At 73.6% G+C, this 56,642-nt stretch carries 53 protein-coding genes and 1 riboswitch (2 of these 54 cut by a window edge); of the genes, 21 read left to right on the forward strand and 32 right to left on the reverse strand.

Translation table 11 applies throughout. The features are described from left to right. Together AB0J24_RS01565 and AB0J24_RS01570 are read right to left on the reverse strand one after the other, a co-directional pair. Positions 1-510: the 5' portion of a Fic family protein gene (locus AB0J24_RS01565; RefSeq protein WP_358673729.1), read on the reverse strand. The gene continues 66 nt to the left of window position 1, outside the view; the window shows 510 of its 576 coding nt (coding positions 1-510); it begins with the start codon at positions 508-510; its stop codon lies off the left edge, out of view. Beyond that, positions 507-695 (reverse strand): antitoxin VbhA family protein, encoded by a 189-nt coding sequence (locus AB0J24_RS01570; RefSeq protein WP_358673731.1) that lies wholly within the window; start codon positions 693-695, stop codon positions 507-509. Before AB0J24_RS01570 ends, AB0J24_RS01565 begins: the two co-directional genes overlap by 4 nt. Positions 696-837: 142 nt before the next feature. Between AB0J24_RS01570 and AB0J24_RS01575 the strand changes: the two genes are divergently transcribed. Further along, positions 838-1,770, forward strand: coding sequence for an alpha/beta fold hydrolase (locus tag AB0J24_RS01575; protein WP_358673734.1), 933 nt, complete (start codon positions 838-840; stop codon positions 1,768-1,770). 38 nt (positions 1,771-1,808) lie between these two features. Then, positions 1,809-2,465 (forward strand): pentapeptide repeat-containing protein, encoded by a 657-nt coding sequence (locus tag AB0J24_RS01580; RefSeq protein ID WP_358673737.1) that lies wholly within the window; start codon positions 1,809-1,811, stop codon positions 2,463-2,465. A gap of 4 nt (positions 2,466-2,469) precedes the next feature. Here the strand turns inward: AB0J24_RS01580 and AB0J24_RS01585 are convergent, their stop codons facing one another. The 10 genes from AB0J24_RS01585 to AB0J24_RS01630 form a co-directional block, all read right to left on the reverse strand. Continuing rightward, positions 2,470-3,150 carry a hypothetical protein gene (locus AB0J24_RS01585; RefSeq protein ID WP_358673740.1) on the reverse strand — a complete coding sequence of 227 codons (681 nt, stop codon included), beginning with the start codon at positions 3,148-3,150 and terminating at the stop codon, positions 2,470-2,472. Positions 3,151-3,221: 71 nt separating this feature from the next. After that, on the reverse strand, positions 3,222-3,677 hold the full coding sequence (locus AB0J24_RS01590) for a hypothetical protein (RefSeq protein WP_358673743.1): 456 nt from the start codon (positions 3,675-3,677) through the stop codon (positions 3,222-3,224). 88 nt (positions 3,678-3,765) lie between these two features. Then, positions 3,766-4,431 carry a hypothetical protein gene (locus AB0J24_RS01595; RefSeq protein ID WP_358673746.1) on the reverse strand — a complete coding sequence of 222 codons (666 nt, stop codon included), beginning with the start codon at positions 4,429-4,431 and terminating at the stop codon, positions 3,766-3,768. Positions 4,432-4,537: 106 nt separating this feature from the next. After that, positions 4,538-4,840, reverse strand: coding sequence for a hypothetical protein (locus AB0J24_RS01600; protein WP_358673749.1), 303 nt, complete (start codon positions 4,838-4,840; stop codon positions 4,538-4,540). Positions 4,841-5,638: 798 nt separating this feature from the next. After that, positions 5,639-6,619 carry a biotin-dependent carboxyltransferase family protein gene (locus tag AB0J24_RS01605; protein ID WP_358673752.1) on the reverse strand — a complete coding sequence of 327 codons (981 nt, stop codon included), beginning with the start codon at positions 6,617-6,619 and terminating at the stop codon, positions 5,639-5,641. Beyond that, a complete protein-coding gene (locus AB0J24_RS01610; RefSeq protein WP_358673755.1) occupies positions 6,616-7,488 on the reverse strand; it encodes an allophanate hydrolase subunit 1 in 873 nt (290 codons plus the stop codon). The genes AB0J24_RS01605 and AB0J24_RS01610 overlap by 4 nt, the downstream gene beginning before the upstream one ends. Then, on the reverse strand, positions 7,485-8,840 hold the full coding sequence (locus AB0J24_RS01615) for an acetyl-CoA carboxylase biotin carboxylase subunit (protein ID WP_358673758.1): 1,356 nt from the start codon (positions 8,838-8,840) through the stop codon (positions 7,485-7,487). Before AB0J24_RS01615 ends, AB0J24_RS01610 begins: the two co-directional genes overlap by 4 nt. 12 nt (positions 8,841-8,852) lie before the next feature. Next, positions 8,853-9,098, reverse strand: a complete 246-nt coding sequence (locus AB0J24_RS01620; RefSeq protein ID WP_358673761.1) for an acetyl-CoA carboxylase — start codon at positions 9,096-9,098, stop codon at positions 8,853-8,855. A 28-nt stretch (positions 9,099-9,126) separates the two neighbouring features. After that, positions 9,127-9,849: a LamB/YcsF family protein gene (locus tag AB0J24_RS01625; protein ID WP_358673764.1), complete on the reverse strand. Its 723-nt coding sequence runs from the start codon at positions 9,847-9,849 to the stop codon at positions 9,127-9,129. Positions 9,850-9,872: 23 nt separating this feature from the next. Continuing rightward, positions 9,873-12,257: a xanthine dehydrogenase family protein molybdopterin-binding subunit gene (locus tag AB0J24_RS01630; protein ID WP_358673767.1), complete on the reverse strand. Its 2,385-nt coding sequence runs from the start codon at positions 12,255-12,257 to the stop codon at positions 9,873-9,875. Positions 12,258-12,362: 105 nt separating this feature from the next. Here AB0J24_RS01630 and AB0J24_RS01635 point away from each other — a divergent pair, with 105 nt between their 5' ends. Next, the gene (locus AB0J24_RS01635) at positions 12,363-13,883 is read left to right on the forward strand and encodes a PucR family transcriptional regulator (protein WP_358673770.1); all 1,521 of its coding nucleotides are present in this window, start codon (positions 12,363-12,365) and stop codon (positions 13,881-13,883) included. A 76-nt stretch (positions 13,884-13,959) separates the two neighbouring features. Further along, positions 13,960-14,553 carry an NAD(P)H-dependent oxidoreductase gene (locus tag AB0J24_RS01640; RefSeq protein WP_358673773.1) on the forward strand — a complete coding sequence of 198 codons (594 nt, stop codon included), beginning with the start codon at positions 13,960-13,962 and terminating at the stop codon, positions 14,551-14,553. A 91-nt stretch (positions 14,554-14,644) separates the two neighbouring features. On the opposite strand, the gene AB0J24_RS01645 is transcribed toward AB0J24_RS01640, so the two are convergent. Together AB0J24_RS01645 and AB0J24_RS01650 are read right to left on the reverse strand one after the other, a co-directional pair. After that, positions 14,645-16,630: a protein kinase gene (locus tag AB0J24_RS01645; RefSeq protein ID WP_358673776.1), complete on the reverse strand. Its 1,986-nt coding sequence runs from the start codon at positions 16,628-16,630 to the stop codon at positions 14,645-14,647. Positions 16,631-16,764: 134 nt separating this feature from the next. Beyond that, the gene (locus AB0J24_RS01650; RefSeq protein ID WP_358673779.1) at positions 16,765-17,271 is read right to left on the reverse strand and encodes a MarR family transcriptional regulator; all 507 of its coding nucleotides are present in this window, start codon (positions 17,269-17,271) and stop codon (positions 16,765-16,767) included. A 222-nt stretch (positions 17,272-17,493) separates the two neighbouring features. On the opposite strand from AB0J24_RS01650, the gene AB0J24_RS01655 reads away from it, so the two are divergent. Next, on the forward strand, positions 17,494-18,324 hold the full coding sequence (locus tag AB0J24_RS01655; RefSeq protein ID WP_358673782.1) for a DUF427 domain-containing protein: 831 nt from the start codon (positions 17,494-17,496) through the stop codon (positions 18,322-18,324). 12 nt (positions 18,325-18,336) lie between these two features. Here the strand turns inward: AB0J24_RS01655 and AB0J24_RS01660 are convergent, their stop codons facing one another. The 3 genes from AB0J24_RS01660 to AB0J24_RS01670 are packed head-to-tail and all read right to left on the reverse strand — an operon-like array spanning position 18,337 to position 20,637. Next, complete coding sequence (locus AB0J24_RS01660) at positions 18,337-18,807, reverse strand: MarR family transcriptional regulator (protein ID WP_358673785.1); 471 nt, start codon at positions 18,805-18,807, stop codon at positions 18,337-18,339. A gap of 52 nt (positions 18,808-18,859) precedes the next feature. Then, positions 18,860-19,789: a type I pantothenate kinase gene (coaA, locus tag AB0J24_RS01665; protein WP_358674356.1), complete on the reverse strand. Its 930-nt coding sequence runs from the start codon at positions 19,787-19,789 to the stop codon at positions 18,860-18,862. Positions 19,790-19,842: 53 nt separating this feature from the next. Then, the gene (locus tag AB0J24_RS01670) at positions 19,843-20,637 is read right to left on the reverse strand and encodes an SDR family NAD(P)-dependent oxidoreductase (protein WP_358673788.1); all 795 of its coding nucleotides are present in this window, start codon (positions 20,635-20,637) and stop codon (positions 19,843-19,845) included. Between the two features lie 250 nt (positions 20,638-20,887). Here AB0J24_RS01670 and AB0J24_RS01675 point away from each other — a divergent pair, with 250 nt between their 5' ends. Then, on the forward strand, positions 20,888-21,766 hold the full coding sequence (locus AB0J24_RS01675) for a 3-methyladenine DNA glycosylase (protein ID WP_358673791.1): 879 nt from the start codon (positions 20,888-20,890) through the stop codon (positions 21,764-21,766). Between the two features lie 12 nt (positions 21,767-21,778). Here the strand turns inward: AB0J24_RS01675 and AB0J24_RS01680 are convergent, their stop codons facing one another. Then, complete coding sequence (locus AB0J24_RS01680) at positions 21,779-22,912, reverse strand: ROK family transcriptional regulator (RefSeq protein ID WP_358673794.1); 1,134 nt, start codon at positions 22,910-22,912, stop codon at positions 21,779-21,781. Positions 22,913-23,004: 92 nt separating this feature from the next. Here AB0J24_RS01680 and AB0J24_RS01685 point away from each other — a divergent pair, with 92 nt between their 5' ends. From AB0J24_RS01685 to AB0J24_RS01705, 5 genes are read left to right on the forward strand one after another with little or no spacing between them, the layout of a single operon-like run. Next, entirely contained in the window at positions 23,005-24,312 is a 1,308-nt protein-coding gene (locus AB0J24_RS01685) for an extracellular solute-binding protein (RefSeq protein WP_358673796.1), read from the forward strand. After that, entirely contained in the window at positions 24,312-25,199 is an 888-nt protein-coding gene (locus tag AB0J24_RS01690) for a sugar ABC transporter permease (protein ID WP_358673799.1), read from the forward strand. Before AB0J24_RS01685 ends, AB0J24_RS01690 begins: the two co-directional genes overlap by 1 nt. Then, positions 25,196-26,071, forward strand: coding sequence for a carbohydrate ABC transporter permease (locus AB0J24_RS01695; RefSeq protein ID WP_358673802.1), 876 nt, complete (start codon positions 25,196-25,198; stop codon positions 26,069-26,071). The genes AB0J24_RS01690 and AB0J24_RS01695 overlap by 4 nt, the downstream gene beginning before the upstream one ends. Beyond that, positions 26,068-27,165: an ABC transporter ATP-binding protein gene (locus AB0J24_RS01700; protein WP_358673805.1), complete on the forward strand. Its 1,098-nt coding sequence runs from the start codon at positions 26,068-26,070 to the stop codon at positions 27,163-27,165. The genes AB0J24_RS01695 and AB0J24_RS01700 overlap by 4 nt, the downstream gene beginning before the upstream one ends. Then, entirely contained in the window at positions 27,162-28,493 is a 1,332-nt protein-coding gene (locus tag AB0J24_RS01705) for a glycogen debranching protein (protein ID WP_358673808.1), read from the forward strand. The genes AB0J24_RS01700 and AB0J24_RS01705 overlap by 4 nt, the downstream gene beginning before the upstream one ends. Positions 28,494-28,508: 15 nt before the next feature. Here AB0J24_RS01705 and AB0J24_RS01710 read toward each other — a convergent pair whose 3' ends face one another. Beyond that, positions 28,509-28,706, reverse strand: a complete 198-nt coding sequence (locus tag AB0J24_RS01710; RefSeq protein ID WP_358673810.1) for a hypothetical protein — start codon at positions 28,704-28,706, stop codon at positions 28,509-28,511. 104 nt (positions 28,707-28,810) lie between these two features. Then, positions 28,811-30,529 (reverse strand): ABC-ATPase domain-containing protein, encoded by a 1,719-nt coding sequence (locus AB0J24_RS01715; protein ID WP_358673812.1) that lies wholly within the window; start codon positions 30,527-30,529, stop codon positions 28,811-28,813. A 189-nt stretch (positions 30,530-30,718) separates the two neighbouring features. On the opposite strand from AB0J24_RS01715, the gene AB0J24_RS01720 reads away from it, so the two are divergent. Beyond that, positions 30,719-31,777, forward strand: coding sequence for a DUF368 domain-containing protein (locus AB0J24_RS01720; RefSeq protein WP_358673814.1), 1,059 nt, complete (start codon positions 30,719-30,721; stop codon positions 31,775-31,777). A 74-nt stretch (positions 31,778-31,851) separates the two neighbouring features. On the opposite strand, the gene gcvP is transcribed toward AB0J24_RS01720, so the two are convergent. Beyond that, positions 31,852-34,731 carry an aminomethyl-transferring glycine dehydrogenase gene (gene gcvP / locus AB0J24_RS01725; RefSeq protein ID WP_358673816.1) on the reverse strand — a complete coding sequence of 960 codons (2,880 nt, stop codon included), beginning with the start codon at positions 34,729-34,731 and terminating at the stop codon, positions 31,852-31,854. A 161-nt stretch (positions 34,732-34,892) separates the two neighbouring features. Then, a riboswitch (glycine riboswitch) is annotated at positions 34,893-34,989 on the reverse strand. Between the two features lie 81 nt (positions 34,990-35,070). Here gcvP and AB0J24_RS01730 point away from each other — a divergent pair. Beyond that, complete coding sequence (locus AB0J24_RS01730; RefSeq protein WP_358673818.1) at positions 35,071-35,370, forward strand: YiaA/YiaB family inner membrane protein; 300 nt, start codon at positions 35,071-35,073, stop codon at positions 35,368-35,370. Positions 35,371-35,380: 10 nt separating this feature from the next. On the opposite strand, the gene AB0J24_RS01735 is transcribed toward AB0J24_RS01730, so the two are convergent. The 5 genes from AB0J24_RS01735 to AB0J24_RS01755 form a co-directional block, all read right to left on the reverse strand. After that, on the reverse strand, positions 35,381-35,995 hold the full coding sequence (locus AB0J24_RS01735; RefSeq protein ID WP_358673820.1) for a MerR family transcriptional regulator: 615 nt from the start codon (positions 35,993-35,995) through the stop codon (positions 35,381-35,383). 202 nt (positions 35,996-36,197) lie between these two features. Next, positions 36,198-36,674: a bifunctional nuclease family protein gene (locus AB0J24_RS01740; RefSeq protein WP_010224693.1), complete on the reverse strand. Its 477-nt coding sequence runs from the start codon at positions 36,672-36,674 to the stop codon at positions 36,198-36,200. A gap of 258 nt (positions 36,675-36,932) precedes the next feature. Next, the gene (garA, locus tag AB0J24_RS01745; RefSeq protein ID WP_358673822.1) at positions 36,933-37,385 is read right to left on the reverse strand and encodes a glycogen accumulation regulator GarA; all 453 of its coding nucleotides are present in this window, start codon (positions 37,383-37,385) and stop codon (positions 36,933-36,935) included. A 269-nt stretch (positions 37,386-37,654) separates the two neighbouring features. After that, complete coding sequence (gene gcvH, locus AB0J24_RS01750; RefSeq protein WP_358673824.1) at positions 37,655-38,047, reverse strand: glycine cleavage system protein GcvH; 393 nt, start codon at positions 38,045-38,047, stop codon at positions 37,655-37,657. Between the two features lie 9 nt (positions 38,048-38,056). Beyond that, complete coding sequence (locus AB0J24_RS01755) at positions 38,057-38,686, reverse strand: CDP-alcohol phosphatidyltransferase family protein (RefSeq protein ID WP_358674358.1); 630 nt, start codon at positions 38,684-38,686, stop codon at positions 38,057-38,059. A 223-nt stretch (positions 38,687-38,909) separates the two neighbouring features. Here AB0J24_RS01755 and AB0J24_RS01760 point away from each other — a divergent pair, with 223 nt between their 5' ends. From AB0J24_RS01760 to AB0J24_RS01775, 4 genes are all read left to right on the forward strand, one after another. Continuing rightward, the gene (locus AB0J24_RS01760) at positions 38,910-39,419 is read left to right on the forward strand and encodes an OsmC family protein (protein ID WP_358674361.1); all 510 of its coding nucleotides are present in this window, start codon (positions 38,910-38,912) and stop codon (positions 39,417-39,419) included. 238 nt (positions 39,420-39,657) lie between these two features. Then, the gene (locus tag AB0J24_RS01765; protein ID WP_358673826.1) at positions 39,658-40,569 is read left to right on the forward strand and encodes an MEDS domain-containing protein; all 912 of its coding nucleotides are present in this window, start codon (positions 39,658-39,660) and stop codon (positions 40,567-40,569) included. 7 nt (positions 40,570-40,576) lie between these two features. Continuing rightward, entirely contained in the window at positions 40,577-41,530 is a 954-nt protein-coding gene (locus AB0J24_RS01770; protein ID WP_358673828.1) for an ATP-binding protein, read from the forward strand. Between the two features lie 380 nt (positions 41,531-41,910). Continuing rightward, positions 41,911-42,723, forward strand: coding sequence for a BTAD domain-containing putative transcriptional regulator (locus AB0J24_RS01775; protein WP_358673830.1), 813 nt, complete (start codon positions 41,911-41,913; stop codon positions 42,721-42,723). A 15-nt stretch (positions 42,724-42,738) separates the two neighbouring features. On the opposite strand, the gene AB0J24_RS01780 is transcribed toward AB0J24_RS01775, so the two are convergent. Continuing rightward, a complete protein-coding gene (locus AB0J24_RS01780) occupies positions 42,739-43,509 on the reverse strand; it encodes an enoyl-CoA hydratase-related protein (protein ID WP_358673832.1) in 771 nt (256 codons plus the stop codon). Then, on the reverse strand, positions 43,506-44,510 hold the full coding sequence (gene fgd / locus AB0J24_RS01785) for a glucose-6-phosphate dehydrogenase (coenzyme-F420) (RefSeq protein ID WP_358673834.1): 1,005 nt from the start codon (positions 44,508-44,510) through the stop codon (positions 43,506-43,508). Before fgd ends, AB0J24_RS01780 begins: the two co-directional genes overlap by 4 nt. Positions 44,511-44,786: 276 nt before the next feature. Between fgd and recQ the strand changes: the two genes are divergently transcribed. From recQ to AB0J24_RS01805, 4 genes are all read left to right on the forward strand, one after another. Next, a complete protein-coding gene (recQ, locus tag AB0J24_RS01790; RefSeq protein ID WP_358674364.1) occupies positions 44,787-46,622 on the forward strand; it encodes a DNA helicase RecQ in 1,836 nt (611 codons plus the stop codon). Then, the gene (locus AB0J24_RS01795; protein ID WP_358673836.1) at positions 46,619-47,377 is read left to right on the forward strand and encodes a gamma-glutamyl-gamma-aminobutyrate hydrolase family protein; all 759 of its coding nucleotides are present in this window, start codon (positions 46,619-46,621) and stop codon (positions 47,375-47,377) included. The genes recQ and AB0J24_RS01795 overlap by 4 nt, the downstream gene beginning before the upstream one ends. Positions 47,378-47,386: 9 nt before the next feature. Next, on the forward strand, positions 47,387-48,013 hold the full coding sequence (locus AB0J24_RS01800; RefSeq protein ID WP_358673839.1) for a DinB family protein: 627 nt from the start codon (positions 47,387-47,389) through the stop codon (positions 48,011-48,013). A 540-nt stretch (positions 48,014-48,553) separates the two neighbouring features. After that, positions 48,554-49,831, forward strand: coding sequence for a GGDEF domain-containing protein (locus AB0J24_RS01805; RefSeq protein WP_358673842.1), 1,278 nt, complete (start codon positions 48,554-48,556; stop codon positions 49,829-49,831). 57 nt (positions 49,832-49,888) lie between these two features. Here AB0J24_RS01805 and AB0J24_RS01810 read toward each other — a convergent pair whose 3' ends face one another. The 4 genes from AB0J24_RS01810 to AB0J24_RS01825 form a co-directional block, all read right to left on the reverse strand. After that, the gene (locus AB0J24_RS01810; RefSeq protein WP_358674367.1) at positions 49,889-52,159 is read right to left on the reverse strand and encodes an ATP-binding domain-containing protein; all 2,271 of its coding nucleotides are present in this window, start codon (positions 52,157-52,159) and stop codon (positions 49,889-49,891) included. Between the two features lie 303 nt (positions 52,160-52,462). Further along, entirely contained in the window at positions 52,463-54,835 is a 2,373-nt protein-coding gene (locus AB0J24_RS01815) for a glycoside hydrolase family 65 protein (RefSeq protein ID WP_358673845.1), read from the reverse strand. Further along, on the reverse strand, positions 54,832-55,563 hold the full coding sequence (locus AB0J24_RS01820) for a beta-phosphoglucomutase family hydrolase (protein WP_358673848.1): 732 nt from the start codon (positions 55,561-55,563) through the stop codon (positions 54,832-54,834). Before AB0J24_RS01820 ends, AB0J24_RS01815 begins: the two co-directional genes overlap by 4 nt. A 72-nt stretch (positions 55,564-55,635) precedes the next feature. Next, positions 55,636-56,642: the 3' portion of a histidine kinase gene (locus tag AB0J24_RS01825; RefSeq protein ID WP_358673851.1), read on the reverse strand. 568 nt of this gene lie beyond the right edge of the window; only the last 1,007 of its 1,575 coding nucleotides appear in the window; its start codon lies off the right edge, out of view; it ends in the stop codon at positions 55,636-55,638.

The following is a 56,642-nucleotide window of genomic DNA, read 5'->3' on the forward strand; positions in this document are numbered from 1 at the left end:
GGCGGCGGTCGCGTTGACCACCGGGTCCAGGCCGTCCCAGGACAGCGGGTGCCCGGCGTGCCTCGCCAGCTGGGCGAGGAAGCTGCGCTGGGCGCGGCCGTTCCCCTCGCGGAACGGGTGCAGCTCGTTCAGCCCGGCGAGCAGCGTGGTGAGGGCGTCCAGCACCGCGGCGCGGCCGGCGCCCCGCAGCCGGTCCGCGGCGGCGAGCCGGGGGAAGATCCGGTCGGCGGTGGGCCGGATCAGGTCGGGTGTGCAGAACGGGTGCCCGGCGCGGGCGAGCGTGACCGTGCGGATGGTCCCCGCCCACGGGTAGACGTCGGAGAAGATCCGCCGGTGCACGCACTGCAGGTGCGCCAGGTCGTAGTCGCCGGGCACCGGGGAGCGCTCGAGACCGGCGATGCGCAGCGCCGAGATCCGGCGTTCGACCGCCGCGAGTTCGGCCGCGTCGGTGATGCCGATCCGGTTGCGGAGGACACCGTGCTCGAGATCGAGGTACGGGTCGAGGCTCACCGGTGGCGGGCGAGCACCTGCTCGACCGCGTCGTCGACGGTCAGCTCCTCGCGGGCGACCGCGCCGAGCAGCGCCATCCCCTCGTCGTCGATCTCCAGACCGTCCGCCGCCATGCTGCCGGTCGCGAACCGCACGGCGTCGGCCCAGCTCGGGGCCTGGACCGTGGGTGTGGTCGAGGACGTCACCGGCACAGCGTAACGCAGCGACGTCGGGTACGACCCCGACAGCCGGGGCCCCGTCCCGTCACTCGTCCGGAGCAGTGCGCACCTCTCCCCCGGCCCGGTCGTTGTACCCGGCGGTAACACCGGGCGCGGGGAGGCGGCAGCGATGAACCGGCGGCGTTGGGGCGCGGTCGCGTCGATCGCGCTGGCGACCCTCGTGGTCGGTGCGGCGATGGTGACCCCGGTACAGGCGGCCGAGGCGGGGCCGGCGCAGGTCCCGGACCTGCTCGACCCGCCGCCGCCCGGTTCCAACGACTGGGCCTGCACACCGACCGAGGAGCACCCCAACCCGGTGGTGCTCGTGCACGGGTTGTCGGCGAACCAGTCGAACAACTGGGCCTACGTCGCCCCGCGGCTCGCGGAGCGCGGGCACTGCGTCTTCTCCCTGACCTACGGCCGCAACCCGCTCGCCCCGCCGCCGCTGACCCAGGTCGGCGGGCTGGCACCGATGGAGGAGAGCGCGCAGGAGCTGGCCTCGTTCGTCGAGCGGGTGCTGGCGGCGACCGGCGCGGAGAAGGTCGACCTCGTCGGCCACTCCGAGGGCTCGCTGATGCCGAACCACTGGGTGAAGTTCCTCGGCGGCGCCGAGGTCGTCGACCGCTACGTCGGCCTCACCCCGCTGTGGGACGGGACGAACACGGCCGGCCTGGCGTTCCTGAACCGCACCGGGCAACAGCTCGGGCTGGGGCCCGCCATCGGACTCGCCCTCGATCCGCTGTGCGCCTCGTGCCGGCAGTTCCTGCGCGGGTCGGACTTCCTCGCCGCGCTGAACTCCGATGGTGGGCCGCGGGTCGACGGCGTCACCTACACGATGATCCTCACCCGCTACGACGAGCTGGTGGTCCCCTACACGTCCGGGCTGATGGACGGTGCGACCAACATCGTCCTGCAGGAGGGCTGCCCGGCCGACCTGGCCGAGCACGTCGCGGTCGCGTTCGACCCGGTCGCCCTGCAGCACATCTCCAACGCGCTCGACCCGGTCAACGCCGAGCCGGTGCGCTGCTTCCCGGTCGGGCCGGACGCGCCCCCGGCGACCTGACCGCCGGATCCGTCGGTGGCCCGTGCCAGGCTGCCGGGGTGACGACCGCCGAGATGCTGATCGCCGCCGTCCGGTCCGGGGACCCGGTGCACGACGCCGACCTGCCCGACTGCGACCTGCGCGAGGTGGACCTCACCGGGATGTGCCTGCGGGGCGGCTCGCTGGCCGGTGCGGACCTGCGTGGGACCCGGCTGGACCGGGCACGGATCTCAGGTACGTCGCTGGCCGGTGCGGACCTGCGCGAGGCGGACCTGACCGACGCCGAGCTGAGTGCGGTCGACCTGTCGGGTGCACGGCTCGCGGGCGCGCTGCTGGGCGACACCCGGTTCGACGGCTGCCGGATGCTGGGGACGGTGCTGCGCGGCGTGCGAGGGCTGGCCGCGTCGTTCGTGCTGACCGGGTGCAACCTGCAGCTGGCTGACCTCGGGGACCTGGCGCTGCGCGGGCTGCGGATCTCCGAGTGCGACCTGTCCGAGGCCGACCTGTCCGGCGCCGACCTGCGGACGGTGGTGTTCGACCGGTGCCGGTTGCGCGGGACCGTGCTGCGCGCCGCCCGGCTGGACCAGGCCGACCTGCGGACGAGTGACCTGGGCGAGATCACCCCGGACACCCCGCGCGAGCTGCGTGGCGCGGTCGTCTCCCCCGCTCAGGCCGCAGCGATCTGCGGGGCGCTCGGGCTGACCGTGATCGGGTAGTGCCTCAGCCCACCCGGTCGAGGCTGTCCTCCAGCTGCCCGGCGATCCACGGGTCCAGCCGGCAGTCGGGGTCGTCGGGTCCGGCCAGCGCGACCGGGCCCAGGCGCAGCAGGTCCGACGACGTGCAGGTGGCGCCCGGGTCCGCGGCGAGAGCACCGGAGTCGAGCGGGGCGGGCACCACCTGCCGTGACGAGCCGGCCGATCGTTGCTGCTCCGCCTGCGCCTCGTGGTAGGCGGCGAGCTCGGCGTCCCCGGCGGCGCGGGCCTGCTCGGCCCGCTCCTCGGCCTGCACACGCAGCTGTTCGGCGACCGTGCTGACCTCGGCGGCCTCGCGTGCGTCGGCCGCCTGCCGGGCCTGCGCGGCGTCGCGTGCTCCGGCCACCGCGTCCATCAGGATCTCCCCACCGCCCGGGACCGGCCCGGGACCGGACGCGACGCCGACCGGCGCGGTCGCGCCGACCCCGGTCACCGGCAGCGCGGTCGCGCCGGCCTCGGGGACGGGCAGTGCCGTAGCAGGGGCCTCGGCGACCGGCAGTGCCGCCACGACCGGGGCCGGTGCCGGGGTGCCCTCCGGTGCGGCGCCGGCCAGCAGACCTGCGGCCATTCCGGCGCCACCGAGCAGCGGAACCGTACCGAGCAGGGCACGCGTCGTCGGTGTGGGTGTTCGTCGATGCCGTCCGGTCATCGTGATCGCCTCCCGTCCCGTTCCCGATCTCCGTATCCGGAACGGTCCGGGGCGAAACGGCCCGCAGGGTCTCAGTTCCCCACCGCATCGAGGAGCTGGCCGTCGATCCACGGGTCGTGGGACCGCTCCCTGCCCTGCTCGTCGAGGTAACCGCAGTCGCGGTTGGTGATCCGGTTCGGCTCGGCCGGGTCGTCGAACCGGGGCGGTCCGTCGAGGTCGCATCCCGTTGCGGGGGCCGACGGGGTCCGCCCGGCCGCGGCACGGACCGCGTCGTCGGCGGCCAGCGCCGCGCTGTCGGTGGCCGGAAGGTCGAGAAGAGGACCCGTGCGCGGGACCTCCGCCGTGGCCGGTACGGCGGGCTCCTGGGCCAGGGGCGCCGCGGTGCCGCGGTCCAGCAGTCCGCCGCCGACGACGACCGCCACGACGGCGACGACCGCTGTGGCGGCGACGAGGACCGGCAGCGCGTCCAGGACAGCACGGGTCGACGGTGCACGGCGGGTCCGCTGCACCCGGTGACGTCCGCCCATCAGCGCCCCTCCGACTGGCCCGAACAGCTCAACGGCTGTCCCGATGATGACGCGCGGGCCGTCGGACCGCGACCGCCCGGATGGCTGGTCACTCTCCGCCGGTCCTTCGCTGTTCCGCCGGTGCGCCCGCAGGCTGCTCGGGCGCCGGGGCCGCACCGTCCTGCGGCGGGGCCGGTTCCGGGGTGGGTTCGACCGGTGCGGCGGGCGGCGGTGCGGGCGGTTCGGCCGCGCGGCGGTCCCGCTCCCGGGTCTGATCGCGGCGGAGCTCGTCCTGCACGACGCGCCGCTGTTCGGCCCGCTGCTGCTGTTCGGCCCGCTGCTGCTGTTCGGCCCGCTGCGCGGCCCGTCGTTCCGCGGCGGCGCGCGCGGTGACGGCACGTGCGGCCTCGCCCGCGGCGTGCGCTGCGGCGTCACCGCTCAGGCCGGTCAGGACGGTGTCGCCGAGATCGGCACCGGGCGGTACGGCCGGGCGGGGTGTGGTCGACGTCCGCTCCGGACCGGATGCGGCGGGGGCGGGCCGGTCGGCGAAGGTCGGGATCGGGACGCTGTCCCCCATCCGTTCGTCGGCCGGTGCGGCCCGGCCGGTGAGCAGGCTCGCGACGACGGCGACGAGCACGAGCAGCAGCGGCGGCCCGCCGATCAGCAGGGTACGCAGCGGTCCGCGGCGGTGCGGGCGACGCGGCGGGGGTTCGGCTGCGGTCCAGGTCGTGGAGTCGCCCGGCCGGACCTCCGGCATACGATGGCGTGCTGCCATCAGCAGTAACCAACTGGGCTGATCAGAGCAGTCATACGGCCACCATGACGGGCGGATCGTGCCGCGGTCATGCGCCGAACGGGTGGGTGAGGCCGCCCGTACGGGGTCAGTCCGGGATCTGTGAGAGCGCTGGGCCCGGCGTCCGGTCGTCGCGTTCGCGGGCCTGCTGGAGCGCGAGGCGAAGTCGCAGCAACGCGCCGCTCTCCTCGACGGCGCGGAGCTCCCTGCGCACCTCGTCGCGGACGTCCCGGCCGGGGCGGTCGGTGCGCGGATGCACGAGGATGCTGCGCGGGGCCGCGGTGCGGGGAGGCGCTGGTTCGGCGGGGCGCTGGTGCCGGACGTCCGGCGCGGTCGGCACCGGGTCGCGACCGGGCTCCGGTGCCGGCGACTGCTTCGGCAGCTCGAACACCTGAGGTGTCCGGGGTGCCGCGGGCTCCTGAGACGGCTGAGGTGTACGAGGCAGCTGCGACGGAAGCTGCGGTACCCGAGGCGTCTGAGCCGTTGTCCGGGGTACCGGATGCCCGTGGGCCGGCTGAGGTGTGCGAGGCCCCTGGGGCGGACTCTGCAGCTCTCGAGGCAGCTGGGGTGCACGAGGCCCCTGGGGCGGAGACTCAGGTGCCTGAGCCGGCTGGGGCACCTGGGGCCTCTGGGGTGCCGGAACCGCCGGAGACGCGGCGGCTCCTGCACCCGGGTTCGCGGCCGCCGGGCCGGCGGCACCCGCGGCGGCATCCGCGTCGCCGGAGCCGTGACCCCGGGGACCGGGGGCGGCCGGCGCGGTCGCGGCGGCGCCGGCCGCCTCCCCGGCGGCCAGCGCCGGAACCGGCACGGCCGGCGGGTGACCGCCCGGGGCCACCGGGCCGGGTGCGTCAGTGGCGTCGGGCGCCGCCGGGGCCGGTGACGGCCCGGCCGGGGCCGCCCCCGGTTCGGGTGCGGCCGAGTCCGGCTGCGGGGCACGTTCGGCGGGGCGGTCCGCACCGGCACCGATCACGACGGCGGCGGCCACCGCGACCGCACCGAGTGCGGGGATCGCGACCGCGAGGACCTTCCGGGCCAGGCTCGTGCCCGCCGCACTCCGGTGCCTGCCCATGTGCGCGAACCGCCTCCCCACGACGTTCCGGTGCGACCGAGCGTCGAGTCTGGACCAGACGACCGCGTTCGGCCACCCCGGACGGGTGAGTCACGTGCCCCGGTTCAGCGGACCGGACGGTCAGGCGAGCGCGGCGTGGAGCCGTGCGAGGCGGTCCTTCCGCTCGGCGCGCAGGGAGAGCGCGGTCTCCAGGTCGACCTCGACGAAGCGGGTGCGTGTCCGTGGCGCCGACTGGGCGACGACGTCCAGATCACCGGAGATGACCGTCGCCACCATCATGTAGCCGCCGCCGGACACCGCGTCGCGGTGCAGGATGATCGGCTCCACCCCGCCCGGCACCTGGATCGAGCCGATCGGGTAGGGCGAGTCCACGATGTTCGACGGGTCCTGCCCGGCCCCGAACGGCGGCTCCCGGTCGACCGTCTCCAGGGTGCCGCCGGAGTAGCGGAACCCCATCCGGTCGGCCACCGGCGTCAGCGTCCAGGTGGTGTCCAGGAAGGTGGCCCGGCCGTTGTCGGTGAGCCGGTGGTCGTAGAGGCCCATCACGACGCGCACCTCGACGTCCTTCGAGGTCGAGATGCGCAGGTCCTCGGGCACCACCAGGCCGGCCCGCCCGGACCCTGCGGACCCGACCGGCAGCACGTCGCCCTCGGCGATCGGGCGTCCGTCGACCCCGCCGAGCGAGCCGATCACGTAGGTGGAGCGGCTGCCGAGGTCGACCCGGGTGTCCAGGCCTCCGGCCACCGCCAGGTAGGCCCGTGCACCGGCCTTGAGGTAGTCGAAGTCGAGCACGTCGCCCTCGGCGACGGTGAACGACTCCCACTGCGGGCGGGTCTCCCCGTTCACCCGGGGTGCGATCGCCGCACCGGTCACGGCGACCACGGCCGGACCGGTGAACCGCAGCTCCGGTCCCATGTAGACGATCTCGAGGGCCGCGTCGTCCGGCGAGTTGCCGACCAGCGCGTTCGCCGCGGCGAGCGAGTACTGGTCCAGCGCGCCCGAGGGCGGGATGCCCAGGTGGTAGTAGCCCGACCGGCCGCCGTCCTGCACCGTGGTGGACAGGCCGGGCTTGCGGACCTCGATCGACGTCGTCGCGCTCACGTCAGGACCTCCAGCAGGCGCTTGTTGTAGCCGTCCGGGTCGTCCAGGAACGGCTGCAGGTCGAACTCCACCGGCCGGGCGGTGATCCGGTACTCCCCCGCCTCGGCCTTCGCCTGTGCGTCGTCGTACTCGTCGCGGTCGATCGGCCGGAACTTGACCATGTCACCGGGCCGCATGAACACCTTGTGGTCGGTGAAGTCGGGCTTCGTCTGGCGCGGGTCGTAGATCGGCGCCGGGGTGATCCCGAACATCTGGTAGCCGCCGGCCCCGCGCACCGAGTAGATGCAGGAGAAGCAGCCGCCGTACCCGACGGTCTGCTTCGGGGTGTCGGTACGCGGGCGCAGGTACTTCGGCACCAGGATCTGCCGTTCCCGCGGCACCATCTGGTACTTGAACGGCAGCCCCGCGACGAACCCCACCATCGAGGTGAACCACGGCGAGCCCGAGTGGGCGGCGATGAACTCGTCGACGCCGGCGTAACCGTTGATCCGGGCCGCGTACTCGATGTCGGTGGCTTCCGGGTCCTGGTGGCGGTCCCGGAAGCGCAGCAGCGTCTCGGTGGTCCACGGGTCCTGGTAGAGCACCGGTAGCTCGACGACCCGGCAGTTCAGGGTCACCCCCAGCGCGTCACCGACCCGCGCCTCGAGGGCCTTGAGGTGTTCCAGCAGGCGGTGCGGCTCCAGCACGTCGGGGTCGTAGCGCACCTGGTAGGACGCGTTCGCCGGGCAGATCTCGAGGATCCCGTCCGGTCGTTCCTCGGCCAGCAGGTTGGTGATCGCGACGGCCTTGAAGTTGGCCTGCAGGCTCATCTCCTCGGCCAGCTCGACGAACACGAACTCGTCGCCACCCCAGCTGTAACGGGCGCTCATGAGGTCTCCTTCCGTTCGGCCAGCCACTGTTCGAGGGTCCCGGTGTGGAAGTCCGCCGCACCGACCCACGGCTCGGCGGCCAGCTCTCGGAGCAACCCGGCGGTGGTCGGGATACCGGCGACGGTGAACTCGTCGAGCGCGCGCCGGGAACGGGCCAGCGCCTCGTCCCGGTCCGCGCCCCAGACGATCACCTTGGCCAGCAGCGAGTCGTAGTAGGGCGGCACGGTGCCGTCGGGCTCCAGCCAGGTGTCGCAGCGCACCCACGGCCCGGAGGGAACGGTGATCCGGCCGACCGCGCCGGGCTGGGGCATGAAGTCCTTCGTGGGGTCCTCGGCGCAGACCCGGTACTCGATGGCGTGCCCGCGGCGCTCGATGTCGTCCTGGGTGAAGCGCAGCGGCTCACCGGCCGCGATCCGCAGCTGCTCGGCGACCAGGTCGATCCCGGTGACCAGCTCGGTCGTCGGGTGCTCGACCTGGATCCGGGTGTTCATCTCGATGAAGAAGAACTCGCCGGACCGGTCGTCGACCAGGAACTCGACGGTGCCCGCGGAGGTGTAGCCGACCTCCCGGCACAGGTTCACCGCCGCCGTGGTCATGGCCTGCCGGGTCTCCTCGGAGATGCCCGGCGACACCGCCTCCTCGACGACCTTCTGCCGGCGCCGCTGCAGCGAGCACTCCCGCTCGAACAGGTGCACGGCGTCGGAGCCGTCACCGAGCACCTGGACCTCGACGTGCCGGGCCCGCTCGACGAACCGCTCCAGGTACATGGTGCCGTCCCCGAACGCCTTCTGCGCCTCGGTGGAGGCCTGCCCGAACGCGCCGCGCAGGGACTCCTCGTCGTGCACCACCCGGATGCCGCGGCCGCCGCCACCGGCGGCGGCCTTGAGCATCACCGGGTAGCCGGTCCCGCGGGCGGCCTCGACGGCGGCGTCGACGCCCTCCACCCCGCCCGGGGTGCCCGGAACGGTCGGCACACCCGCGGCGCGCGCGACCTCGCGGGCGGCGACCTTGTCCCCCATCTTCTCGATCACCGATCCGGCCGGGCCGACGAAGGTCAGTCCGGCGTCGGCGACGGCGCTCGCGAACGAGGCCCGCTCGGAGAGGAACCCGTAGCCGGGGTGCACGGCGTCGGCACCGGTCTCCTTCGCCGCGGTCAGGATCGCGTCGGCGACCAGGTAGGACTTGGACGCCGGCGAGGGCCCGATCTCGACCGCGGTGTCGGCGAGGCGGGTGTGCAGCGCGTCGCCGTCGGCCTTCGAGTGCACCGCGACGGTCGGGATGCCGAGGTCGCGGGCGGCTCGGATGATGCGGACGGCGATCTCGCCGCGGTTGGCGACGAGCAGCTTTCTCATCGGTGACGCCCCTCAGCCGGTCTCGACGACCGCCACCGGCTGACCGGCGTCCACTTCGTCCTCGTCGCCGACCAGGAACTCGACGACGGTGCCGGACGCCCCGGCCGGGATCTGGTGGAACGACTTCATCACCTCGACCAGGCCGACCGTCTGGTCGTCGGTGACCGTGCTGCCGTTCTCCGCGAACGGCGGGCTGTCCGGGTCGGGCCGTCGGTAGAAGACGCCGGGGATCGGGGAGACGACCTCGTGTCGGGGCACGTACTTACTCCTCAGCTCAGGTAGGGCTTCAGTTCAGATACGGCTTGAGGGCGGCGTGGACGGCTCGGGCCAGCTCGACCGCGTTCGGGGTGTCGGAGTGCACGCACACCGAGTCGGCGCGCACGGTCAGCTCCTTGCCGTTCACCGAGGTGGCCTTGCCCTCGGTGACCGCCCGCAGGGCGCGCTGGGCGGAGCGTTCCGGGTCGAACGCCTCGTGCTCGCGGGTGATGATCAGCGACCCGTCGTCGCGGTAGTCGAGATCGGCGTAGTACTCGGCGATGAAGCCGGCACCGCGGTCGCCCCACACCTGCTCGTGCACGGTGCCGGCCATCCCCATCAGGGGTGCGCCGAACACGTCGGCCGCGTCCGCGATCGCCTCGGCGATCTCCGGGTCCCGTGAGGACATCCCGTAGAGCGCCCCGTGCACCTTCACGTGGTTGAGCTCCATGCCCTCGCCGCGCAGGAACCCCGACAGCGCTCCGATCTGGTAGACGACGGCGGCCGTGAGCTCCTCCCGGTCCAGTTTCATCTCGCGACGCCCGAAGCCCTCGCGGTCGGGCAGCGACGGGTGCGCGCCGACCTTCACCCCGTGGCGCTTGGCGAGCTTCACGGTCCGGGTCATCACCCGGGGGTCGGACGCGTGGAACCCGCACGCCACGTTGGCGACGGTCACGAAGGGCATGAGCCCTTCGTCGTCGCCGCAGTGGTAGATCGAGAACGACTCACCCATGTCGCAGTTGATGGCCACCATGTCCCGGCCTCCTTCCTACGGTCTCAGGCAGTCTGCTCGCTCGCCCGTGTGATCGCCCGCCAGACGGCCTGCGGCGTGGCGGGCATGTCGATGTGGGTGACCCCGAGGTGGGCCACGGCGTCGATCACGGAGTTCACCACCGCCGGGGACGACCCGATCGCACCGGACTCGCCGATCCCCTTGACCCCCATCGGGTTGGTCGGTGACGGCGTGACGGTCTGCTCCAGCTCGAAGTTCGGCAGGTCGGTCGCCGCGGGCACGGTGTAGGAGGCCAGGTTGCCCGCGGTGGGGTTGCCCGCCTCGTCGAACGTGGCGTGCTCGTAGAGCGCCTGGCCGATGCCCTGGGCGATGCCGCCGTGCAGCTGCCCCTCGACGATGGTCGGGTTCACCACGACCCCGCAGTCGTCGACGGCGACGTAGCGGCGGATGCGGGTGAAACCGGTCTCGGTGTCGACCTCGGTCACGCAGATGTGGGTGCCGAACGGCCAGGTGAAGTTCGGCGGGTCGAACGCCGAGTCCGCGGTCAGGTTCGGCTCCATGCCCTCGGGCAGGTTCGCCGCCAGCGACGCGGCCCCGGCGACCTCCTGGATCGTCACCGACGGCCCGGCCGTGCCGGCGACCTGGAACTTCCCGCCCTCGAACTCCAGGTCGGACTCGTCGGCCTCCAGCAGGTGCGCGGCGATCAGCCTCGCCTTGTCCAGCACCTTGCCCGCGGCCAGGTGCACCGCGGTGCCGCCGACGGCAAGGCTGCGCGAACCGTAGGTGTCCCGGCCGAAGGGCGCGATCAGGGTGTCGCCGTGCAGCACCTCGACGTCGTCCGGGTGCACACCGAGGCGGTCCGCGACGATCTGCGACCAGGCGGTCTCGTGGCCCTGGCCGTGCGGCGACGTGCCGGTGACGACCTCGACCTTGCCGCTGGTGGTCATCCGGACGGTCGACTGCTCCCAGCCGCCGGACTGCAGCCGCACCCCGGCCGCCACCTTCGACGGCGAGAGGCCGCCGGACTCGGTGAAGTTGCCGAAGCCGATGCCCAGCTGCACGGGGTCGCCGGACTCGCGGCGCTTGCGCTGCTCGGTGCGCAGCGCCGCGTAGTCGGCGAGCTCCATCGCCCGGCGCATGCAGGTCTCGTAGTCGCCGGAGTCGTACTGCACGCCGGAGGGGACCGTGCGCGGCTCGTCGAACTTGGGGTGCAGGTTGCGCAGCCGCACCTCGGCCGCGTCCATGCCCAGCTCGCGGGCCAGGTCGTCCATGATCCGCTCGTGGCCGTAGGCGGCCTCGGAGCGGCCCGCGCCGCGGTAGGCGTCGGTGGGGGTGAGGTTGGTGAACACGCCGCGGCAGGTGAAGGAGTAGCTGCCGAAGTCGTAGAGCCCGCAGAAGGTGAAGGCGCCGAACACGGCGATGCCCGGCGTGAGCAGCTGCAGGTAGGCGCCCATGTCGGCGAGCAGCTCCACCTTCATCCCGAGGATCGTGCCGTCCTTCGTGGCGGCGACCGAGATGTCCTGGATCTGGCCCCGGCCGTGCGTGGTGGCCTGGTGGTGCTCGGAGCGGGTCTCGGTCCACTTCACCGGCGCACCGAGCCTGCGGGCCAGGACGAGGGCGAGGAACTCCTCGGCGTAGACGTTGAGCTTCGCGCCGAAGCCGCCGCCGACGTCGGGTGCGACGACCCGGATCTTGGTGTCGGCGATGCCGGTGACCGCGGACAGGATGTCCCGGACGAAGTGCGGGACCTGGGTGGCGGTGTAGACGGTGAACCCGCCACCGACCTGGTCCGGGACGCAGACCACGGCGCGCGGCTCCATCGGCGAGGGAACGACCCGCTGCTGCAGGTACCGCCCGGACACGACGACGTCGGCCTCGGCGAACGCGGCGTCGACGTCACCGGTGGCCAGCGGCCAGGTGTAGCAGTGGTTGGTGCCCAGCTCGGCGTGCACCAGCGGCGCCCCGTCGGCCAGCGCGTCGGCCATGTCGACGACGGCGGGCAGCTCGTCGTACTCGACCTCGACGAGGTCGGCGGCGTCGCGGGCGGCCCGAGCGCTGGTCGCGAGCACCACGGCGACACCGTCGCCGACGTGGTTCACCTCGCCGCGGGCCAGCGGCCGGTGGTCCGGGATCTTGATGTCCTCGGTGACCGGCCAGCCGCACGGGATGCCGGCCAGGAACTCGTGGTCGATGTCCTCGGCGGTGAGGACCGCCCGCACGCCCTCCTGCTCGCGCGCGGCAGCGGTGTCCACCGAGACGATCGTCGCGTGCGGGAGCGGGCTGCGGACCACCGCCATGTGCAGGGTGCCCGACGGCGCGATGTCGTCGGTCCAGGTCGCACGCCCGGTCAGCAGGGCCGGGTCCTCCTTGCGGGGCAGGCTCGTCCCGACGTAGCGCGGTGCGGTGCTCGCGGGCGCGGTGGTGGTCACGCTCGAACTTCCCTTCGACGACGATCCGTGCCGGACAGCGTGATCCACGACACGGGGTCGCGGTAGTGTCCGGATCGTCGAGTTCAGAGTTCGCGACACTCCAACATGTCAGGGAGCACCGTGCCGGTCACCTTGCGGGATCTGTGTGCCGACCGCACCCTCGGTCTGCGGACCGCGTGTCCCGCCGCGGATCTGGAACGTCGTATCTCCTGGGTGCACTCGTCCGAGCTGCACGACCCCACCCCGTACCTCGACGGCGGCGAGCTGTTGTTGACCACCGGGCTGGGCCCGGCGGCCGATCCGGCCGGGTACGTCCGGCGGGTCGCCGCGCACGGGCTGGCGGCCCTGGGCTTCGGCACCGGACTGGGCCACGACGAGCACCTCCCGGCCGTCACCGCCGCCTGCGGGCACGAGGGACTGCCGCTGGTCGAGATCCCCGAGCGCACCCCGTTCCTCGCGCTGACCAGGGCGGTGACCGAAGCCCGGGCAGCCGAACGGTACGCCGAGGTGGTGCGGACCGACGAGGCGCAGCGGGCGCTGACCGCGGCCGCACTGGGCGACGACCGGGCCGGGAGCACCGGCCGCGTGCTGGACCGTCTCGCCGAACGGCTGGAGGCATGGGTGCTGGTGTCCGACGCCGACGACCGGGTCCGCCACGCCGCGCCCCGCCAGGCGTCGCGGAGGGCGTCGACGCTGGCCGGTGAGATCGCCCGGGTGCGCGAGCATTCCGGCCCGTCGAGCGTCACGGTGACCGCGGCCGGCGGCGGCCAGGTCGTGCTGCAGCCGGTGCGACTGATCGGCCCGGCCGTGCTCGTGGTCGGTCGGGACCGGCTGTTCAGCCCGGTCGACCGGCAGGTCATCGGGTCCGCGGTCTCGGTGCTGACCCTGGCGCACGCGCGGACCGCCGCCGCCGGCCGGGCCGAGCAGCGGTTACGGACCGCTGTGCTGCGGACCCTCGCCACGCTGCCGGACTGCGGCGCCGAGCAGGTGCTGGCCGACACCTGGGGCCCACTGCCCGACGGCGAGCTGGTGGCGATCGCGCTCGGCGGTCGCCCCGCAGCCGGCCGGCTGGACGTGCTCGTCGACGCGCTCGAACGGGCCTCGGTCGGGTTCCACGCCGAGCTCGACGGGCAGGTCGCCGCCGTCGTCGGGGCGGACGCGGTGGAGCCGGTGCTGAGCCTCGCGGCGCGGGTCCGCGGCGTCCGCGCCGGGATCTCCGATCCCGCACCGGTGACCTGCCTCGGGCGGGCGCTGCGGGAGGCGGGTCGTGCGCTGGACGCGGCCGAGCGCCGGGACCGCGCGGTGATCCGGTTCGCCGACCTGGCCGGCAGCGGACTCTCCGCGCTGATGGTCCCGGAGGACGCCGCCGCGTTCGCCGAATCGGTGCTCGCCCCACTGGTGCGCCACGACACCGATCGCCGCGGTGACCTGGTCACCTCGCTGCGCGAGTGGCTCGCCCACCACGGCCAGTGGGACCCGGCCGCGGCCCGCCTGGGCGTGCACCGGCACACCCTCCGGTCCCGGATCGAGAAGGCCGGCGCACTGCTCGGACGTGACCTGGACTCCCCCGGTGTGCGGGCCGAGCTCTGGTTCGCGCTGCACGCGCCGGACCGGCCGACCCCTTGACCTGAAGTGAACTAGAGCTCCTAGCGTCGTCCGGGCCGGGTGGAGAGGCCACCCGCCCGTCCTCGCAGGAGCAGACATGACCATCACATCGGCCGGACCGGACCACAGCGGGACCGACGAGCCGGTCCGGCTCGCGGTGCTCATCGGGAGCGTGCGGGCCGGCCGCCACGGACCGACCGTCGCACGCTGGTTCACCGGCGAGATCGCCGGACGCGACGAGGTCGCCGTCGACCTGGTGGACCTGGCCGAGGCCGATCTCCCGCCCGGGATGGACCGCGACCCCGATCCCGGCCTCGGTGCCCGGCTCGCCGCCGCGGACGCGTTCGTCGTCGTCACGCCGGAGTACAACCACTCCTATCCGGCCGGCCTGAAGGCGGCGATCGACGCCTTTCACGCCGAGTGGGTGGCGAAGCCGGTCGGGTTCGTCAGCTACGGCGGCCGCTCCGGTGGGATCCGCGCGGTCGAACACCTGCGGACGGTGTTCGTCGAGCTGCACGGCGTGCCGGTGCGCGACGCCGTCAGCCTGCCCGACTACTGGACGCTCTTCGACGACGACGGCGCCCTCACCGACGAGGCCACGACGCAGGCCACCCGGGTGCTCACCGACCAGCTGGTGTGGTGGGGCCGGGTCCTGCGCGAGGCCCGGTCCCGGCACGGTCAGCTCGTCTGAGCGCCCGGCGGCGCGACGGCACCGCCACCGGCCGGCGCCGACCAGCCCCCGACCGGCCTCGATCGGGGCTGGTCGGCCCCGGTCAGGGCGATCAGCGCTGGTCGAACACCGCGGTGACCGGCCCGTCCGAGCGATAACCCTGCCGCTGCAGCCAACCGTCCAGCTTCGATCGGACGACCCGCAGCTCCGGGCGCCGGTGCGGCTCGGTCCGCAACGCCTGCTTGAGCAGGGACAAGTGTGCGGTCCGGCTGGGCAGGTGGGTCAGCCTGGCCCCGGCGGCCGCCGCGCGGAGCCCGGCGACGGCATCGCTCGACTCACCGCGCGGAGGCTGCCCGCTCAGCGCGAACGACACCGCGGCCGCCAGCTGCCACCCGTCCGACGCCGGTGACGCGGGCTTCCCGGCCGCCGTCTCGGGGGCCAGGTAGTCGGGCGTGCCGAGCACGTAACCGGTCTGGGTCAACGTCGAGTCGCCCTGCTTGCGCGCGATCCCGAAGTCGATCAGGTGCGGATGGCCCTGCGGGTCGACCACGATGTTGCCCGGCTTGATGTCGCGGTGCAGCACGCCGGACCGGTGTGCGGTGTCCAGCGCGCCCGCGATGCCGGTCCAGATGCGGGCGGCGGAGATGTCGTCGAGCGTGCCCCGCTCGCCGACGAGCTGGCCCAGCGACATCCCGTCCACGTACTGCATGACGATCACCAGACCGTCCATCCCGCGCAGGCCGGGATCGGAGGAGGCGTGCAGCAGGTCGTAGATCTCGACGCAGCACGGGTGCCGCATCGACCCGAGTGCGGCGGCCTCCCGGCGGATCCGCTCCTCGGTCTCCGGGTCGGCGGCGTGCGCCGACTTGACTGCCACGGTGTGCCCGAGCTTGGCGTCGTGGGCCAGCCAGACACCGCCGAATCCGCCCGCGCCGAGCCGCTTGAGCAGCCGGAACCGCGGGGCCCGGGGCGGCCCGCCCGGCGCCGGCGCGACCAGCGTCGGTGTGCGCGGCGGTGGCCCGGGCGGAACCGGTGGCGGGTAGGGCCCACCGGAGCGGGGCCCCCGCATCGGGCCGGCCGCGGGATGCGCGGCGGGCCCGGACGGTGGGTTCGCCACCGGGGCGGACGGCGGCGGCCCGGCGGGCGGCGCACCGAAGCCGACGTAGGGGGCGGCCTGCGCCACCGACGGCGCCCCGGAGCGCGACGGGATCTCGACCGGGGCCTCGGGTTCCCGGCGGGTGAACCGTGCGGCGAGTCGTTCCGCCACGCTCGGGGTGGCGCTGACCTGCGGGACCGGGGACGAACCCGGCGCCCGCCCGGCCCGCGACGAGCCGGCGGCCACCGGCGTGCCGTTCCGGGGCCCGGGCGGCGCGTCACGACCCGCCCGGATCTGCTCGATCCTGGCCCGCGACGGCGGCGGGAACATCGGTACGACCAGCACGCCGAGCAGGCTGCCGCCGAGGATTCCGATCCACAGGTGTTCGGCGGTGCCCGCGGGCACCGCGGCGGTGAGCACGATCAGCGAGAACAGCGGGAGCCAGAAGAGCTTGGCGGGCCAGCGCGGCCCGCGGCGCAGCGCGGTCCGGGCCTGGACGGCGACCAGCATCACGGCCAGCAGCGGCACGATGCCGAGCAGCACGATCGCCGTCACCGAGGTGACGACGTCGTCGCCGCCGATCGCTCCGGCGACGCTGCCCCGGCCGAGGTAGCTGCTCTGGGTGCCGACGAGCTCGCAGGTCGTGACCCGGATCGAGTCGGTCGCCGACGCAGTGAGCCCGGACACCACCGGGTCACCGGCCGTGGCGCGGGCGAACACGCCGCCCGCACCGACGAACACCGCGAGCGGCAACAGGCCGGCCGCGAGCACGCCGATCCCGCCGATGAGCACCGACTCGGCGAAGGTGTAGCCCGACGACGAGCCGGACCCGATCCGGCGCCGGATCAGCGCGACCAGCACCGCCCCCGTGGTGGGCAACAGGCCGGCCAGCACGCCCAGCGCGGTGACCGACCACGCCCAGTCGCCGGGACACACGTCCGGGATGCCGAGCCCCCGGATGCCGTTCAGCACTCCGGCGACGAGCGCCACCAGCGCGTCCACGCCCGTACCTACCCCTCGTCACCGGTTCCGCCGAGCCCGGACGGCGAACCGGCCGGACCCCCCACTATGGCATCACCGGGGCGACGCGCCGCCCGCGCATCGTGTGCGCGGAGGCCGCTGCCGGCCGCGGGAGGTCAGCGCAGGAACAGATCGAGATCGGTGTTGAAGCGGTCGAGCAGGCCGGCGAGCGATTCCCGGTCGGAGTCCGGCCAGTGCGCGATCACGTCGCGCAGCGGCGCCAGGCGTGCGGCCCGCACCTGCTCGCGGGCCGCCATCCCCGCCGGGGTGAGCTCGACGCTGACCGATCGCGGGTCGCGCTCGTGCGGCGAGACCTCGACCAGGCCGGCCCGGGAGAGCCGGGACACCTGGCGGCTGGCGGTCGGCTTGCTGACGCCGAGCTTGCCGGTCAGGGCGGTCAGCGAGAGCGGGCCCTCGTCGTCGAGCAGCATCAGGACCGGGTAGGTGTAGCGGTCCACGGCCTCGTTCGATCCGTAGCCGTCCGCCCAGACCGATTCCATCGTCCGTCGGACGAGCAGGGTGATCTGCTTCTCCAGGGACTGCAGCGAGTCCTCGGACCGGGTGGAGCGCTCGACGGCGTCGAGGTCGTCGCGCTCGACCGTGGTGACACTGCCGACGGTCATGTCGTCGTCAATCGGGCTAATCGGACGTTCCGTCATGTTTTGAATGCTACACACGTTGCGGACCGCAATATTAGGGTTCGCAATCATGTAAGAGGATCGAAAGGTTCCTGGCATGCGTTGCACTGTTCGGGCTAATAGCGATTGCACCTCGACTTGTCCGTATGGCCCTCGCCCCGGGGCGTCTGGTTCGGTGCAGGGGCCCCGACGACGAGAGGACGGCCCGTGGGCCTCACCCGATCCGGCGGACCGCTGTCGCCGTACGCGCCGACGACGGTCAACTACGCGCTCGACGGTCCCGCGCACAAACTGCTGATGCACCCCTTCCCACGCCGCGTCCGGGCGGTCCTGGGCGGGCACACGGTGCTCGACACCCGCAACGGGTTCCTCGTGCACGAGTCCAACCTGCTGCCGGTTCTCTACGTCCCCGAGGCCGACCTGGACGCCTCCGTACTGACCGGGAGCGCGCACACCACGCACTGCCCGTTCAAGGGCGACGCCGCCTACCGCTCGCTGCGGGTGGGCGACCGGACCGTCGTCGACGCCGTCTGGCACTACCCGGAACCGGTACCCGCCGCGGACTGGCTGCGCGGGCTCGCCGCGCTCCGCTGGGACGCGGCCGACGCCTGGTACGACGAGGACGAGCAGGTCTTCGCCCACCTCACCGACCCCTACACCCGGATCGACGTCCGGCCCACCGGCCGGCACGTCGTGGTCGCGCACACCACGGCCGACGGTGTCCGCACGGTGCTCGCGGAGTCGGGCCGGCCGTTCGTGCTGTCCGAGACGGGTCTGCCCAACCGCTGGTACCTGCCGCGGTCCGACATCGCGGTGGACCTGACCCCCGCCGAGGGCCGGACCCGCTGCCCCTACAAGGGCGAAGCCGCCTACGAGCACGCCGAACTGCCCTCGGGCGGCCGGATCGCGGACGCGTTCTGGCACTACCCGCGGCCGCTGCCGGAATCGAGCAGGATCACCGGGTTGCGCAGCACCGCCGGTGGCCGCCGGGACGACGGCTCGGAGGTCACCGTGACGGTCGACGGCGAGCCGGCCTGACCCTGCGCCCGGTCAGTCCTCGTCGGGGACGAGCAGTGCCTCCAGCGCGGGCAGCGCTGCGACCAGTGCTTCCCGCTGCGCCGAGTCGAGCCGGTCGAGCCGCCGCGCGATCAGCGCATTGCGGTGGCTGCGGATCTCCCGCAGGCAGGACCGGCCGGTGTCGGCGATGCTGACCAGCACGCCCCGCGCGTCGCCGGGGTCGGCCGCCCGCGCCACCATGCCCTGCTCGTCGAGCGCGGACAACACCCGGGACATGGTCGGTGCGGTCACGCCCTCCCGCCGGGCCAGCTCGGAGAGCCGCAACGGGCCGTGCTGCTCCACGGTGACCAGGGTGGACAGCTGCAGCGGTGGCAGCGTCTCGCTCCCGTCGATCCTGATCCGCCGGTTGAGCCGTCCGATCACCAGTCGCAGCCGGGCTGCGAGCTCCTCGTCCCGGGCGTCCAACCCGCTGGTCACGGTCCCGCCGCCGGAGTCAGCTCCCATTGGGACATCCTGCCAGCCGGGCACCGGGCACCGGCACCGGCCCTGCCGCGGGTCAGAGCTTGCGCAGCCGGACCCGGGTGACGTTGTGGTCGGGGCCCTTGGTCAGCACCAGGCTGGCCCGGGACCGGGTCGGCAGAATGTTCTGCTCCAGGTTCGGGGCGTTGATGGAGGCCCAGATCGTCTCGGCGCGGGCGACCGCGGCGTCGTGGTCGAGCTCGGCGTAGCGGCGGAAGTACGACTGCGGGTCCCGGAACGCGGTCTCCCGCAGGCGCAGGAAGCGCTCCACGTACCAGCGCCGTACGTCCGCCGTGGCGGCGTCGACGTAGACCGAGAAGTCGATGAAGTCCGACACCGTCAGCGCCCCCGCGGTGGCCGGTTGCAGCACGTTCAGGCCCTCGATGATGAGGATGTCCGGGCTGCGGACCACGAGCTCGGCGTCCGGGACGATGTCGTAGACCAGGTGCGAGTACACCGGCGCCGTCACCGCGGGCCGTCCACCCTTGATCTCCGAGACGAACCGCAGCAGCTTGCGCCGGTCGTAGGACTCCGGGAAGCCCTTGCGTTCCATCAACCCGCGCCGCTGCAGCTCGGCGTTCGGGTACAGGAACCCGTCGGTGGTGACGAGCTGGACGTTCGGGTGCTCCGGCGAGCGGGCCAGCAGCAGCCGCAGCAGCCGGGCCGTGGTCGACTTGCCGACCGAGACCGATCCGGCGATCCCGATCACGAACGGGGTGCGGGCGCTCGCCGCACCGAGGAACCGCCGGTAGGCGCGGTAGAGCCGGCCGCCCTCCTCGACGTGCAGGTTCAGCAGCCGCGACAGCGGCAGGTAGACCTCACGGACCTCGTCGAGATCCACGAAGTCGCCGAAGCTGCGCAGCTGGTCCAGCTCCTCGGCGGACAGCGGGACCCGGGTCGAGGAGGCCAGCTGCGACCACGACCGGCGGTCGAAGTCGACGAACGGGGACGCGCTGCCCCTCGCCAGGCCGGACGGTCTGCGTCCCCGGTACTGCGGGGCGGGATCGGACGCCGCCGCCGTCACTGGGTCACCGAGGTCAGCGCGTACTCGACGACCTGGGCCGGGCTGACGAGCACGTGCACCACGGCGTCGGCGACGACCGCAGGGTCCAGACCGACCGCGGCCAGCCGCTCGCTGTAGCGGTCCCGCAACGGGCCCGGTGGCCAGTCGTCGACGAGCCCGGTGCGCACGAAGCCGGGCGAGACGGTGGTGACCCGCACGCCGCGGGGAGCCAGCTCCATCCGCAGGCCCTCCGAGACCGCGTGGACGGCGTGCTTGGAGGCCGCGTACACGGCGCCGGCCGCGGTCGGCACCCGGCGCCCGGACATCGACGAGATGGAGACGACAGCCGGGTCGACCCCCACCTCCAGGTGCGGCGCCGCCGCCCGGGTGAGCACCAGCAGCGCGACGACGTTCAGGTCGAACATCCGCCGCCACTGCTGCGGCGACACCACCGGATCACCGCCCGACGCCGGGACGACCTCGCCGGCGTGGAACACCCCGGCCGCGTGCACCACCGCGTCCAGCCCGCCCAGCGCCGCGATCGTCGCGCCGACCGCGGGGACGACGGCGTCGTCGTCGGTGAGGTCGACCGGCACCGCGACCGAACCGGCCAGTTCCCCGGCCAGCTCGTCGAGCCGGTCCGCCCGGCGGGCCAGCAACCCGACCCGGGCACCGCGCGCCGCGAGCGCCCGGGCCGTCGCCTCGCCGATGCCGGCCGAGGCGCCGCTCACGAGCACCCGGCGACCGGCCAGGGGCGACCGGCCGGGATCGCGTCCCGGTGTCGCGGGCGGGGGCGTCGTCGCCGTGGTCATGGCAGACCAACCTAGACCCCGGCCGGGCGGCGCACGGCGTGACATGACTCGCAGCTCGGCGAGGTGCGCCGGCACCGGGCTGCTGGGCGTCGGCCACCTGGCGCATCCCGCGCCCTCGTCCCCCGCGCCCGGTGGTCCGGAGCAGCCTCCGGGTGGCCGTCCTGCTCCGACCGTCCGGGACGACCGATCACGTCCCGGGCACCCCGCCCTGACGCCCGGTCGGGCCGCTGCGGCCCGTACCGTCGGTCCCGTGGCCGAGCCGACCCTGGTGCTGGACGGGCCCGGATGGCGGGCCCGCGCGCAGGCGCACCGGCGGCGGGTGGCCGGGTGGACCGGCCCGCACCGGGACCGGCGCCGGCGCGGCGAACCGCACCCGGTGTGGGACTTCCTGTTCACCTACTACTCGCACCGGCCCGCCCAGCTGGAACGCTGGGACCCCGGCCCGGGAGTACTGCTCACCGGTGAGGGTGCGGAGGGGTTCTGCGACCGGCCCGGTTACCGGCGCAGCGGCGACGGGGTGCTGCTCGACCCGGCGGAGCTCCCGCAGCGGCTGCGCACCACCGCCGCGTTCGTGCACCGGCTGCTCAGCGCGACCCGCTCCCGGGAGCCCCGGCTGGGCTGCTTCGGGTTGCACGAGTGGGCGATGGTCTACCGCACCGAACGGCCGCGGCACGGTTCGGTCCCGCTGCGGCTGGGCGCCGCCGGGACCGACGCCGTCGTCGAGTCCCAGCGGATCAACTGCTCGCACTTCGACGCCTACCGGTTCTTCACCGACGCCGCCGCGCCACGCAACTCGCTGGCGCCCACCCGGGAGACCCAGGTCGAGCTGGAGCAACCGGGCTGCCTGCACGCGACGATGGACCTCTACAAGTGGGCCTACAAGCTGGCCCCGGCGGTGCCGTCGGAGCTGGTCGCCGACTGCTTCGAGCTGGCCGCGGACGTCCGCGAGCTGGACATGCGGGCCAGCCCCTACGACCTCGCCGCATACGGGTTCAGCCCGGTGCGGATCGAGACCTCCGACGGGCGGGCCCGCTACGCACGGGCTCAGGCCGGGTTCGCCGAGCGCGCCGCGCCGCTGCGGGACCGGTTGATCGAGCTGGCGGCGGACGTGCTCGACCCGCCCGGTTGAGGGTCGATCGGCTCACCCGGCGACCAGCCGGTCGACCGCCTCCGGTGCGAACACCGTGCGGGTGACCAGCCGGGCCAGCCCGAGCGGGATGGCCCGCGGGCCGAGGGTGCTGGCCTCCACCACCGGCCGGGCACGCTCGCTGACCGCGTCCAGGATCCGGGCGCGCACCCCGTCGACGACCACGGGCAGCTCACCCAGCACGCCACCGAGCACCACCCGGTGCGGGTTGACGGTGGTCACGGTGGTGGCCAGCGCGGCGCCGAGCACGTCCGCGGCGGTGGCCAGCTCCGAGGCAACGCGCGGTTCTCCCGCCGCGGCGACCAGATCGTCGAGCGTGCGGTGACCGTCGCCACCGAGCCTGCCGAGCAGCGCCCGGCCCGAGGAATAGGCGGCCAGGCAGCCGTACCGGCCGCACCGGCAGACCGGTTCGGGTCCTGGCCCGCCCACCCGAACGTGCCCGATGTCACCGGCGATCCCCGTGGCACCCCGCATCACGTCGCCACCGACGACGATGCCGCAGCCGATGCCGGTCGCCACCTTCACCGCGACCAGCGTCTCGTCGTCGGACCGGCTCTCCCCGACGGCGGCGGCCCGGGCGTCGTTCTCCACCACCACCGGGAGGCCCCACCGGCGGCCCACGGTCGCCACGACGGCCTCGGGCGCCCACCCGGGCAGCGGGGTCACCGGCAGCACCATCCCGGTCGCCGGATCGACCGCCGCCGGGATGCCGATCCCCACGCCGGCCGGCCGCTCCCCCGGGCCGCCGCCGGCCAGCAGTGCGTCCCCCGCGTCGAGCGCGGGCCCGAGCACCGCGTCCGGGCCGTCGGTGAGCCGGCACCGCAGCTCGGCGAACCGCAGCTCGGTCCCGGCGAGGTCGGTCACGCTGACCCGGACGTGGGTCTGCCCGATGTCCACGGTCAGCACGACCCGGCCGCGGTCGTCGAACCGGATCCGGCGGGCCCGCCGGCCGCCGGTCGCGCCGAGGCTCTCCCCCTCGTAGACCAGCCCGTTCCTGGTGAGCGCGTCGAGCCGGGTCACCAGGGTGCCGCGGGACATACCGGTCTCCTCGAGCAGCTGCGCCCTGGACAACCCGCCGCGCTCGCGGACCAGCGCCACCAGTGCGCCGTGGCTCGCCACCACCGTCATCCGTCCCCCGTCCGGTTGACATCCCCCACTTCTGTCCGTTCAATGTACCGAAGTTTTCCGTCCACCGATTGAACAAAAGAACGGGGTCAACGATGACGCCAGTCGCGTTGTCCCGCCGCGCGTTGCTGGGGGCCGCTCTCGGTCTCCCGTTGTTGTCGGCGTGCGCGGGCTTCGACACCAGCGGCGCCGCCGGTGCCGGGTCGGTCGGGTTCCTCTCCACCCAGTTCACGCCGGTCGAGGAGCGCCGGCGCTACGAGCAGGCACTGCGCGAGCACCTGCGCGTCGACGTCGCCTACAACCCGGTCGAGGCCGGGGTGTTCGTCACCACCATCCGCAGCCAGGTCGAGTCGGGCCGGGTCGGCACCGGCCTGGTCGGCGGCCTGCACGGTCACCTGGCACCGGTCGCCGATCAGCTCGACGACGTCGACGACCTGCTGGCCGACCTGACTGCAGCCGGATATTCCGACGACGTGCTGTCCCTGGCGCGGTTGGGCGGCGCAACCGCGAAGTACGTGCCCTGGATGCAGGCGACCTACGTGGTGGCCGTGCACCGGCGGGCGCTGGACCACCTGCCGCCCGGGGTGGACGTGCAGCATCTCGACTACGACGGCTACCTGCGCTGGGCGCAGGCCGCGGCCGCCGCCGAAGGACGGCCGGTGTTCGGCATCCCGGCCGGCCCGAACGGACTGCACCACCGGTTCCACCAGGGCTACCTGCTGCCCAGCTTCACCGGCGGGCAGATCACCACCTTCACCACGCCGGACGCCGAGAACGCCTGGGAGTACCTGCGCGAGCTGTGGGCCGTGACCGCGCCCGCATCGACCAACTACGACTTCATGCAGGAGCCGCTCGCCCGCGGCGAGGTTCTCGTCGCCTGGGACCACGTCGCCCGGCTGGTCGGCGCGGTCGACCAGCACCCCGACGAGTGGCTGATGGTGCCCGCCCCGCGCGGGCCGAAGGGGCTCGGCTACATGCTCATCGTCGCCGGTGTCGGGCTGCCCCGCGGGGGCGCCGAACGGGAGCTCGCCGAACAGGCGATCCGTGGCCTGTCCGATCCCGCCCTGCAGGTGGAGACGCTGCGGCAGAACGCGTTCTTCCCGGTCGTGCGCACCGAGCTGCCGACCGACCTGCCGGCCGGGATCGCCCTGGAGTCGGCCGCGGTGCGCGCCCAGCAGGAGGCCGAGGACGCGATCCTGGCGCTCCCGCCGGTCGGGCTCGACTCCCGGGACGCCGAGGTCAGCCAGGTGTTCGCCAACTGCTTCACCCGGATCTGCCTGAACCGGGAGCCGGTCCGGGCGGTGCTCGGCTCGGAGGCCCGGACGCTGTCCGCGATCCTCGACGAGCTGCGCGTGCCGTGCTGGGCCCCTGATCCGGTCGCCGACGTCTGCGAGGTGGGCTGATGAGCGCCACGATCACCCGGGAGGCCCCGCCGCACACCGGCGGCCCACCGGTCCGGCCGCGCGCCGTGCCGTCGGTGGTCTGGCTGGTCGGGCCGTCGGTGGTGTTCATGGCAGCCCTGTTCGGCTGGCCGGTCGTGCAGGGCGTGCTGCAGGCGTTCACCGGCGCCGACGGCGGCCTCACCGGCGAGCACGTCGCCCGGATGGTCGCCGACCCGTACTTCTGGCCCGCCGTGCGCAACACGCTGCTGCTGATCGTGGTGCTGATCCCGGTGCAGTTCGCGTTCGCCGTGACGATGGCACTGCTGCTGCGGGCCCGGCCACGGTTCGCCGGTGCCTACTTCTACCTGTGGGTCATCCCGCTCGCCGTCTCCGACCTGGCCGCCGGCCTGGTCTGGCTGGCGGTGTTCACCGACCGCGGCTATCTCAACTCGGCGCTCGCCACGATCGGCCTGGAACCGGTCGCCTGGCTGGCCTTCGACGATCCGGTCTCGCTGTTCGTCTGCGTGTTGGTCGCCGAGCTGTGGCGGGCCACCTCGCTGGTGCTGGTCATCGTGGTCGCCGGGCTGCAGGGCATCCCGAAGGACTACGAGGAGGCCGCCGCCGTGTTCGGCGCAGGCCCCTGGGAGCGGCTGCGCCGGGTCGTCCTGCCGCTGCTGCGCCCGAGCCTGCAGGTCGCGCTGATCCTGCGCACCATCCTGGCGTTCCAGACCTTCGCCGTGGCCCAGGCACTGACCGGGCAGAACTTCCCGCTGCTGGTCGGCGAGACCTACCGCTGGTACACGGGCCTGCAGAACCCGAACGTCGCCGCGGCGCTCGCCCTGGTCGTGCTCGTCATCTCGATGCTCACCTCGCTCGTCTACCTGCGCGCCCTGCGGGAGTCCCGATGACCGTCCAGCCCCACCGGCCCGCCCTGCCCGACCGGTCCGTCCGGCCCGACCCGGCCCCGCTGCGCGCCCGGCGCCGGGCCCGGATCGCGCTGCAGGCCGCCTGCCTCGCGATCACCGCGTTCATGGCGGTGCCGCTCTACCTGATCGCGCTCGCCGCGCTGTCCAGCCGGGAGTCGCTCAACCGGTTCCCGCTGTCGTTCCTGCCGACCGACCTGTCGGTGCAGACGCTGGGGACCTTCCTGACCTCGACCGGCGTGCTCGCGTCGTTCGGCAACTCGATGATCGTCGGCCTCGGGACGCTGCTGCTGTCCTCGCTGGTCGGAGTGCCCGCCGCGTACGCGCTGGCCCGGTCGACCTTCCGCGGCAAGGAGCCCTACCAGCTGTTCCTGCTGTTCACCAGGGCGCTGCCGATCGTCGTGCTGTCGGTCCCGCTGGCCCGGCTGTTCCTCACCGCCGGGGTGTACGACACGACCTACGCGGTGATCCTGCTGCACTCCGCGATCGCGTTGCCGACCACGATCCTTATCGTCGCCAGTGTGTTCGTCGCCGTACCGGTGGACGTCGAGGAGGCAGCCCGGGTGTTCGGCTGCACCCCGCTGCAGGCGTTCCGCACGGTCGTCGCACCGATGGCGCTGCCCGGCATCGCCGCCGCGTCGATCTTCACCTTCGTCATGAGCTGGAACGAGGTCCTGGGCGCCTCGATCCTCACGCTGAACCACCGGACGTTGCCCGCGCAGGTGCTCACCTCGCTCGCCGACTCGCCGCTGGCCTACCGGTTCGCCGGTGGGTTCGCCCTCGTCCTTCCCGCCCTGATCTTCATCGCGGTGATGCGCCGCTACCTGACCAACATGTGGGGGTCGACGATCCGATGAGTTCCGTCTCCATCAGGAACGTGCACAAGACGTACCCGGGCGGCACCGACCGGGCCACCGACGACGTCTCACTGGACATCGCCGACGGCGAGTTCCTCGTCCTGCTCGGGCCGTCCGGCTGTGGGAAGACCACCCTGCTGCGGATGCTCGCCGGTCTCGAGCTTCCCGACGGCGGCTCGGTCGAGATCGGCGGCCGCGACGTTACCTATCTGCCGGCGCACCGCCGGAACCTGTCGATGGTCTTCCAGTCCTACGCGGTGTTCCCGCACCGCTCGGTGCGCGACAACATCGCGTTCGGCCTGACCACCCGCCGCACCGCCCGGGCCGAGGTGGACCGGCGGGTGGCCTGGGCGGCCGACCTGCTGCAGCTCACGCCGTACCTGGACCGCAAGCCGGCCCAGTTGTCCGGCGGGCAGCGCCAGCGGGTCGCGGTCGCCAGGGCGATCGTGGTCGACGCCGACGTGCTGCTGATGGACGAGCCGCTGTCGAACCTGGACGCGCTGCTCCGCATGGAGTTCCGGACCGAGCTGAAGAAGATCGTCCAGGATCTCGGCGTCACCACCGTGTACGTCACCCACGACCAGGGCGAGGCGTTGTCGCTGGGTGATCGGGTGGCCGTCATGCGCTCGGGCCGGATCGTGCAGCTCGGCGATCCGCTGGCGGTCTACGACACCCCGTCCGAGAAGTTCGTCGGTGGCTTCCTGGGGTCCCCGCCGATGAACTTCCTCCCCGCGAAGGTCGGCCGGGAGGGCGACCGGATCGACGTCGCCGGTACGGACCTGACCGCCCCCGCGGCGCTGCGCGGTGCCGCCGGGCGGGACGTCCTGATCGGTGTCCGCGCCGAGAACATCGAGATCGCCGCGATCCGCGGGGACGCGCCCGGTGACACCCTCACCGCCCGGCTGGACGTGTGCGAACCGACCGGCTCCGCCGTCCTGCTCACCGTCACCGCGGGGGACCGGGAGCTGAAGGTGACCGCACCGGCGTCGTTCCGCGCCGATCCCGGCGACACCGTCCATCTACGCCTGCCACCGCACGCACTGCGCTTCTACGACGCCGCGACCCACCAGCTGATGGAGGACCGTCCCTCGTGAGCACCACAACCGCCGTCGATCCCGGGACGCTCCGTTCCGCCGCCGTCGAGGTCCTTCGCCGCAACGATCTCGGGACGATGACGACCGCCGCGCCCGACCTCTACCCGCACCAGTGGAGCTGGGACTCCGCGTTCGTCGCGATCGGACTGTCCCGGGTCGACGTGCCGCGGGCGGTCACCGAGCTGGAGTCGTTGCTCGCCGCTCAGTGGAGCACCGGGATGGTGCCGCACATCGTCTTTTCCCCGTCGTCGACCGACTACTTCCCCGGGCCGGACCGGTGGGGCACCGACGACGTGCCCGCCCGGCCGCCCGGATACCGGACGTCCGGCATCTGCCAGCCACCGGTCCACGCCATCGCGTTGCGACACATCCTCGACCGCGGCCGGGAGAACGGCGGGTCGGATGCGGCCGAGGCGGAGCGCCTGGTCGCCGGTTCGCTCGACGGCTGGCTCGCCTGGCACCGGTGGCTGGCCTCGGCGCGGGACCCGGACGGCGTCGGGCTGGTGGAGATTCACCACAGCTGGGAGTCCGGGTTCGACAACTCGCCGCGTTGGGACGCCCCCTACTCCCGGGTCGTACCCGGCCCGCTGCCGCCCTACCGGCGGCGGGACGTGCTGCACGTGGGTTCGGCCGGGGAACGTCCCACCGACACCGAGTACGACCGCTACCTGTGGCTGGTGGAGCAGATGCGGTCGGTCGGCTACGACGACGCGGCGACCTGCTCGGCGGTCGACTTCCGGGTGCGCGACGTGTTCTTCTCCGCCGTGCTCGCCGCCGCTGCCGGGACGCTGGCCGGCATCTGCGACGAGTTCGACCGGCCGGACGACGCAGCCGAGCAGCGCGGCACCGCCGCCCGGTTCCGCGCCGGCGTCGCGGCCACGGTGAACCCGACGACCGGGCTGGCTCGCGACTTCGACGTCCGCGCCGGTGAGTGGATCGGCGCCGAGACGATCGCCGGATTCGCCCCGCTGGTCGCCGGGGGCGAGCCCGGCCTGCTCGCCGCCCAGCGCGCGCTGCTGCGCTCGGCGCGCTGGGCGGGGCACCCCGGGCTGCGGTTCCCGCTGCCGCCCTCGACGTCACCGGAGAGCCCGGACTTCCGGGCCCGCACCTACTGGCGGGGCCCGGTGTGGCCGTTCCTGGTGCTGCTCCTCGGCTGGGCCGCCCGGCGAGACGGTGACGAGGCCCTGTACACCGATCTGCGGGCCGCGGCGCTGGCCCAGCTCACCGACCTGACGTTCGCCGAGTACTACGAGCCCTTCACCGGAGAGGCGCTGGGCAGCCGCGCCCAGGCATGGACGGCGGCCGCCGCCCTGGAGTGGCTCGGATGAACGGCCCCCGGCCGGTCAGGCCGGAACCACCTGGTCCAGCACACCGTCGCGGGCCGAGGCCACCAGGTCCGAGAACTGGTCGGCGCTCATCTGGATCCGCTGCCCGAAGTCGTCGGTGATCACGATCCGCTTCTCCGGGGCGGCGGTGTCGTCGACGTAGAGCTCCGGGCAGCCGCAGTTGCAGCTGCCGCAGAAGGTGGCGATGTGACGCATGCGGGTGCTCCCCTCTCGGACGGCGCGGACGGTCGTCCGCGCCGTCGGAAAGGTCGCCCCGGTGCGACCCCCGGTTCCCGGTGTCACCCGATGGAGGCAACCGGTCACCGGCGGTGGCCGCTGACCCTGGCCGACCGCAACCGGTTCAGCGCCGCCGCGACCTCGTGCCGGCGCGGCGCGGCGAAGTCGGCGAGCGAGCCGTGCGCGATCGCCGCGGCGCCGTCACGATCGAGGTCGTCGTCGAGCCGGTCCAGTGCCTCGGCGAGGGTGACTCCGTCGAGCTCCAGGTGCGCCATGGCGAGGCCCACCCCGGTCGTCTGCGACGGATCGGCCAGCTGGGACACCGCGGACAGGTCGATGTCCTCGCCGCCGAAGGTGAGCCGGCCCCGGCCGCGGGCGGTGATCCTGCGGCGCCCGCGGACCTGCGGGTCGACGCTCGCCGGGTCGAAGACCCGGTGCCCGAAGGCGGGGAACCCGGCGTCGGCGTCCTCCGGCGCCCTCCCGGCGATCTCGCGGGCCCGGCCGGTGATCTCGCTGACCCGGTAGTCCTGCAGCAGGATGACGGTGTCCGCCCGGTCCAGGTAGTCTCCCGAACCGCCCATCACCAGCACCGTGGAGACCCCGTGGTCGCGGTGCAGCGGGCGGACCCGGTCGACGAAGGGCACCAGCGGTTCCGCCGAGATGAGCTCGCGCATCCGGGCGTCCCGGATCATCACGTTGGTCGCCGAGGTGTCCTCGTCGACCAGCAGCGTGTCGGCACCGGCCTCGAGGGCCTCGATCGTCGATGCCGCCTGCGAGGTCGAGCCGGACGCCGACAGCGTCGAGAAGTCCTCGGTCGGACGCCCCGAGGGCAGGTCCGTCACGAACGCACGGACGTCCACCCGCTGCACCGACCGCTCGTCCTCGGCCCGCACCGAGACGGTGTCCGCGCGGGCCACGACGAGTTCCCGGCCGTCGCCGGGTACGTGGTCGTACACCCCGGTCTCCAGGGCCCGCAGGAGCGTGGACTTGCCGTGGTACCCGCCGCCGACGACCAGTGTGACGCCCTCGGGGACGCCCATCCCGGTCACCGGGCCCCGGTTCGGGGTGTCGAGGGTGACCCGCAGCGACTCCGGTGCCCGGAACGGCACGGCGTCACGCAGCGGCCGGTCGTCGATGCCGGACGCGCGCGGCAGCACCGCGCCGTCGGCGACGAAACCGACCAGACCGTTGTCCCGCAGCGCCGCTCGCAGCGCTCCGGCGTCCTCGATCGTCTCGACGAACTCCACTACCCGGTCGCGGTCGGCGTTTCCCCAGGTCAACGTGCCGTGGACGGCTGCGGGGAGGTCCTCGGTGAGAATGCGGGCGGCGGCGTGGCCGGCGATGCGGCGGCCACGCCCCGGCAGCGGCACCCCGAGCTCCACGACGACGTCGCCGGAGTCCCGGTCGATCCGCACGGCGCTGCGTTCCAGCACCTCCTGGCCACCGGCGTCCACCGTCAGCGGGGTGTCGCGCAGGCCGGTGCGCAGCGCGCGGAGCAGGAACCCGCCGAGCGCCCTGGCCCGCACCGGGGTCCGGTACAGCTGCTCGGGCAGGCCGGCGGTCGCCGCGGGAACGGTGATCCGCAGCCGGGACGGCGGCGCGAACGGGTCGGCCTGGACCTTGCGGACCGCCAGCTCGAATCCGTCCATCGTCCAGCGCCCCGTCAGGCCCTTGTAGGCGCCGTAGCCCGAGCCGTCCATGTCGTGCAGCCGCGCGGCGAGTTCGCGGCCGTCGCCCTGCACGCCGGAGCGCGACGGACCGCCCGTGCGGCGATCGGGGCGGGTTCGGTGCGTGCGGGTCATGCGTTCCTCTCCGGGCGGGTCCGGGTCCCACCGTAGGTACCCGCCGGCAGCGATCTCACCCGTCGCGTGGCCGGCCCGCCGTTCGCCGCCGGCCGGGCCGTCGATCCGGGCAACGCTCCGATCGTTCGGGGGCGCCGGGGTTCACCCGCGTGATTCGCCCTCGGGCCCCGGTCGGTAGCCTGACCCGTCGTGTTGTCGCGTATGTCCGGAGTTCACCTCGCGCGTGGCGCGGCGATCGGGGTCGTCGAGACGATCCCCGGCGTCAGCGGTGGGACGATGGCCCTGGTCGTCGGGATCTACGAGCGGCTGATCGCCCAGGCCGGTCACCTGGTGGGCGCGGTCCGTGCGCTGCTCCCGGGCGGTGCGGGCGGTGACACCCGCCCCCGCGAGCAGCTGCGCCGACTGGACTGGGGCCTGCTGGTGCCGGTCGCGGCCGGGATGGTCCTGGCCGTCGTGCTGGCCTCCCGGGTGCTGCCCGACCTCATCGAGGCGCATCCGGTCGGCGCCCGGGCGGTGTTCTTCGGCATGGTCGCCGCCTCGGTCGCGGTCCCGCTGCGGATCACCGGGACGCTACGCGGGTGGCGCGAGTGGGGGCTCGCCGTCGTCGCGTTCGGGGTGACCTACCTGGTCAGCGGCCTGCCACCGGCCGCAGGTGACGGCAGGCCACCCTACGTCCTGATCGGGCTCGCCGCCGCGATCGCGATCTGCGCGCTGGTGCTGCCCGGTTTCTCCGGTTCGTTCCTGCTGCTGGTGTTCGGCCTGTACGAGCCGACCCTGCGCGCGGTCGCCGAGTTCGACATCGCCTACATCGCGGTGTTCGCGCTCGGTGCGATCATCGGGCTGGGTACCTTCGTCACGCTGCTGCAATGGCTGCTGGAACACCACCGCCGCACCCTGATGGTGATCATGGTGGGCGTGCTGCTGGGTGCGCTGCGGGCGCTCTGGCCCTGGCAGGACGACGCCCGCGGGCTGCTCGCCCCGGATCCGGGCTGGGTCGCCATGCTGGTCCCCGCTCTGCTCGGCGCTGCACTCGTGATCGGCATCATGGCCCTGGAGCGCCGGGTCGAGCCGCGCACCGAGACAGGCACCGGGACCGCCCCCGAACCGGCCGCCCTCGCGCCATCGGCCGACGAGGAGACCCGGATCCTGCCCCCGGTCCGCCCGGCCGAGACCCCCGAGGGGAACGACGCCGACGTGACCCGCCCGCTCCCCCGGATCGACCGGCGGGACGGCCCGGGCCGCCCGTGACCTGAAACCGGGCTCACCGCCTGGACCGGGGCCCCGCCCGCCCGAGGGCGGGCGGGACCGACCCGGCCGGGCGGTCAGGCGAACGCCTCCGGCGGCGGGCAGGAGCAGACCAGGTTCCGGTCGCCGTGGGCGCCGTCGATCCGGCGCACCGGCGGCCACACCTTGCGGTCGTGCACGCCCGGCACCGCGCCGGTCGGGTAGGCGGCCAGCTCCCGCGGGTAGGGGTGGTCCCACTTGTCGTCGGCCAGGCAGGCCGCGGTGTGCGGCGCGTTGCGCAGCGGGTTGTCGTCGGCAGGCCACTCCCCCGCGGCGACCCGGTCGATCTCGCCCCGGATGGAGATCATCGCGGTGACGAACCGCTCGATCTCGGGCAGGTCCTCGGACTCGGTCGGCTCGACCATCAGGGTGCCCGCCACCGGGAACGACATGGTCGGGGCGTGGATACCGTGGTCGATCAGCCGCTTGGCGACGTCGTCGACCGTGACGCCGGTGTCCTTGGTGATCGCCCGCAGGTCGAGGATGCACTCGTGTGCGACGGAGCCGTCGGTGCCCGAGTACAGCACCGGGTAGTGCTCCTGCAGCCGCCGGGCGACGTAGTTCGCGGCGGCGACGGCGGTGAGGGTGGCCCGGCGCAACCCGTCCAGCCCCATCATCCGCAGGTAGGCCCAGGAGATCGGCAGCACGCCGGGTGAACCGTGCGAGGCCGCGGACACCGGGCCGACCTCGCCGCGTCCGGGCAGGAACGGTACGAGGTGCTCGGCCACCGCTACCGGCCCGACGCCCGGCCCCCCGCCGCCGTGCGGGATGCAGAACGTCTTGTGCAGGTTCAGGTGCGAGACGTCGCCGCCGAACGCACCGGGCCGGGCCACCCCGACCAGTGCGTTCAGGTTCGCACCGTCGACGTAGACCTGGCCACCGGCCTCGTGCACCGCAGCGCACACGTCGCGGACCTGCGCCTCGTAGACGCCGTGCGTGGACGGGTAGGTGATCATCAGGGCGGACAGCCGCGGACCGTGCTCGGTGATCTTGGCCCGCAGGTCGTCGAGATCGACGTTGCCCCGGGCGTCGGTGCCGACCACGACGACCCGCATCCCGGCCATGACCGCCGAGGCCGCGTTGGTGCCGTGCGCGGACGCCGGGATCAGGCAGACGTCGCGCTCGGACTCGCCGCGGCTGCGGTGGTAGGCCGCGATCGCCAGCAGCCCCGCGAACTCGCCCTGGCTGCCGGCGTTCGGCTGCAGCGAGACGGCGGCGTAGCCGGTGAGGTCGGCCAGCCACGTCTCCAGCTGGGTGATCATCTCCCGGGAGCCCGCGGTGTCCGACTCCGGCGCGAACGGGTGCAGGTCGCTGAACTTCGGCCAGGTCACCGCCTCCATCTCGGCGGCGGCATTGAGCTTCATCGTGCACGACCCGAGGGGGATCATCGTGCGGTCCAGCGCCAGGTCGGCGTCGGCGAGCCGGCGCAGCCAGCGCATCAGCGCGGTTTCGGAACGGTGCTCGTGGAACGTCGGGTGGGTCAGGTACTCGCTGGTCCGCAGCAGTGCCCCGGGCAGCGCGTCCCCGGTGGCCGCGTCGAGCGCCTCGACGTCCGGCTCGGCGACCCCGAACGCCCGCCAGACGGTGCGCAGGTGGGCGACGGTGGTGATCTCCGAGGTGGAGAGGCCGACCTCGTCACCGGAGATGCGGCGCAGCGCGATCCCGGCGTCGTGCGCGGCCTGGACGACGGCGTCCGCCCGGCCGGGCACCTGCGCGACGACTGTGTCGAAGAACGCGTCGTGCCCGATCCCGATGCCGCCGCCGCGCAGACCGGCCGCCAGCACGGCGGCCATCCGGTGCGTGCGCCGGGCGATGTCCCGCAGGCCGTCCGGCCCGTGGTAGACGGCGTAGCAGGCCGCCATCACGGCGAGCAGCACCTGTGCCGTGCAGATGTTCGAGGTCGCCTTCTCCCGGCGGATGTGCTGCTCGCGGGTCTGCAGCGCCAGCCGCAGCGCGTAGCTGCCGTCGGCGTCGCGGGAGACCCCGACGAGCCGGCCGGGGAGCTGCCGGGCGTGCCGTTGCCCGACCGAGAGGAACGCGGCGTGCGGGCCGCCGAACCCGAGCGGGACACCGAACCGCTGGGTGGAACCGACCACGGCGTCCGCACCCAGCTCACCCGGCGGGGTGAGGAGGGTCAGCGCCAGCAGGTCCGCGGCGACGGCGACCAGCGCACCCCGCTCGTGGGCCTGCGCGATCAACGCCGACGGGTCGGCGATCCGCCCGGAGGCGCCCGGGTAGCTCAGCAGGACACCGAACATGTCGCCCGCGGGCAGCGTGCCGCCGGACAGGTCGGCGATCTCCAGCTCGATGCCCAGCGGCTCGGCCCGGGTGCGCAGCACGGCCACCGTCTGCGGCAACGTGTCGGCGTCGACCACGAATCGGGCCGATCGCGCGCGTCCGGCGCGTCGCAGCAGCGTCATCGCCTCGGCGGCCGCGGTGGCCTCGTCCAGCAATGAGGCCCCGGCGACCGGGAGCCCGGTCAGGTCCGACACCATCGTCTGGAACGCCAGCAGCGCCTCCAGCCTGCCCTGGCTGATCTCCGGCTGGTACGGCGTGTAGGCGGTGTACCAGGCCGGGTTCTCCAGCACGTTGCGCCGGATCACCGACGGGGTCCGGGTGCCGTGGTAGCCGAGCCCGATCATCGGGACGTTCACGGTGTTGCGGTCGGCCAACGCCTGCAGCTCGTCGAGCATCTGGGCCTCACCGACCGGTTCCGGCAGCGAACCGCCGACCGGTTCGGGATCACGGATGGCACCGGGCAGTGCCCGCTCGGCCAGCGCGTCGAGCGAGTCGACACCGAGCTCGTCGAGCATCCGGTCGAGCTCGGCGGGGCGTGGCCCGACGTGCCGGTCGGCGAACGGCAGCCCCCGCTCCAGCTCGGCGAGGGTGGGGCGGTCCTGCTGCGGGGTCGGGCTCACGGCGCCTCCGAAGGTGACGGCTCGGGCGGGGCAGGGCTGTCTCGCCCCTCCCCCTCTGTCCGTACCCGCGATCCGGGCGCCTGAGAGATTCACCCGAGGCTTCGGGCTTTCCCCGTCGGCGGACGGGCTCCCCGTGGTGGCCCGTCGCTTTCCAGAGGCGTCTCGCCCGTGCGGTCCTGGTGCCTGAGAGGTTCCGGGAAGGGATTTGCTCCTTCGGCGCCCGGTCGTGCTGCCCCGGGTCTCTCCCGCTCGGTGTCAACGACTACCGGAGTGAGGATAACCGGTCCGGTCAGTATTTCCACGGCACCGGGTCCGGTTCGCCCGGGCCACGCTGGCGGCATGTCGAACAGCAGCGCCCCGAACCCCGTCCCCGCGACCACCGCCGCCTTCCACCTGCAGGCGATCCTGTCCTTCGGCGTCTCGCTGGCCGCGGTCGTCGTCGGAACCTTCTACCTGCCGGTCGACGGCTGGGTGAAGGCGTTCCTGGCGATCGCGGTGCTCTACGCCGTCACCTCGGCGTTCACGCTGGCCAAGTGCGTCCGCGACAAGCAGGAGAGCCTGACCGTCGTGAACCGGGTCGACCAGGCTCGGCTGGAGAAGCTGCTGGCCGAGCACGACCCGTTCCGCGCGGTCGCGTGAGCCGGGCAGCTCAGGAGATCGCGCGCCGGGAGCGACGCCGGGCCAGCTCGTCCTCCGGGGAGTCGTCGACGGTGCCACCGTCGGCGCGCTCCACCGGGAAGTCCTTGATCACACCGCTGATCTCGCGCATCGCACCCGAGACCGCGATGCCGAAGACACCCTGACCACCCTGCAACAGGTCGACCACCTCCTCCGGGGAGGTGCACTCGTAGACGGTGGTGCCGTCGGAGAACAGGGTGATCCCGGCGAGATCCCGGATCCCGCGCCGGCGCAGGTGCTCGACCGCGATCCGGATGTTCTGCAGCGAGACCCCGGCGTCGAGCAGCCGCTTCACGATCTTCAGGACCAGAACGTCCTTGAACGAGTAGAGCCGCTGGCTCCCGGAGCCTGCCGCCCCCCGTATCGACGGCACGACCAGACCGGTCCGCGCCCAGTAGTCGAGCTGCCGGTAGGTGATACCGACGACCTGGCATGCGGTCGGGCCGCGGAAGCCGACGAGGCGGTCGGACACCCCGTCCAGCCCCTCACCGACGAGCGGGTCCGGAAACAGCTCTGCCTGCCCCGGCCCCTCGGGTGGTGGCGTCTGCACCGCGTGGTCTCCCTCGGTCGGCCGCACCGTGGCCATCCCGCCTTCCCATCACTCTGCGTGAAGACGAGTTGCACGGATGTCATCAACGCTGATGACGGTAGGCCCGGCGACCGTAGTGGTCAACGCGGCTCGCCGACACGGCCGTACCGCACAACGCCAGGTGACACGGCACGGGCGGGCCGGCCACGCCGAGCGGCGTCCGACGTCGCCGAACGGTCCCCGGCCGCCCGATCGGGCGTCACCCGGGCTGGGCGCCGCGGAAATCCTCCGGTGACACCGAGTCGAGGAACTCGCGGAACTTCTCGACCTCGTCCTCCTGCTCGTCGGGGATGACGAGCCCGGCCTCGGCGAGCACGCTCTCGTCGGCGTGCACCGGGACACCGGTCCGCAGTGCCAGTGCGATCGAGTCGCTCGGCCGCGCGGACACGGTGACGCCGCCGTCGAAGATCAGCTCCGCGTAGAAGGTGCCCTCCTGCAGGTCGGTCACCCGGACCTGTTCGAGGCGCCGGCCCAGCGCTCCGATCACGTCCTTCAACAGATCGTGGGTCAGCGGCCGGGCCGGCTTGACCCCCTGCTGCTCGAGGGCGATGGCCGTCGCCTCGACCGATCCGATCCAGATCGGGAGGTAGCGGTCACCGTTGGTCTCCCGCAGCAACAGGATCGGCTGGTTCGCCGGGAGTTCGACCCTGACGCCCACGACGCGCATCTCGCTCATCAGCCCGCCTCCCCGGCCCTGTCGGGCCGCTCGGCCGCCCCGGGTGGACCCGCCACCCCGACCGGCCTGATCGCCTTGCTCGCCCTGATCCGTGCCCTGGGAGCTGTGGTCGCTCGTACCGCCGCCACCGACACGTTCCGACGCTACACGGGCGGGGCCCCCGACGCGCGCCTCCGGACGGGGTGTGACAGCGTCCTTTCGACGATCGTCACACATCGGTCCTCGCGCGGAGTGCCGGACGGGCCGCCCCGGGTGGAATCAGCCCCGGGGGTCGCCGTCGCGAGGGCCGGTCAGGAAGACCAGGCGGAACTTGCCGATCTGGACCTCGTCGCCGTTCGCGAGCACCGCCGTGTCGACCGGTTCGCGGTTGACGTAGGTACCGTTGAGACTGCCGACGTCCACCACGACGAACTCGCCCGCGTCCCGGCGGAACTCGGCGTGCCGGCGGGAGACCGTGACGTCGTCGAGGAAGATGTCGCTGTCGGGGTGCCGGCCCGCACTGGTGGTCGGCACGTCGAGCAGGAAGCGCGAGCCGGCGTTCGGACCGCGCCGGACGACCAGCAGGGCCGACCCGGCAGGTAACCCGTCGACACCGGAGACGGACGGCTCGGCGGTCGGCTGCTCCACGTCGGCGAGGAAGTCCGCCCGGAAGACCGATGTGGTCTCCGGTGCGCGCTCCGGCGGCACGTCGCGCGGGTCGTTCGTGGTCACCTCGGGGTCTCCTCCTCCGGAAGCGGGGTCCCGGACGCGGTCCGGGTGATGCTGGTGGGTCGCCCCGTACTCGGCGCGGCCCGGGCCTGCTGCGGCATCGGCGTATCAGTGTCGGGTGTCGGCGTGTCGAGTGTCGGCTGCCGACCCGTCCGGGTCGACCTGTCAGGGTCGACCCGTCAGGGGAACCGAACCTACCCGCCCGGGTGTCACCGCGATACGCCAGGCCGCGGCGGGCCGGTGGCCCGTGCGTCGGACGGTCGCCGGGCCGGTCAGGAACCGTCGGCGAGCTGGCGGTAGGCCTCGGCGTCGAGCGGGCCGGCCGGCGTGGCACCGTCGGCGAGCCGCAGCTCGACGATCCAGCCCTCCCCGTACGGCGACGAGTTGATCAGCTCCGGGCCGGCGTCCAGCGCCTCGTTCACGGCCACCACCTCGCCCGCGACCGGGGCGTAGATGTCCGAGACCGACTTGGTCGACTCGACCTCGCCCATCGCGTCCCCCGCGGACAGGGTGTCGCCGACGGTCGGTAGCTGGACGAACACGACATCACCCAGCTGCGACTGGGCATGGTCGGTGATGCCGACCCGGACCACGCCGTTCCCGGTGTCGCGCACCCACTCATGGGCCTCGGTGTAGGTCAGGTCCGAGGGAATCTCCGAACTCACGTGACGAGCCTAGCCCCCGCCGTCCGGGTGATCGAAACGGGTCGCCGGGGCCGGGAGCGGGCGGCGGACCGCGAGCACGAACTGCGCCAGGTACAGCAGGCCGGACCACATGTAGAGGGCCACGCCCCAGATAGCGAACGCGTGCGCGATCACCCGGACCACGGCCTCCGCGGTGGACGGGCCGTCGCCGAGCAGGAGCAGCGGGAAGGCGTAGAGCAGCACGAACGTCGCGGCCTTGCCGAGGTAGACGACCTCGAACGGGCCGTATCCCCGACGACGCAGCACGAGCACGCACACGGCCAGCACCAGGTCCCTGGCCACCAGAACCGCCACCGCCCACCACGGCACGATGTCGCGGATCGCGAGACCGACCAGCGCAGCCAGGATGTAGAGCCGGTCGACGGCCGGGTCGAGCATCGCGCCGAACCGGCTGTACTGGTCCAGGATCCGGGCCAGCTTGCCGTCCAGCCAGTCGGTGAAACCACCGATCGCCAGCACGGCGACGGCCCAGCCGTCGGCCTCGGGGCCCAGCATCAGCCACAGGAACAGCGGGACGCCGGCCAGCCGCAGCATGCTCAGCGCATTCGGCACCGTCCAGAGCCGGTCGTCGCCGGTGGGCGGACCGGCGACCTCGTGCACGGAGTCCCGGACCGTGTCGCGCACGGTGTCCCGCACCGCGTCCCGGGCCTCGCGGGCGCCGCGTCGGACCGCCGCGGCCCTGCCCGTCTCCGATTCCCCGCCCACGCCCGCAGCCTAAACGGCTCCGGGGCTGTGCAGGCCGGGCGCGCGGGGCGAGGATGGTGCGGTGACCGACACCGATACCGACACCGGCACCGATACCGACACCGTGCCCGCCCGCGGCGTGACGCTGAAGGACATCCAGGCCCCCCTCAAGCAGCAGTACCGCGACGACCCCGGGTCGGCCGTGGTCACACTGTCCGCGGACGGTGAGCTCGGCGCCGGGGTCGCCTGCAAGGTGAGCACCGGCCAGGCGCTCGCCGAGGCAGGTCTGCACCCGGCGACCGGCGGCGACGGGACCCAGCTGTGTTCGGGCGACATGCTGCTCGAGGCACTGGTCGCCTGCGCCGGGGTGACCCTGCGGGCCGTGGCGACCGCGATGGAGCTCGACGTGCGGGGCGGCCTGCGCGCGGAGGGCGATCTGGACTTCCGCGGCACCCTCGGCGTCGCCAAGGACGCACCGGTCGGCTTCCGCGACATCCGGCTGATCCTGAACGTCGAGGTCCGTTCCGGCGACGCACCCTCCGACCCGGACACGGTCGCGACCCTGGTGAAGCTGACCGAGCGGTACTGCGTCGTCCTGCAGACGATCAAGGGCAGCGCGACGACCTCGGTCGAGATCGCCGCATCCTGAACGTCGGCCTGGTCCGTCCGGGGGTGGCCGGGCTGCGCCGAACGGCCCGGATGCGCGCCCGCCACCTGCGGTCCGCCGCCGGTGGCTGCCCGCTCGCCGCGCCTCGCCGTCGATTCGGCGCCCGGCGCGTTCCGAGGTCTCCGGCGCTCTCCGGGGCTCTCCGTACGGTGACCTCGTCCTCGCAGGCGTGACAGAGCGTGCCGTCGAGCGCCGACGGACCCGCCCCGGTAGGTGAGACGTGATCAAGCTCGCGGACGACGTGTCGTCCGGCGATCACGTCTGCGCGATCCCGGACAGCGTCGAGCACCTCGGGGAGATCTCGTCCGGGTTCGTGGTGCACGGTCTGGCTCGCGGCGAGAAGATCTTCTTCTTCGACGACGACGGCGCGGCGGACGGGTTGCTGCGCCGGATGGCTGAGGACGGCCACGATCCCGAGGAACCGCTGCGTGTCGGGCAGCTGGAGATCGTGCCGGAGGAGGGCACCCGGCTGACCTTCCGCACCCCGCTCGCCGACATTCACGCCGGCATCACCGGTGAGGTGCTCAGGGCGCTGGACGAGGGCTGGGCCGGGGCCCGGATCACCGGGCAGGTGCACGCGGCTCTCGATCCGGGCGCGTCCGGCACGCTCCCCGAGTACGACGGTTTGCTCGCCCGGTTGGTCCGGGAGAACCCGGACACCCTCACCGCGCTCTGCACGTTCGACCACGTCCACTTCCCCGACGAGTCGATCGACATCATGCGCGCGCTGCACCGGGACCATCTTGCGGCGACCGGCGCCTACGACGACGGGCTGCTGCGGATCGTCCGGCTCGGGATCGGGCACGCCCGGTTGGCCGGCGAGATCGACCACAGCAACCGGCCGAAGATCACCACGCTGCTGCACCAGGCCCTCGACGCGACGCTGCGCTCGGCCGACGCACCGACCGACATCGGGCTCGACATGGCGTCGGTCCGGTTCGTCGACGTCGCGTCGGCGGTGGCGCTGGTGCACGCGGCGGAGAGCTTCCCGTCGACCCACCGGCTGGTGCTGCACCGGGTGCGGCCCCGGGTGCAGCGGATCCTGGACCGGTGCGGCGCCGCGTTCTCCCCCCAGCTCGCGTTCGACGACGAGCCGCCCCGCACCGTCCCGCCCTCGAAGTCCGCCCGGTGAATCGCTGATGCAGGTCAACGCGGCCCCCCGCCCTCCCGGGTTCGCCCACGCGCTGGTGCACGCCGACGACACCGCGGAGCTCGTCCGGCGGGTCGCGCCGGTGGCGGCGGCCGCGGACCGCGACACCGGTGCCCAGATCGCGCTCGCCGTCTCCCCCGAGGCCGAACGCGCGCTGCGCGAGGAGCTCGCGGACTGCACGGGCGGTGTCGGCAGGCTGACCACGCTCACCCGGTCGGCCCGCGAGTCCGGCCAGACGGTGGCCGCCTGGCGGGCCAGGGAGCTGCGGGCGCTGTCCTCGTCGGGCCGGCCGGTGTTCGTCGTCGCGCAGCACGATCCGGATCTCGACGGGATCGACGGGGGGTTCTGGATCGAGCTGGAGGCCGCCCTCAACATCTCGTTGGACGGGCTCGCGGTCACCCAGCTGTGCGTCTACCCGCGGATCCCCCTGTACGGCGCCGTCGGCGACGCCGCACTGGCCAACCACCCGTTGCTGCTGCACGCCGAGCAGTTCGCCGCGAACCCGGCGTTCCGCTCCCCGGCCGAGGTGCTCGCCGCGCTGCCCTTCGCTCCGCCGCATCTGCTCGGGCCACCGGACATCCAGCTGCAGTACAACACTTTCGAGCTGTCCCGCGTGCGGGACGCCGTCGAGGCGGCCGCCCGCGCCTGCCGGTTCGACCAGGTCCGCGGCGAGGACATGGTGCAGGCGGTCAACGAGGTGGCGACGAACGCGGTCGAGCACGGTTCCCCGGAGGCGGGGCTCTCGATCTGGACCCGCCCGGGTGAGCTGGTGTGCGAGGTGCACGACACGGGGTCGCTCCCCCTCTCCCTCATCGGGTTGACACCACCGCACCCGTCGCGCCCCCGGGGGCGCGGCACCTGGATCGCCCGCCAGCTGTGCGACAGCCTGCACGTGTGGCGGGCCGACGACGGCACCCGGGTCCGGTTGCTCGTCCGGGCCTGACCGGGCGCCGGTGCGCCTCGTTCGGCGGTGCGCCCACCCGCCGCAGGGGTGAATCCTTACCCGGATCTCACGCGCCGGGCCCGGCTCCGCTATCCTCGGCGACCGAGCACACCGCACGGAGACGCCGCCCGCCGTCCGTGCGGTGCGGTCTCGTCGCGCCCTCTCCGCGCCCCGGTCTTCCGCCCGGGTGGCGCGCCCCGGCCCGGCGCACGGCCGCCTGCGGGCCGCACGTCACGAACGATCCGGGGAACCGTATGTCCGACGATCACTGTCGATCCTGTGAGTGCGAGACGACACCAGCACTCGCCGGGTCCGCTGACCACGCACCGTCCACCAGCAGCATCGACAGCACGGGTAGCACCGGGAGCAGCGCACCGCAGGTGCGTGTCCTGGGCGCGTTCGGCCTGCGCGTCGGCGACCACCCGGTCCCGCTGCCGGTCGACTCGCGCAGGCTCATCGCCTACCTGGCCGTGCATCCGCGGCCCCAGCCCACCGCCGCGCTCGCCGCCGACCTGTGGGCCGGTGTCGGCCCGGCGGCCGCGGCCCGGCTGCTCGACGAGGCCGTGACGGGTGTGGACCTGCCCGAGCTGCTGGCCGCCGACGACCGTGGCCGGCTGCATCTCGCCGATGACGTGCGGGTCGATCTCGCCGAGGCGCTGCTGCTCGTGCGCGGGCTGTCCTCGGCCGGCCTGCTGCGCACGGTGCGGGAGATCGGCTGCCCGCAGACCGACCTGCTCGAGTCCGACATCCTGCCGTCGTGGACCGCGCCGTGGATCGCGGTCGAGCGCGAGCGCTTCCGCCAGCTCCGGCTCTCCGCGCTGGAGGGACTGGCCGGCACCCTCACCGCCGCCGACCGGCACGACGACGCGGTCGCGGTGGCCCGCCGCGCGGTGGCCACCGCTCCCAGCCGCGAGCGTTCCCGGCGCGCGCTGGTCGAGGCGCTGCTGGCCGGCGGTCATGTCGCCGACGCGCTCGCCGAGTACGAGAAGTTCCAGCAGCTGCTCCGCAACAGCGTCGGCGCCACCCCGGACTCGGAGCTGGACCGGCTGCTGGCCCCGCTCGACTCCGGCTGGCCGCTCGGGCCGGGCCTGCACCGCCCGGTGCAGCGCTGGGGTGTCGGGATGCCCGGTTCCCATCGCCCGTCGCAGCGTGGGCGGCGCCTGGCCGCGGGGAGCCCGGCCAGCGGACGCTGACCGGGCCCGCCCGGCTCAGTGGAACCGGGGGCGCCGCTTCTCGGCGAACGCGGTGAGCCCCTCGGCGCCCTCGGGCCCGGCCGCGCAGGTCGCGATCGAGTCCGCCTCGGCCTCCAGCTGCTCGTCCAGGCTCGACTCCCAGCTGCGGGCGAGCAGGCCGCGGATCCGGCCGAGCGCCGCGGTCGGTCCCTGCGCCAGCCGGTGCGCGAGCGCCGCGGCCTCGTCGGCCACCGCGTCGTCGTCGACCACCGAGGCGAGCACGCCGAGCTCGGCCAGCGTGTCGGCGTCCAGCACCTCGTCGGTGAGCAGGATCCGGCGGGCCCGCGCCGACCCGACCAGGCGTGGCAGGGTCCAGCTCATCCCGCCGTCCGGGGAGAACCCGATCGCCGGATAGGCCGGGCGCAGCCGGGTGGACCGGCCGCCCACTGCCAGGTCGCAGGCCAGCACGAGGCTCATCCCGGCCCCGGCGGCCCAGCCCGGCACCGCGGCGACCGTCGGGACCGGGGCGGCCACCAGCACGCGCAGCATGGCGTGGAAGGTGTCCGCCAGTTCGTGCACGTAGGTGTAGCGGTCCTGGGCGCCGGCGAACGCCCGCACGTCCCCGCCGGTGCAGAAGTTCTCACCGTCGCCGTGCAGCAGCACGGCACCGGCACCGTCGAGGACCCCGTCGGCCGGCTGCGCGAGCGCCGCGGTGACCTCCTGCATCGCAGCACCGTCCAGCGTGCCGTGCCTGCCCGTCGAGATCCGGCAGCGCAGCACCCGCCCGTCGCGTTCCAGCGCGGTCATGCCAGTGCCCGCAGCTTCGGCAGGACGTCCTCGGAGAACTGGGTGAGGAAGCGACGCTGGTCGTCGCCCGGCCCGTGCACGACGAGATGGTTCAGCCCGGCGTCGAGGTAGGGGCGGATCTGTTCCACCGCCTCGTCCGGGTCGGAGGCGACGATCCAGCGCCGGGTGATCTGCTCGATCGGCAGCTCGTCGGCGAGCCGCTCCATCTCCTGCGACGAGCCCACCGAGTGCTTCTGCTCCGCGGTCAACGACAGCGGTGCCCAGAACCGGCAGTTCTCCCGCGCGGCCTCCGGGTCCCGGTCGTAGCTGATCTTGATCTCGATCATCTTGTCGATGGCGGAGGCGTCGCGGTCCTCCTTGGCGGCACCCTCCTCGACGCCCGGGATCAACTTCTCGGTGTAGAGGTCCATGCCCTTGCCCGAGGTGCAGATGAAGCCGTCACCGTGGCGCCCCGCGTAGCGGGCGACCATCGGGCCGCCGGCGGCCACGTAGATCGGGACCGGCTGTTCGGGCCGGTCGTAGACGGTCGCGTCGACGAGCGTGTAGTACTCGCCCTCGAAGGACACGGTGTCCTCGGTCCACAGCGCGCGCATCGCCCGCACGGCCTCGCGCAGCCGCGCGAAGCGCTCCTTGAACTCCGGCCACTCACGGCCGGAGACGGCGATCTCGTTGAGCGCTTCACCGGTGCCGACACCTGCGATGATCCGACCGCCGGTGAGCAGCGACATCGTCGCGAACGTCTGGGCGAGCACCGCCGGGTTGTAGCGGAAGGTGGGCGTCAGCACCGAGGTGCCGATCTGGACCCGCTCGGTCCGCTCACCCACAGCTGCCATCCACGGCAACGCGGCCGGGGCGTGCCCGCCGGTGTGCCGCCAGGGCAGGAAGTGGTCGGACGCCCAGACGCTGTCCAGGCCGACCTGCTCGGCCAGCACCGCGTACTCGACGAGATCGCGCGGGCCGAACTGCTCGGCCGACGCCTTGTACCCGATCTTCAGATCCACAGGGTTTCCTTACCGCGTGCAGGGCGCGCACCGGTGTCGGCGCGCCGTGTCCTACCCGAGTGCCTACACCCCCGGCGCGGCGCGCGCAGCACCGATCCGGTCACGCCGGGCGCTCCGCCCACCGGAACCGGGCGGGACGGGCCCCCTACGATCGGAGGCGTGGTCGACCCTGCCGCGCCGGACGAGATCCCGCTGCCGCCAGAGCCGGACGACGGGTACGGCTGGGAGCCCCCGCCCGAGGACCCCGACGGGCCGGACGAGCCCGTCGGGACCCCGGTGCGCAGCTCCGACCCGCACGAGGTGCTGCGCCGGGTCTTCGGCTACGACGCGTTCCGCGGCGATCAGCAGGAGATCGTCTCGCACGTCGTCGCCGGTGGCGACGCGCTGGTGCTCATGCCGACCGGTGGCGGGAAGTCCCTCTGCTACCAGGTGCCTGCGCTGGTCCGGCCCGGCACCGGCGTCGTCGTGTCGCCGCTGATCGCGCTGATGCAGGACCAGGTCGACGCGCTGCAGGCGCTCGGTGTCCGGGCCGGGTTCCTGAACTCGACCCAGGACGCCGACGAGCGCAGGCTCACCGAGCAGGCGTTCCTGGCGGGCGAGCTGGATCTGCTCTACCTGGCGCCGGAGCGGCTTCGGGTGGAGTCGACCGTCCGGCTGCTCGACCGTGGCCGGATCGCGCTGTTCGCGATCGACGAGGCGCACTGCGTCGCACAGTGGGGCCACGACTTCCGGCCCGACTACCTGCTGCTCTCCGAGCTGCATGGTCGCTGGCCGGACGTGCCGCGGATCGCACTCACCGCGACCGCCACCGAGGCGACCCGGACCGAGATCGCGCAGCGGTTGCAGCTCACCGGGGCACGGCACTTCGTGGCGAGCTTCGACCGGCCGAACATCCAGTACCGGATCGTCCCGAAGAACGAACCGCGCCGTCAGCTGCTCGACCTGTTGCGCTCCGAGCACGACGGGGACTCCGGGATCGTCTACTGCCTGTCCCGCAAGTCGGTCGAGAACACCGCCGAGTTCCTGTCCGGCCAGGGCATCCGGGCCCTGCCCTACCACGCAGGGCTGGACGCGGCGGTGCGCCGGACGAACCAGTCCCGGTTCCTGCGCGAGGACGGCCTGGTGATGGTCGCGACGATCGCGTTCGGGATGGGCATCGACAAGCCCGACGTCCGGTTCGTCGCGCACCTCGACCTGCCGAAGTCGGTCGAGGGCTACTACCAGGAGACCGGCCGGGCCGGGCGGGACGGTCAGCCGTCGACGGCCTGGCTGGCCTACGGGCTGGCCGACGTCGTCCAGCAGCGGAAGATGATCGACGACTCGGAGGGCGACGCCGCACACCGGCGCCGCCTGGGCATGCACCTGGACGCGATGCTCGCGCTGTGCGAGACCACCGAGTGCCGGCGGGCGCAGCTGCTGCGCTACTTCGGCCAGGATCTCGACACCGGGGCCGGCACCGCATGCGGCAACTGCGACACCTGCCTGACCCCGGTGTCGTCCTGGGACGGGACGGTGGCCGCCCAGAAGGTGCTGTCCGCGGTCTGGCGGTTGAAGAACGAGCGCAGGCAGAGCTTCGGCGCGGTGCACGTGATCGACATCCTGCTCGGGCGGCGGACGGCGAAGGTCGAGCAGTTCTCGCACGACGAGCTGTCGGTGTTCGGGATCGGGACCGAGCTGAGCGAACCGCAGTGGCGCAGCGTCGTCCGCCAGCTGGTGGCGCGCAGGCTGCTGGCCGTCGGCGGGCCGCACTCCACGCTGGAGTTCACCGACGACTCCCCGGCCGTGATGCGGGGCGAGAAGCCGCTGCGGCTGCGGACGGAGCCCGAGCGGACCGCCCGGCCCCGCTCGCGCTCCGGATCCGGGTCCAGGACCGCCGTGGCGCTGTCCCCCGAGGCCGCGCCGGTGTTCGAGCGGTTGCGGAGCTGGCGGGCCGCCGCGGCCAAGGAACAGGGGGTACCCGCCTACGTGATCTTCCACGACGCGACGCTGCGCGAGATCGCCTCGCGGACCCCGGCCGACCGGGCGGCGCTGGGCACCATCGCCGGGATCGGCGAGGGCAAGCTGGCCCGCTACGGCGACCAGGTCCTCGACGTGGTGCGCGGTGACGGATGAGGCCGCTGGTCGGGATCACGAGCTACTCCGAGCGGGCGAGCTACTGGGTCGTCGAGGACGAGGAGACCGTGCTGGTCCCGCGCGGTTACCTGGACATGGTCTCCGCGGCCGGCGGCACACCGGTGCTGCTGCCGCCCACGGCGGACGCCGTCGACGCCGTCGCGGCCTGCGACGGTGTCCTGGTCAGCGGCGGACCAGACATCGGCGCCCGGCACCACGGCGCGACCCGCGGACCGCACGACGACGACCCGCGGGCCGAACGGGACACCGCCGAGCTGGCCACCGTGCGGCGGGCCCTGGAGCTCGGCATCCCGCTGCTCGGCGTGTGCCGCGGGCACCAGCTGCTCAACGTCGCGCTCGGCGGGACGCTGCACCGGCACCTGCCCGACGCGGTGGGTGAGGCCGTCGCGGCCGCGCACTCCGCCGGGCCGGGTGTGTACGCGCCCGTGCAGATCGTGACCGAACCCGGCTCCCGGATCGCGAACGTGCTCGGGACCGACCCGGTGACCGTGCGCTGCCACCACCACCAGGCTGTCGACCGGCTCGGCAGCGGCCTGCGGGTGACGGCGCGCTCCGGCGCCGTCGTCGAGGCGATCGAGACCGACGGGGCGGGGCCGTGGGTGCTCGGTGTGCAGTCCCACCCCGAGCGCAGCCCGGACGACCTGAGGGCGGCGCGGGCACTGGTCGCGGCGGCGTCGGCGCGTGCGGCGGCCCGGGTGCCGACGCGGGCGGCGGCTGACCTCGTTCGGTCCTAGCCTGCCGCCATGAACCGTGGCACGAGCGACCGGCGCCCGCGAACCGGGCACACCGGCCCCGACCCGGCCGGGATCGACTGGAACGCCCAGCTCCTCGATCAGCTGACCTTCCACTGGGAGCACCTGCTGCGGCCCCGGCTCGCCGGGCTCACCGACGACGAGTACCTCTGGGAACCGGTACCCGGTATGTGGAGCGTGCGCCCCCGGGGCGCGTCGGTGACCCCGCCGGGCGCCGGGTCCGGGGACCGGGTGCTCGACTTCGCATTCCCGGCACCGGAGCCACCGCCGGTCACGACGATCGCCTGGCGGCTGGTGCACGTGATCGTCGGGGTGTTCGGGTTGCGGGTGCACGCGCACTTCGGCGGCCGGCCGGTCGACTTCGACTCGCACGTCTGTGCGGCCACCGCCGCCGGGGCGCTCGCCCAGCTCGACGAGGCCTACCACCGCTGGACCGAGGGGGTCGCCGCGCTGGGCGTCGACGGGCTGGCCCGGCCCTGCGGGCCCGCCGAGGGCCCGTACGCCGACGCGCCGCTCGCGACGCTGGTCCTGCACATCCACCGCGAGGTCATCCATCACGGCGCCGAGATCGCCCTGATGCGGGATCTGTACGCGGCCTCGCCGCCCGTGCGTGGTTGACGCGGCCAGAGCCGCGAGAACCACGCACGGCGGGCGGGTCACCAGTTCCAGTTACGCATGTCGCGCTCCTTTCCCGAGTGTTTCCGGCAGTTTTCTGACGCGGTCACCAGTTCCAGTTACGCATGTGTTCGACCCCTTCCGGCTGTTCGCGACCTTCGTCCGTTCGGCATCCGATTCACCAGTTCCAGTTACGCATTCCGCTGCACCTCCTCACGCATGGATCCGGACGCCCACCCCCGCTCCCGGGTCGGCCGGGAGACACCGCGGGTTCGTCACTGTCCGCAGCCCTGACACTCTTATGGGTGAGATCCGAGCACCAGGGTAAACACGACTTCGCCACGTCAGGGACACTGTCGATCTTCACGGGGCGATCTGCCGGGCCGTCCGCGATCTCACCGCAGGCCGATGCTGCCCCGCTGACCAGCATCGAGTCCGAGCTGCCGGCCGCTATGCTCGACGAAGGAAACGATCAAAGGTTCGGCACCCTTGTCTGGAGATCCGTCGGCATCCGGCGCCCGGGTTCCGGGCACCGGCGACGCGGTGCGCCGCCGACCGTTCTGGCTCCTGCCGCTGCGTGTGCGCCTCCTGCTGATGGTGGTCGAACTGACCGCCGTCGTGCTCGTGGTGGGCGAGATTCTGCTGCGTGGCCAGGAACTGCTCGAACTGCGGGTGTGGATGGTCGGTGCGACCCTTCTCGTCGCGGCCGCCGTGCACGCCGAGCTGTCGCTCGGGGCCGAACGGATGCGTCGGCGCATAGCCGAAACCCGTTACATCGACCTGAGCTCGGTGTGGACGTTCGCGGCCGCCCTCGCCCTGCCCGCCGCGGCGGCGGCCGCCACCGTCGTCGCCGTCTACACGCACCTGTACTTCCGGGTGTTCCGCCCGGCGGGCACACCACTGCACCGGCAGCTGTACTCGACCTCCACCGTCGTCCTCGCGGTGTACCTGGTCGTGGCGCTGCGGGAGCTGACCGGTGTCCACGACGACTACGCCTCGCTCACCGGCTTCCTCACCCTCGTGTGCTGCCTGCTGGCCTACACCGCGACGAACACGCTCCTGGTCGTGGGCGTGATCCGGCTGTCCCAGCCGCGTTCGACGTTCCTGGCGATCCTGGCCGGCGGCGAGATCGCGCTGGAGATCGCGACGCTGAGCCTGGGGGCCCTGGTGGCCGTCGTGGCCCTCCCCGAACACTGGCCACTGCTGGCCCTGCTGATTCCGCCGTTGCTGCTGCTCGAACAGACCACGCTGGTCCGCCAACTGGAGAACAAGGCCGACACCGACCCCAAGACCGGCCTGCTCAACGCCGACGCCTGGCGGGCCAGGGCCACCCGGCTGCTCGCCGCGGCCCGTCGCGACCGGGTCGCGGCCGGCGTCCTCATCCTCGATCTCGACCATTTCAAGGTCGTCAACGACCGGCACGGCCATCTCGTCGGGGACGCCGTCCTCGCCTCGGTGGCCGAGGTGCTGACCGCGGAAGTCCGTGGCACCGACGTGGTCGGCCGGTTCGGCGGCGAGGAGTTCGTCGTCGCGATGGGCACGATGAAGCAGGACCCGGCGGCCGGGGCGGCGGCGGTGCACGAGATGTGCGAGCGCATCCGGCACCGGGTGGAGTCGCTGAGCGTCGAGGTGACCTCCCTGCAGGGCGCCGCGCGCATCGACCGGCTCAGCGTGTCGGTGGGCGCGGCCGTCCAGCCCGGGGCGGGCACCGAGCTCGACCGGCTGCTCGCGGCCGCCGACGAGGCGCTGTACACCGCGAAACGAGCCGGGCGGAACCGGGTCCGGATCCGCGGCACCGGGCGGTCCGGCCCCGCCCGCTGAACGCGGTCCGGCGCACGGGACCGGCGGTACCCTCCACCGGGCCCGCGGCCGGCAGCGCTACTGCTCCCGGCTGATCCGCTTCAGCACCGGCGGCAGGTCACCGGAGTGCAGCACGCCGAGGCGCTGGGTCGCCCGGGTGATCGCCACGTAGAGGTCGTTGAGGCCGCGCGGCGACTCGGCGAGGATCTCCTGGGGCTCCACCACGACCACCGCGTCGAACTCCAGGCCCTTCGATGCGGCGACCGCGAGCACGACGACCGCGGCGTCCAGCTCCTCCGGGTCGGTCTCGGCGTCGAGGACCCCGGCCGCGAGGAGCGCAGCCCGGGTCGGGGCCACCCGCGCGGCCGGGACCAGCACCGCCGTCCGGCCCTCACCGACCGCGTCCCGATCGGCGGCGATCCGCTCGGCCAGCACGCGGTCCCGGCCGGGGCCCTCGGCCGGGAGCGCCGCCGCCCACGGCGGGACCCCGGTCGAGCGGACCGACGACGGCGGTTCCAACGACGGGTCGATCTCGGCGAGCACGTCGTCGGCGACGTCGGCGATCTCGGCCGGGGTGCGGTAGTTGACGGTCAGCTGCTCCAGCCGCCACCGGCGCGCCACGAACGGCGACAGCACCTCGTGCCACGATCCGGCGCCACCCCGGTCACCGGTCTGCGCGATGTCCCCGACCAGCGTCATCGACCGGGCGGGCGCCCGGCGCATCACCATCCGCCAGGCCATCGCGGACAGCTCCTGCGCCTCGTCGACGATCACGTGACCGTAGGTCCACTCGCGGTCCGCGGCGGCCCGCTCGGCCGTCGAGTCGTAGCGGGCGACCTGCATCCGCTCGGCGAGCCGGTCCGCGTCGATGATGTCGGTGGCCCGCAACAGCTCCGGGTCGAGGTCCTCCTCGAGGTCGAGCACGTCGAGCACGCCCTGGGCGTACTCGACCTCCTCGCGCAGCGCGGCGGCCTCGGCCGCGGCCTGCGCGGCACCGTCGTCACCGAGCAGCTCGGCCGCCTCGTCGAGCAGCGCCACGTCGGCGGCCGACCAGCGCTGCTCGTAGGGCACCTCCGGGCCGGGCGCGTCGCGCTCCAGCAGCGCGCGCTCGGCGGCGGGGATGCGGCGGGCCACCGAGTTCAACCGCCTCCGGTCGGCGAACAGCTCGGTGAGCAGCTGCTCCGGCGACAGCGTCGGCCACAGCTGCTCCAGCTCCTGCTGCACCGCGGGGGACTCGGTCAGCTCGTTGCGGATGTCGTCGACGTCGAGCCGGTCCAGCAGTCCGGACTCGCCGCCACCGACCCGGCGAGCGACCTGCTGGGCGAGCAACCGCAGGAGCTCCTTGCGGAAGATCCGGCGGGCCTCGTTGTGCGGTTTGCGCGAGCGCCGGGCCCTGGTCCGGGCCTGGGCGACCGTGTCGCGGTCCAGCACGACCCGTTGCTGCTCCACCACCAGCTCGATCGGCTTGCGCGGCAGCTGCTGGCGGTCCCGCACGGCGGCTGCGACGACCGCGGCCAGGTCGACCCGGCCCTTCAGCTCCGCGGTCGCCGGATCCTCCGGACGGCGGGCGTCCAGACCCGGGTAGAGCTGGGCGACGGTGCCGAGCACCACCGAGGTCTCCCCCAGCGACGGCAGCACCTGCCCGATGTAGCGCAGGAAGGTCGGGTTCGGCCCGACGACGAGCACACCGCGCCGGGCGAGCCGGTCGCGGTGGGTGTAGAGCAGGTAGGCGGCGCGGTGCAGCGCCACCGCCGTCTTGCCGGTGCCCGGGCCGCCCTGCACGACGAGCACCCCGGACGGTTTGGACCGGATGATCCGGTCCTGCTCGCCCTGGATGGTGGCGACGATGTCGCCCATCCGACCCGTGCGTGCCTCGGACACCGCGGCCAGCAGCGCCGCCTCGCTGGTCAGCCCCGCCCCGGCCCGGGCCCGCTCGTCGTCGCTCATCTCGGCGAGGTTGAGCGGCTCGTCGTCGATCGCGACGACCTGACGGAGCCGGGTCCGCAGGTGCCTGCGCCGGCGCATGCCCTCCGGGTTCGCCGCGGTCGCGGTGTAGAACGGCCGGGCCGCGGGGGCCCGCCAGTCCATCAGCAGCGGCTCGTACTCGTTCTGCTCGTCGAGCAGGCCGATCCGGCCGACGTACCGGACCTCGCCCCCGTCGGCGTCCAGCCGCCCGAACGCGAGACCGTGCTCGGCGGCGCGCAGCGCGGCGAGCTTGTCCGCCAGCAGGGCCGCGGCCGCGTCGCGCTGGGTGATCGCCTGCGGGGTGCCGACGGTCTCCTCACGCAACGTGTCGGTGAGCCGCCGGGCGGTGTCACGGCGACGGTCCTCGAGCTGCTCGTAGAGCATGCCGACGTAGGCCTGCTCGTGGCGCAGCTCCGGGTCGGGCTCCGGTTCCGGCCCGCTTCCGGGCGGGTCGACGGACGGGTCGGGAGTGGGTTCGGGCACGGCGCGGGGATCCTCCACCGAGGGGGCGAGCACGGTCGCGGCACCTGCCGGTGCGGGCCCTCCACGGACCCCGCCGTCGTCGGGCGACGCGACGTATCAACGTACCAGCGCATCGCGGGGGGCTCGCCACCGTTCCGCCCGGCCCCCGTGCCGCACCACGCGACGGGCCCCGGCGCGGACCGGCACCGGTCCGCGCCGGACGCGTCAGCTGCGCTGGCGCGGCGCCCGCCCGGCCGGCTGCTCCACCGGCTCCACCCACTCGGTGGGCGGCGTCGCCGCGCTCACCGGGCCCTCGCCGTCCAGCGCGATCGGTTCGTCGTGGTGGCGCAGCCGCATCGGCGCGCCGTCGAGCAGCTGGTACTCCACCTCGTCCGGGGTGATCGTGACCCGCAGCCTGCGGCCCTGCCACTTCAACCCGAACGAGACCCGCGACAGCGAGGCGGGCAGCACCGGCGCGAACGACAGCCCGTCGGCCTCGCAGCGCATCCCGCCGAAACCGAGCACCACGGCCGACCAGGTGCCCGCCATCGACGCGATGTGCATGCCGTGGTCGGTGTTGCCCGCGAGATCGTGCAGGTCGACCAGGGCGGCCTCGGCCAGGTACTGGTGGGCGAGCTCCAGGTGCCCGGTGCGGGCGGCGAGCACCGCCTGGGTGCACGCCGAGAGCGAGGAGTCCCGCACCGTGATCGCCTCGTAGTAGGCGAAGTTGCGGCGCTTCTGCTCGTCGGTGAACTCGTCCGGGAAGATCTGCATCGCCAGCACGAGGTCGGCCTGCTTGACGACCTGCTTGCGGTAGAGGTCGAAGTACGGGTAGTTGAGCAGCAGCGGGTACCGCTCGGGCGGGGTCTCGTCGAAGTTCCACAGCTGGTGGTCGGTGAAGCCCTCGGACTGCGGGTGCACCCCCAGGCGCTCGTCGAACGGGATCAGCATGGCGGTCGCCGCGTCCCGCCAGGACGCGATCTCCTCCGAGTCCACACCCAGCCGGGCCGCCGAGCGCGGGTGCTTCGCGGCCACCTCGGCGGCGTAGCGCAGGTTCTGCCGCGCCATCAGGTTCGTGTAGACGTTGTTGTCGGCGATCGAGGAGTACTCGTCCGGACCGGTCACCCCGTCGATCCGGAAGTTGCCCGCGGAGTCGTGGTGCCCCAGCGAGCGCCACAGCCGGGCGGTGGCCACCAGCAGCTCCAGGCCGACCTCCAGCTCGAACGCCGTGTCCCCGGTCGCGGCGACGTGCCGCTTCACCGCGTCGGCGATGTCGGCGTTGATGTGGAACGCCGCCGTCCCGGCCGGCCAGTAGCCCGAGCACTCGTGGCCGCGGATCGTCCGCCACGGGAACGCCGCACCCTTGAGCCCGAGCGTCTCGGCCCGTTCGAAGGCCTGCGGCAGGATCGAGCGGCGCCAGCGCAGCGCGTCGGCCGCGGCGTCCGGCGCGACGAACGACAACACCTGCAGGCAGAACGTCTCGGTGTCCCAGAACGTGTGCCCGTCGTAACCGTCCCCGGTCAGGCCCTTGGCCGGGATGCAGCGACGCTCCGCCCGGGCACCCGCCTGCAGGATGTGGAACGTGGCGAGCCGGACGGCCTGCTGCAGCTCGGCGTCGCCGTCGATCTCGACGTCGGCGGTGGCCCAGAAGTCGTCGAGGTACTCGCGCTGCTCGCGGACCAGGCCGTCCCAGCCGGTGTAGCGGGCGGCAGCGAGCGCGGCCCGGACCTGGTCGTAGACCGCGGGCAGGCTGCGCCGCGAGGACCAGCCGTAGGACAGGTACTTGATCACGCGCAGCGTCTCGCCGGGCCGGACCCGGGCGATGATCGTGGTGCGGGCCAGGTCCTCGTTGGCGTCGGTGCTGATCTGGATGCCCTCGGGCCCGCTGACCTCGTGCTCCATCGCCGCGCCGCAGCGCAGCCCGGACTTGCGGGTGCGGTGCACCAGGGTCGCGCCGGCCTCACCGGCCCGGGACTGCTCGGGCTCCAGGACGTTGTCCAGCGCGGTGTCCAGTCGCGGGTCGTCGGCGTCGCGGCCGGGGAGCTGCTCGTTGGCGACCAGCTCGGACTGCAGCACCAGCAGCGCACCGTCCGCGTCGGAGTGGCCGGTGTCGACGAGCTCGACCTCGTAGCAGATCGCCGCGATCGCCCGCTGGGTCAGCGACACCAGCCGGGTCGAGCGGACCTGCACGGCGCGGCCGGCCGGCGACTCCCACTCGACGTCGCGCTCCAGGGTGCCGGACTGCATGTCCAGCACCCGTTCGTGCCGGCGCAGCGTGCCGTAGCGCAGGTCGAACGGCTCGTCGTCGACCAGCAGCCGGATCAGCTTGCCGTTGGTGACGTTGACGATGGTCTGCCCGGACTCGGGGTAGCCGTAGCCACCCTCGGCGTAGGGCAGCGGGCGGACCTCGTAGAACGAGTTCAGGTAGGTACCGGGCAGCACGTGCGGCTCGCCCTCGTCGAGGTTGCCGCGCAGGCCGATGTGCCCGTTGGACAGGGCGAACACCGATTCGGTCTGCCCCATCGCGTCCAGGTCGAGGCGCGGCTCACGGACCACCCACGGCTCGGTGGTGAACGTGGGCAGGTGGTCGGGCTTCACGAGCGCTCCAGCAGGTCGGCGAGATCGGTGACGACGACGTCCGCGCCGTGCTCACGCAGGGCGGCGGCCTGGCCGAGGCGGTCGACGCCGACGACGGCGCCGAAGCCTCCCGCGCGGCCGGCCTGCACGCCGGCCAGCGCGTCCTCGAACACCACCGCGGCGGACCGGTCGACATCCAGGTCGGCCGCGGCGGCGAGGAAGGTGTCGGGTGCGGGCTTGCCGGGCAGGCCGCGTTCCCGGGCGGTGACGCCGTCGACCCGGTGGTCGATGAAGGTCTCCAGCCCGGTGACCCGCAGGATCTGCTCGGCGTTCGCCGAGGAGGACACGACGGCGGTGGCCAGCCCGGCCTCCCGGACGGCCTCCAGGTAGCGGCGGGACCCGGGATACACCTGCACCCCTTCGGTGATCTTCACCTGGACCAGGTCGTTCTTGCGGGTGGACAGGCCCCACAGGGTCTCGGTGTCCGCGCCGTCGGACGGGTCGCCCTCGGGCAGTTCGATCCCGCGCGAGGCGAGGAAGCTGCGGGTGCCCTCCAGGCGGGGCTTGCCGTCGACGTAGGGACCGTAGTCGGCGGTCACGTCGAACGGGACGAACCCGGCGCCGTCGCGGGCACGCAGGTACTCGTCGAACATCTGTTTCCAGGCGGCGGCGTGCACGCTCGCCGTGTCGGTCAGCACACCGTCGAGGTCGAACAGGCACGCGCGGGTGCCGTCGGGGAGCCCCAGCATGGCGCGCACGCTATCCGGATCGATGAAGGTCCGTCGCCCCCGGGGAGTTCACCGCGTACCCACCCGGCCGGATCACGACCCGGCCGGAGCGTCCAGCGGCAGGCTGAACAGGACGAACGGGGCACGGGCGGCATCCGTTCGGCCCACCTCGCTGATCTCGATCCGGCACTGCGGCCCGTCCGGGCCGGTGACGAGCAGCACATGCACCGCCCCGCCGCCCGGGACCGGTTCGATCTCCTCCTGCACGCCGCGGCGCACCGCGGCGAGCACCGACAGCGGTACGACGGCAGACCCGGGATCGACGCCGGCCCGTGCCGGATCGTCGATCTCGGCGCTGAGCCGGGCGCCGAACCGGGCCCGTTCGATCTGCAGGTAGGCACGGACGGCCGCCAGCTCCTCGTCCAGCCGGATGGTGGGTTCCTCGGCACGATCGGCGGCCCGGGACAGGTCGGCGAACCCGAGCAGCAGCTCCCGGGCCCGCGGCGGGTCGGTGCGCACCAGCGAGGCGATCGTGTTCAACGTGTTGTAGACGAAGTGCTGCTCCAACCGCCGCGACAGCGGCCCGTGCCACGGGCCGGCGGGCTCTGCCGTGCGCGGCGCGGGCTCGGCGGAGGCGGCGGGCCCGCGCCCGGTGGCCTGCCGGGGCGGGGCGGCCGCCGGTGGGGTGAGCTCGTCGAGCAGCTCGTCGTCGCGCTCGTCGTCGGGCACCAGACCCCGCCAGGACGGCAGCGCGAGCCGGCCGGCCGCCGTCCGGCCCCGGTGCTCGACCGCGGCGGTCAGCCCGGGTGCCAGCCAGCGGGCGTTCTCGGCGATCCCGTCGGGCACCGCGGAGGGCGGCGCACCGGGCGGGGCGGCGAGGATCGCGGCGGCGTCGGCGTCCGCGGCGCCGATCCCCACCCGGCCGACGTAGCGCGGTCCGTCCGGTCCGGGCAGCGCCAGCAGCACCGCGGCGATCCGTTCCGGCCGCCCGGGCGCCGGTACCCAACCGGCGACCAGCACCTGCCTGCGCCTGCGCAGCGGCACCCGCAACCAGTTGCGGGTACGCCTGCCCGGCTGGTACGGCACGTCGAGCCGCTTGA

The sequence above is a fragment of the Pseudonocardia sp. NPDC049635 genome (assembly GCF_040659795.1).
In the GTDB taxonomy this organism is placed as follows: domain Bacteria; phylum Actinomycetota; class Actinomycetes; order Mycobacteriales; family Pseudonocardiaceae; genus Pseudonocardia.

Coding starts and splice junctions, on each gene's coding strand:
- AB0J24_RS01575 (WP_358673734.1), top strand. CDS start 838: ATGAACCGGCGGCGTTGGGGCGCGGTCGCGTCGATCGCGCTGGCGACC.
- AB0J24_RS01585 (WP_358673740.1), bottom strand. CDS start 3,150: ATGACCGGACGGCATCGACGAACACCCACACCGACGACGCGTGCCCTG.
- AB0J24_RS01590 (WP_358673743.1), bottom strand. CDS start 3,677: ATGGGCGGACGTCACCGGGTGCAGCGGACCCGCCGTGCACCGTCGACC.
- AB0J24_RS01595 (WP_358673746.1), bottom strand. CDS start 4,431: ATGGCAGCACGCCATCGTATGCCGGAGGTCCGGCCGGGCGACTCCACG.
- AB0J24_RS01610 (WP_358673755.1), bottom strand. CDS start 7,488: ATGAGCGCCCGTTACAGCTGGGGTGGCGACGAGTTCGTGTTCGTCGAG.
- AB0J24_RS01615 (WP_358673758.1), bottom strand. CDS start 8,840: ATGAGAAAGCTGCTCGTCGCCAACCGCGGCGAGATCGCCGTCCGCATC.
- AB0J24_RS01625 (WP_358673764.1), bottom strand. CDS start 9,849: ATGGTGGCCATCAACTGCGACATGGGTGAGTCGTTCTCGATCTACCAC.
- AB0J24_RS01635 (WP_358673770.1), top strand. CDS start 12,363: ATGTCAGGGAGCACCGTGCCGGTCACCTTGCGGGATCTGTGTGCCGAC.
- AB0J24_RS01640 (WP_358673773.1), top strand. CDS start 13,960: ATGACCATCACATCGGCCGGACCGGACCACAGCGGGACCGACGAGCCG.
- AB0J24_RS01650 (WP_358673779.1), bottom strand. CDS start 17,271: ATGACCGTCGGCAGTGTCACCACGGTCGAGCGCGACGACCTCGACGCC.
- AB0J24_RS01660 (WP_358673785.1), bottom strand. CDS start 18,807: ATGGGAGCTGACTCCGGCGGCGGGACCGTGACCAGCGGGTTGGACGCC.
- AB0J24_RS01670 (WP_358673788.1), bottom strand. CDS start 20,637: ATGACCACGGCGACGACGCCCCCGCCCGCGACACCGGGACGCGATCCC.
- AB0J24_RS01680 (WP_358673794.1), bottom strand. CDS start 22,912: ATGACGGTGGTGGCGAGCCACGGCGCACTGGTGGCGCTGGTCCGCGAG.
- AB0J24_RS01685 (WP_358673796.1), top strand. CDS start 23,005: ATGACGCCAGTCGCGTTGTCCCGCCGCGCGTTGCTGGGGGCCGCTCTC.
- AB0J24_RS01690 (WP_358673799.1), top strand. CDS start 24,312: ATGAGCGCCACGATCACCCGGGAGGCCCCGCCGCACACCGGCGGCCCA.
- AB0J24_RS01695 (WP_358673802.1), top strand. CDS start 25,196: ATGACCGTCCAGCCCCACCGGCCCGCCCTGCCCGACCGGTCCGTCCGG.
- AB0J24_RS01700 (WP_358673805.1), top strand. CDS start 26,068: ATGAGTTCCGTCTCCATCAGGAACGTGCACAAGACGTACCCGGGCGGC.
- AB0J24_RS01710 (WP_358673810.1), bottom strand. CDS start 28,706: ATGCGTCACATCGCCACCTTCTGCGGCAGCTGCAACTGCGGCTGCCCG.
- AB0J24_RS01715 (WP_358673812.1), bottom strand. CDS start 30,529: ATGACCCGCACGCACCGAACCCGCCCCGATCGCCGCACGGGCGGTCCG.
- AB0J24_RS01730 (WP_358673818.1), top strand. CDS start 35,071: ATGTCGAACAGCAGCGCCCCGAACCCCGTCCCCGCGACCACCGCCGCC.
- AB0J24_RS01735 (WP_358673820.1), bottom strand. CDS start 35,995: ATGGCCACGGTGCGGCCGACCGAGGGAGACCACGCGGTGCAGACGCCA.
- AB0J24_RS01740 (WP_010224693.1), bottom strand. CDS start 36,674: ATGAGCGAGATGCGCGTCGTGGGCGTCAGGGTCGAACTCCCGGCGAAC.
- AB0J24_RS01770 (WP_358673828.1), top strand. CDS start 40,577: ATGCAGGTCAACGCGGCCCCCCGCCCTCCCGGGTTCGCCCACGCGCTG.
- AB0J24_RS01780 (WP_358673832.1), bottom strand. CDS start 43,509: ATGACCGCGCTGGAACGCGACGGGCGGGTGCTGCGCTGCCGGATCTCG.
- AB0J24_RS01795 (WP_358673836.1), top strand. CDS start 46,619: ATGAGGCCGCTGGTCGGGATCACGAGCTACTCCGAGCGGGCGAGCTAC.
- AB0J24_RS01800 (WP_358673839.1), top strand. CDS start 47,387: ATGAACCGTGGCACGAGCGACCGGCGCCCGCGAACCGGGCACACCGGC.
- AB0J24_RS01810 (WP_358674367.1), bottom strand. CDS start 52,159: ATGCTCTACGAGCAGCTCGAGGACCGTCGCCGTGACACCGCCCGGCGG.
- AB0J24_RS01820 (WP_358673848.1), bottom strand. CDS start 55,563: ATGCTGGGGCTCCCCGACGGCACCCGCGCGTGCCTGTTCGACCTCGAC.